Source organism: Rhodococcus sp. DN22 (assembly GCF_036669995.1).
GTDB lineage: Bacteria > Actinomycetota > Actinomycetes > Mycobacteriales > Mycobacteriaceae > Rhodococcus_F > Rhodococcus_F erythropolis.
The window spans coordinates 172,315-228,660 of record NZ_CP133328.1 but is presented as its reverse complement, the minus strand read 5'-3'; the positions used below and the strand labels follow the sequence as shown (position 1 = coordinate 228,660).

The window sequence follows — 56,346 nt, the reverse complement described above, 5'->3', positions numbered from 1 at the left end:
ATCGTCAACATGCCAACTCCAAAATAACCGGTAGAGGGAGGATGGTCAGTCCGCCCACACTTCACTAGGACACCGATCATTCTACCGCCTGACCTGCCGATATACGGCAAACTTTCGATGAAAATGCCCCTGACCCTCACGGTGCCGGGGGCAGCGTGAGGGACAGGGGCGGTGGGCGGTAGGTTGTGTTCCGAACCCGCACTTTCGGCCCTCGGCCGGCATGTGTGTGTTGAAGTGGATGAGGGTATTGAAATGGCAGTAGACAGAGGATGAGGGTCCCCACCGATGACGCAGCAAGAGCCGTGGCGCAGGATCTCCAACCCTGTTGAGTTGCCGGCCTTCAGCGGTGCCGCCGACCTGCGAGTCATTGATGCAGACGTTTTCGAGTGCATCCTTCGTGACCACTTGATTCCGCGATCCTCGGAGCGAAAATACAACGCACATTGGCGAAACTTCTGGAATGTGGTTGCTTTCGACGATGAGTTGGCGGATCGGGCGACCGCCATCCTCGAAGACTTTGTGGACCAATCCAAAGCAGCCCTCGACGCGGGAGAGCTGGATGACAAACAACAAAGCCGCGCCCGGAAATTCCTCGACAAATCTGTCATGGCCCTCGACCGAATCGACAAGGCAGAAAATGCGCCTCTGGCCTGGATAGGTGAGCGGGCAGTGCAGTTCAACCCGCAATCACGAGAGGTCATAGAAAAGCTCGTCCAAGCCATCGCGGAACACCGCAGGACTTTGGACAACGAAAAACTCTGGCGAGTACTCAGACGTGTGGGACTGGACCCGGACGCACGCTGACCCCTCTTTCGTGGCGTTTTTCACCGGTGAGGTGGTCTTTTCAAGACGTCGGTATCGCCCCTGGGGACGTCAGCGCAAAGCCGCGGCGACAGCGATCTGCGAAAGATCCACTGCCGGACCGTCTTCAGCCCAGACTTGAGTCCTACCCACTGCCAGGATCTCGCGAGAAGGCAAGACGCACCACGGCTCGACACGTGAGAGCACCTCGTGAACGAGAACAGTGGCGTGGAACCGTGTCGGTACAGTGGTGACGTCGAGCAACTCACCACGCCGCCGCAGATCCGCAGTCGATCGAGCAGTGCCGTTACTGATCACCACTTGCCGAAGTGGAAGACCGCGTAACGCGAGTACTCCGACGACGTGCGGTTCGAGCCAACCTTGTTCGCGCCATGCGGGAAGGATCCCTCGCCCTTTGGGAAGAGAGATTTTCACAATCGCTTCACGCGCATAGTCAGCAGCCTGCTGTGATCGCTCCTGAGTGTCGGCCGGCGGGCGGCACAACTGCAGAAGTCTGGTGTGCGGAATCGCCGCGTTCTGGCGATTGCTGCCCGCCATCCAGCGCTGGACCGTGCGAACGCTGACGCCGGCGGCATGTGCGACGGCAGCCGTATCGACGTGGCCGACGGGGGTACGCCCGTAGCAGGTCCCCAACATCGCCTCGAGGCGCTTACGCGTCCACCGAGGGGCCGCAGGTGCCATCACGGGCGATCGATCCCCATCTCGTCGATGCGTTCGAATTCCCAGCCGGCGACATACTGCTCGTCGGCATGGTTCGTCATCCACTTGGACACGCCTTCATCGCCGTTCTGCTCGAACGCCGACCACATTGCTTCGACATCGGCAGGGGTCAGTTCGAGTTGGATCTGACGGTCCCGCTTGTAGGTCTTACCGGCGGCGCTCGGACCCTGATGACCACGTATGCGAAGGTGACCACCCCGATTCGCGAGTGCCTTACCCTTCGGCGTCCCTCGAAAAGATGCCAGCGCAGCTTTGCGCCCGCGCTGTGTCGTGGCCGCTTGCCGCGATTTCTTTGCGAGTTTCTGCAACGTGTCAGCTTTGGGCTTACCGATCCGCTGGCGTCCTTCAGTTGCTACCCACCGCTGAACCGTACGTTGTGTTACCCCAAGATCTTTGGCGGCATCTGCAGTGTTGAGGCCACCTCTCTTGTTGAGTCCATACGCAGCGAGCAACAGTCCTCGAACGTCCGGAGCCGCTCGCCCGGGTGAGACCGAGGCGCCGCTTCTTCCAGTGAGGGCACCGAAGATCTTCGACCGGCGGCCAGGATCTTTGTTCGTGTTCCTGCGCGCCATCACTGATCACCGCCAACGGTGTAGTCCGCGGCATTCCAGTCCAAATGGAGTTGGTCTTTTCCTCGGTAGCCCTTACCTGTCAAGAACTCGACCTGATCGGCAAGCAACGCCGAACCCTCCCATTTGTACTGGCCGAACCCGCGACCCAACGTCTCTTGCTCTCCCGGCCAGGACGCGATCGGATCAGAATTGTCGGAGACGTACAGAACGGTGTCGTTCGAGATGGCAACTGGCCACCTATCGCTGGCCTTGCCGATCTTCACCACGCGGCGCAGGATATTCGCTCGGGCTTTCGCGATGATGTGATGGCGCCGTTCCGGTGCATAACCCGGCCGACCCTTCATGAAATCGCTACTGCCAAGCATGCCCAGAGTGCGTGTGTAGACAACCTTGAGTTGATCGCGGGCGAGTTGAGCATCGGGATCAGCAAGGTCCAACGCGGTACGCGCATCGCGGATCCGCTTGTACCAAGGATCGAGAACTCTGCCGTGCTCGTTCCACACGTACGCCTCGATAACTTCCGGCTCGTATCCGAGTTCATGGGCGTACTGCATGGTCGGCGTTGTGACCCACTTGGGCTCGTTGATCGAAAGCCCTCTCGGGTTCAACGGATTCGGGTACCGCCAGTCCGAGGATTCCGGAATCTCGACCTTCCAGTAACCAGGCAGAGACTTGTCGAAGACGGCCCCGCTCTCGTGATGCTGCGGATCTCCGATTCCGAGTTCGAGGCTGGCGATGCCCGCGGCGTGGGATCCACCTCGGTCATACGCGTGAATAAAGAGATGCTCGGCCTCATCGGCGGTCGGCGGCCGTGACCAGTCGATGTCGGTTTCGGTGTTGCTCATCTGGGACGGTGGAATTGGTTGTGACGGAGCGAAAACCGTGTCTCGCTCCCGTGAACGAGTGCTGATCATGAGATCGAAACCGGTCGTGGACGCAGACATTGCCCACGGGAACTTCAACGCATCGGCGAATGTCGCCAACCTCGACGCCAGCACTGCTGGTGTCGGCGCATCAGCGAGGATCGGCATGTCCAACTCGTCCTGGCCCATGGCGGAGACGAACGCTACCCAGACGCCGCGCTCGTCGCCATGCCATACCCGCGTCCACGTACCCAGGCGATCGCCGAGCTTTCCGCCCAGCGACCACCCTTCCTCCAACGCCTCAGTCACGAAAGGGATCCCAGCAGTCAACGAGCGCATTTCTTCAGCGCGCTTGCGTGGATCGTCCCCGAGGGCGCCCGTCTCGATCCCGAACTGACGTGCCATGGCATCGGTGATCCAGATCTGTCCCGGTTCACTCCACCGCTCGTTGACTGCGGTACCGAAATTCTGTGCCCGGATGACCTCTGCGATGTGTCCGACATGGAAGATCGGCCCAGGATCGACTACCTCACCGCTCGGCAGCCACAATCCGTCGACGTCGAGCACCCCAGCCGGGCCGATGAACTTCGGTCGTGCCACAGCAGCGCCGGATGGCGACTTGGACTTGCCGGGAGACAACGACGGCGTACCTGTGCCGTCAATCGGTACTGCGCTCGAAACCGAATGTGCAGAAAGATCAGTGGATTGTGCTGACACCGGCGACGCGTTTTGCACCGGATTTCCGCTACGGACGCTTGAATGTACAAGGGCGGCACGCTTTTCCGATGTACTTCCGAGCCAGCACTGAACGTGCATCGCGTTTCCGTCGAAGGTGAAAGGCGCAAGCTCGCCACACACCAGGCATCCCTGGGCCGGTGACATCGGTTGAGCGACTGCCTTGTGGCCGTCGGCATCGTAATAGCTACCCACCTGGAACTCCTCCGAAATAGCAGGGCTGGTCAGGCTCTGCACGTGCTTGGACACTGTGGACTGTATGTCATCGCTACGACCATCCGGCCCCATCGCCAGCAGATCGACAAGGTCCAGCGGCCGATCCGGAGATGCAGAACCACCAGAATCGGGATCATCGATCCCCGGCCCGCCATCCCCGATCGGGCTGCCACCACCGTCAGGACCGGAACCATCGATGCCATCGATGTCGTCATCGCCGAGGTGCTCGCCGATCACCTTCCACAACCGCAGCGCAGTCAACCTCTGACGTCGATCTTCACAATGAATGGTGCGCTGAACCGTGTACCTGGGTGTTTTACCTGCGCGTTCCTCGCCGATCAGGATTCCCTCGTCGTACAACGCACGTAGCGCCGTACCTCGATCGATTTGCGGCGCATCCGACATCGACTGTGCTGCCGATTTGAGTACCTGCTCGAGCGCTGTCGATTCGACGAGCAACTGCGCTTCGCCGTCCCTCGGAGTCGGATCCGTCAGCACATAGCCGAGCCGGATTCCGCGAGCATCCTCGCGATACTTCTTCACGTCCTGAAACTCGCCGACGAGAGTCCGCTTCCAACCCAAACGCCCAGCCAACGGCCGTCCCGGAGCCTCACCGGTACGCACATCGTCGACGTACGCCAACCCGGTTCGCAGAGCATGCGCAATCAACTCTCGCACCCGGGCACCTGTACGGGAAGGAAGATCCGGATCAGCTGCTGCGGTGATGGCATCACGAAGACCGACATGAACAAGCTCGAGCGTGTGATCGACCTCTGCCTGGGTCAAGGCTCCGATATCGAACAGAAAGCGCGTCATGGCAATCCAGCCACCCCAGACAGCGCCGACGGCTTCGGCCTGCCGGACGCTCTCACCGTGATCGCGCAACGACTCTGCGTATGTCGCGGCCGCCCCGAACGCCAACTCCCGGATCTCTTCCAGCCTGCCCGCCAGGTATTGCAGGAACGACGCCATCAGCAAAGCGCGCCCGTGACGACTTTGGTTCTGGTCGAGTGCGATCAACTGGTCGAGTTCAATTTCATCAGACTGCAACGGCACAGCGAGCATGCGCTGCGCTCCTGACCCTGGGCGAGGCATCACCTCGGACGTCACAACCGCCGATGCCCTCGGCGGAGTGCCGTCGAGAATGCCCAAACCATCTCGTGTCGAACGCGACCGTTGCTCGCCGTTGTGCACCATTCGCGCGAATTCCTCGAGCGATTTCTGCGCTGCACCCCAATCCCGAGTCGGCGCGACGTCATCAGCCCAATAGAGTGCATCCTTCGCCGAATTGAGCTTGATACGAAGAGCATTGAGGGTATCGCCGTTCCCGGACATCGAGGATGCCGGACGGCGACGATCCCACAGCTCACCCCAGTGATGCATCGCAATCGAGGTAAGTGAGGTCTTGTACGACCCAGGCGAACCCACAACCAGCAGCACCCACGGGTTCGGGCCGAGAGCGGACCGATAGACATGACCGAGCAAGGTCGCCGAGACCCGTGCCGGGATTTTGGTCAGCATCGACCCGGAATGAGCGAGGAACGCTTCGCGGAGCCGCGACGCGTCTTCCACAGGTGCCGGCAGGTCGTAACGAGCAAGCGGCCCGCTCAGGAGGACCGGCGCGACCCGGGCGCCGTCATTGCTGATTGCGCCCCCGGCATGGACGAAGAACCATTCACCTTCAGGGGTGCGTCGCCATCCAGTGGAGCGGAATCGAACTGTGCGGGTGATGGTTCCACCAGCAACTTTGAGCGCGTCGCGAAGTTTCGCGATCCCGGACGGTCGTGAATCGTAGGCGGGCGGACCGGGCAGAGACTCCACCCAACCGCAATCACGGAAGTCGAGTGCAGCGATGCGCAGCCGCATGAACTCCCTGGTGTCCGGGTGTGTGTAGCCGATGATGACAGCTGACAATTGCTCCGGCGCTGGAGGATTCGCTTCCTTCTGACCGACGATTCCTTCACGTCCCATCAGCTCGGGAACATCGACGTCCAACGAATCATCGGTAGCTTCGAGATACTCCATCTCCACGATCCGGGCATCTAGACCCAAAACCAGTTTGGCGTTCTCCTCGCCGTCCTTAGTTGTGGTGATCTCCACCAGCTGCATATCGACGATCCGATACGTCGGCGCTGAGATCGCGGATCCGCGGCGAATAGCCGAACCACCGATGGGGGCAGCAGCACCCGCTGCGAAGACACCGGTCTCGCCGGCCTTTCGCTCAGCCGCTTCTGCCTCGGGGACCGGCTCCTCGTCGAGCGCGGGGACGATGTCGATCTGCTCGTCCGGATCCTGAAGCAAGGGAGGGACCGGCAATTGAGCGACGTCATGGGCAGCGCGGGCGGCGCTGCGTGCCAGACGCCAGATCGCAACAGCTTCATCAGCCGCTTGACCTGCCCATTCACTTCCCTCTGTTGCCGCCTGCAGACGGCAACGGTCGACAGCTTCGCTCAATGACTCGAAACGGAGCTCGGACTCCACAGCCCAACGCTTGGCGCGCTTGAGCGCAAGCTCGGAAGACTCTGCATCGGTGGCCAGTGCGGCGTGCGCGGCGGCCTCGGCAGCAGCTTTCTCAACCAAGACGTGTTTGCCGCGCACAGCACCTGCATATGCATGCGCCGCAACCTCCCCCACCCTGACCTCGATGAAGCCACCGAGCTCTTCGTCGCACTCCCACAGGCCACCGTGCACGTGGTCGGTGAAATCGCTCTTCGGTTCGAGTGTGGCGGGCACGAGCAGTTGCACATGTGCGCCCACTCCCCCAAGCAAGGAAGCGAGATCGATCCCACGATCCCACCCGGCGTCGTCACGATCGAGCACGACTCGGACAGTGGCATTCTCGAAAACGGCGGCGCACTCCGCAGGAAAGCTTCGCCCGCCCTGCGCGTTCGTGGTGGCGACAAGACCGACCTGCTCGGCGGTCTCGACATCTTTTTCACCTTCGACCAGCCACACCGGTGTGCCGGCCGAGATAGCGGCGAGGAGCTGAGGAGTCCGATAGAGGACCGACTCGAAATCGCGGGGCTTTTGCTTGACCCGTCGCCCCAGCGCAGAGACGAACACCTGCCGAAACTGCTTGTGCCGGCCGAGCTCGCAGCTGGAGCATTCTTCCCTGACAACCTCCTGGACGAGCGAGCCCTCGGCATCGACGTACGGGTATGTCGCAACCGGCACCCATTCGTGCTCAATCTCAGGGCCTGCAGCTTTGGTGACAATCGACTTCGGGAGGGCCCCGAGCTTGCCTCGGCGCCGGCCAGAGGTTCGCTGTTGGGCCGATCGACCAGCTAACGGATTTGCCGAACTACGAGGGGGAAGAGGTTCGTCGAAGAGATCTGCTGTGGAAATCCCCAAGGCATCGACGATGTCCTGGGCACTTGCCCCGCAGCCGTGGCATTTGAGGAGTACTTTTCCGCCGGCGCCGTCATTGGTCCAGGTCACTGACAGCGAGGCATTCCCGTCATCGTGGACGGGGCATCGAGCTGAAAGCTGAGTGGAGCTACGCACCTTCATGCCACCCGAGGACTCGAGGAGTCCCCGGATGTTCTCCATCGACCACATGTGGCCGCGGTGCGCGGGTGAGGTCGTCATCGGTCACCGACGGGTGCTTGTGTCGTAGACGACACTGCCCACAAAGGTAGTGCCCCTACGCAGGGGTGAGCTACCATGAAGACACACCGCTCCTTTCATCAATCGAATTGAGCAGATACTCCAGCTGGAGTACTGCACACCGGATCCTTTCGCTTTCGCTTTGGTTCCGGTACCAGTTCCTTTCCTGAATTGAACGGATGAATAATTCGAGAAAAGCCCCCCTCCTGCCGCCAAGCACGGGGGGTTTTTCGCTGTCTAGGCCGAGGTCATGTCCCCACCATTCGCAATTGTTGGGGCCGAGATCGACGTTCGACAGCGGCAACCAATCGATCGACCTGAACATCGCTGGACGTGTATTGACGCGGGTCGAGACGATGCAGCGATTCCGGATCGAGCTGAACGATGATGTAGTCGGGCACGTCGAAGCCATGAACGAGCGCAAGGACGAGTACTGCGTAGTCACCAGACGGGAGACCGACTTCCCGGGCGCGCTGCTCGTAGATGTTGTGTTGACATTCAGGCGCCCGGGTTGCAATGAACCCACGCGGCCCCTTGTGTGGACGTGCCATAGCGCAACCTTAGGTCCAATTCGTATCTGATAGCGATTACTCGGATTCGTGGGTGTGTCGCTTGCCAGTGCGGTACTCATGCTGACTTCTCTCCCGCCTTCCCTCGATCGGAGAAACTCCCCTCTCAAAAGAGAGGAGGTTCCCGTCGCCCGCTCCTGTGACAGCTCAGCCGAAAATCTTTTCGTTCAGTCTGCGCACGCGACATGACATCTCTGCACGCCCAGTTCTCAGCAGCGCTTCACGCAGAGCCGAATCTCCCCACGTATTCCTCTACGCGCGAACCTTCGCGAAAATGTGTGGGGAGCGTGGGGAGTGGCAAGAAATGCCAGGTCAAGGCCTATAAATTGCTCCCCACCAGTGTGGGGAGCATGGTGGGGAGCATGGTGGGGAGCATGGTGGAAGACGCGTCGAACTGGTCCACCAGTGATCGGGAAAGAAATTTGCGAACGGGGACTAGCTCGCCCGAGTCCCGAGCTGAAGCTGCAATGCGACAGCCACCACAACACTTCGGGACGGTGCACCGAACTCCGCGACCTTCTCGTCAAGCCAGTCACGTTGAGCCTTGGTGAACCGGAGCTGGACCTGGATCCCTCCGCGGATCTGAGGGGATTTGCGGCGCTTGGGCAAGGAACTGCCGGCAGACTTATTCGCCGCCCCTTGCCGGAGAATCTCCCCGACGTGGTCGATGTGCTCGTCGAGCGCGGCCTCCGCAACGTCGGCGTAGGTTCCGCCGATCCGACCCTTTTCAGCCTTGAGCGCAGTCAAGGTCGCACTGTCGATGTAGATCGGCATGTTCTCGACTGCATCCGCAACGTCCGCTGAACTCTCTGTCGACGACTCGGCGGGCTTCGGCGCTGCCGACGATGCCGGCGATGTTGCAGGCGACTCGGCTGGCTTCGGCGCTGCCGGCGCGCTCGGAGCGGCTACAGCTTCTCGGGGTTGCGTTGGCGCGCTCGTCGCGACTGGGTTCGGCGCGTCGTTCTCTCCCTGAGGTGCAGGGTTCCTCGGCTCCGGGGTCTGTACGGCTGGGCGAACAGGTGAAGCAGCGGACGGGCGCGGCGCACGTGACGGCGGAAGGAAATTCGCAAGGCCCGCTCCCCTTCTGCCTGGGCCGCTGGGCGCGGAGAACGCATCTTCGAGGCTTTCGCGTGCAACCTTGCGTGAAGTCATGACACAGCCTCGACTTCCTGATTGATCTCGGTCAATTTGCCGATGATTTCCATCGTGAGCTTTTCGTAGTCCTCGGCGAGCCCAGTTGCATTGCGCGCCAAGAAATCTTCTTCAGGCTTAGTTCCCGCTCTGAGTGCCTTGAGTCGACCCTTCTGCGCGGCAGCAGCTTGAGTTTCGAGCTCGTGGGCGAGGATGCCGTGTCGGCGCAGGTCAAAGCCGGCCGTCTCGAGGTACCGAATGTAGGTGTCGAAGACGGGAGCAGATTCCCCGATGATTTCGTAGACAGAGTCTCGAACCGCGTCTTCGAGTCGAGAAGACCGGGAACCGATGCCGAAGAGGACGACGCCGGCGAGACGAAGGTCAGGATTGACGCGCCGAGCTCGTTTGAACCGCTTCGCGATGCGGGTGAGGCCGTCGAGGCTGCCCTCGTCTGCTCGCGTGGGAATTACCACGCCCTGGCAGCAGGCCAGCACAGCGTCGAGGATCATGACGTCGCCCGGAGGAGTGTCGAACAAGATGAGATCGTAGTCGGACGCGATACCAGAAAGTGACCGGAATAGCAGGTCACCGAGTGTTTCAGGTTCCCCGTCGTCGTCGCCGTGTGACCTGTTTGCGCGTGAAAACATCAGACCCTGGATGTCGGCGAGAGTGGGCCCTCCCGGAACTACGTCGAGACCTGGCCGGACGTCTTTGAGTAGCGGCGGCTCAGTGCCGGTGATGAGGGCGTTGAGCAAGTCCTGACCGTCGGCGACGTCGTATCCGAGGTCGCGGGCGAGATTCCCCTGAGGGTCGAGGTCGAGGATGAGGACTCGCCAACCACCTGCGGCTGCCAGTCCGCCACAATTGGCACTCAATGAGGTCTTCCCTACCCCGCCTTTGCCGTTGGCGAAGGCGATGGTGTTGGGGATCTGCTTGCTGATTGCAGTTTCGGAAACGGCTGCTGCGATGTTCTGGGCCATTTGGTCACTCCGACGTTGGTGAGGTTTCGGATAAAGAATGTCTGCCGGATTTCACGCCGCACAACGCGTAGGACATCGCGTGTGATTGATGGCGGTAATTACCGGGTGTGTTCACGCTGTAGTACATACAGGAATTACTGCGAGGAACCGCGCGGTAATACGTGCGTGAATCTCTGCCTGCATACAGGTAGTGAATCACGGAGGAAAACTACTTGCAAGTCCTACGTGAAAACATGCAGGTAAACACGGTGGAAATCACGCCAGAAACCACGCCGGAATTATGGCGTGAATGCGTGCGTGTGTTGCCGTACGAACCGACGCCGGAAGTTGCGACGGAAGTGTCGCCACAAGACGGGGTGGAAAGCGCAGGAGAAACCTCAGCGGAACGGCCGGAGGAATGCCCACGTGAAATCACGGCGGAATGCCAGCCAGAAGCCCTGCGGGAATACGTGCCGGAAACGGCGGTAGTCGCCACGCCTCAAAGGGCAGTGGAAGCAACAGGGGAACGAAAGCCATATCCGATGGCGGAGAAGGCAGGAGCACCAACAGTGGAACCCGAAGTAGAAGGCGCAACAGCAGGCATGACGGAACCGGTGCCGGAAGTGGCGGCGGATGAAAGGGGAGAAAACCGGAGGACTCGCTGTGGCCGGCTCGACGCAATTCGGGCCAGATCACCCCGGCGTAGTCGCGCGGGCGATATCTCCGTCCACATCGAGACGAATTGAACGGCATGCGCGATGACGGAACTCGCACCATAAACTATGGTATAAAACTGTTTGACCTGCGAATACTGGTCAATTTGTGAGTGGGGAGAAAGCCTGACGAGGTACCCGGCGAGGATCTCCAGACGGCCCGCGTTCGTGTCGCTGACTGCTGATCCGATTGCTGAGGCCGACCTCGGTCGTCGTATGCAAAGCCTGAAGAAGATCCGAGGTCCGTACGTGTGGTTGCAACTCCACGACGAGGTCGACGAGCGTGTCCTCGAGTAGTTCTTCGGCAGCTCGATAGAGCTTCCACAGTTGGGATAGTTCCCACGCCAGAAGTAAGGGACTGGCGAAGAAGAATCCGGCACACATCTTTCTGATCCTGCGGACTTGAGGATTGCTGAACTGGCCGGCGACGCGAGGGTCGCCCCAGCGCGCGAAGTACGAGCTGGCTGCACAGTCCACGGCGGTCAGATCCAGCAGTGCGGCGATGTCTTCCCAGTGGCCTGCTCCCAAGCCGTACCGGGCCTCCTGCAGGGCCAGCCCGAGTGCACGCTGGCATGTCATCGAGTACTCCGACAGGGCGAGGCGGTATCCCTCCAGATCGCGCAGATCGGCGACGGTCCGGAATTCTTGACATCCTCCGGTGAATTCGGTGGCAACCAGAAGGGCTTCGGTGCCGTCCCAGCGGAACTTCGATTGTTTGTACACCTGTCGATGCCACGCCAGATCATCGATCCAGTGCGCAGGTTCCATGCGCGTCGAACCTAGCGGCAGGGGCATGCCGTCAATGATCGCAGCAATACGAGCCGCTGTCACGAGGAGTGCGGACGGACACGAGGCGTGAGTCAGCGAGCGAGCGGACGGTGGTCATTCGGTCGTTGACTGCGGGACGGTCGACAACCAGTAGCCCACTGGAAGGGTTACGGAAGGGCTCGCGCTGATGGCAGGTGGGTGCATGGTGGGCGCATGGTGGGCGCATGGTGGGCATGCGGTGACGTAGTGGGGAGGTGTCCTTGTGGCGCGAGCGGGCCCTCGGTTGGGTGTGTAACACCATGTTGTCGGGGCCAGGGGCAGACATATGCCAGGGGCAACCGTTCGGCGATGTGTGAACGGACGCTGCCTGTGCTCCCGTGGTGGGAGAAACCGAGACCGACCGAATGGGGACTGAAGTCCTTTTCTTCGTCAATTCGCTTGCGGTTATGCAAGTTTCAATCAAATTCCGTGGCCGTCCAGTCGCCTCTATGTCGGGTCATCAACGGGCTGAATTCCGGCGACAGGGCTTCAATTGACGCCACATCGGAGTATGTATGACGGATGTTACACAGGCAGTGGAAACCCTGTTCTACCACCGAATTGCAGGTTGTTTGCGATTCCATACGAACCGCGCCGTTTATTTGCCTCTGTCAGATAACTGCAGGTCAGATTAGGGTGCTTGCGATGGTTTACCCGCTTTGCAACGTTCTTCCTATTTGGAGCGGGTAACTGACGTGTTCGTGGTGTAACTACCCGCCGCTATACCTAGTCGTGTGGCACAAGGTCAGGGCCACACGCCACACGGCCGAAGCGATAGGCGGATACAGATGATTGAGCAATCAGGAGACGATCACACGTCTCAGCGGCAACCTGAGCGCCTTTCTTCGCGCGCCTACGGGATCAGTCACGGAGGAGTGCGATGAGCTCCCCACGAGCCACTGAGCCGACACTCTCACAAGGGCTCCCCGGGATGCGTCGCCGCCACGAATCCCTCGAAGCTGACTTCGCCACACCAGCGAGCGCTACCTATGCGCTCGTGCCCGACGACGACGATCTCACTGATCCCGTCGTGTCCTCGAATGTCCATCTGCCCACTGCCATCGCCGCACAGTTGGCCGAAGCGCGAACCGAACGTCGGCTGACCACCGGCGAATTCATCATCTGGGCGATCGAAGAAACACTCGATCATCTCAACGACTACGTCCACCCCGGTGGCGTGGTCGGCGGGCGCCTCTTCAAAGCCAGGGGAGTGGGATCGACATCGCCGGCAAAAGTCCCGACCACGCCGGTGGCCTATTCCCTTCGCGCCTCTGACTTCGACGTGCTCGACGAACTGAAGAAGTCCTTCGCCGCGCGATCCCGGAGTCAACTCATCACTGCGGCACTGACCGCGCACTTTCAGCTTGAGACCGAAAAGGACTGAAACCCATGGTTTTCGAAAAACTCCGTACGACAGCAAAGTCCAAAGCCATCGGGGAAGACGTCGATCCGGACAACCCGACCACCCGGCGCGGTTCAGACTTCACCGCAACCTCGAGAACGAAAGTTCGGCGCCGCCCGATCTTCCTCGCAGCCGGCATCGCATTGGTCGTCGTCTTCGTCATCGGAGCTGTCGCCCTGGTCAACGGGATGCGTCAAGTGACGAATGTACTGGTGGTCTCGCATGACATCGCCCAAGGCCAGCAGATCACCTCGCAAGACCTCACCACCAAACAGGTGAACGCCGACGCTGGAATCGCCTCCGTCGCAGTGGAAGACAAAGCCTCCGTCGTCGGTCAGGCAGCGGCCGTACCGATCCCCAGCGGCACCGTTCTGAACCCCAACGCAGTGACCACAGCTGTTATCCCCGGCAAAGGCCTGACCCTCGTGGGTGTCACCGTCAGCTACTCGAAGCTACCCGCCGAACCGCTCCGAGCCGGCGACCAGGTCCGCATCGTCGACACTCCCCGGGACCAGGATGATTCCCCAGTTCAGGGCCCGATAACCAGCAAAGCGCAGGTCGTTTCGACCAGGTTGATTCCGGAAACGTCGGAAACCACCGTCGACGTTCTGGTACAGGCCGACGAAGCCTCCTGGGTATCGGCGCGAGCAGCGACACGGCGCGTCGCTATCGTGCTCGACACCAGAGAGAAGTAGTCAAATGTTCGTCGTACTCGCGTCGGCAACCGGCGCTCCTGGCGTCTCGACAACCGCCCTCGGGCTTGCATTAAGTTGCGAGAGCGGCGGCGTTCTCTATGTCGAAGCCGATCCCGTCGGTGGATCGCCCTTGCACAGCGGCTATTTCAAGTCCTCCCGAGAATCCGCACTCGCTCGCGGCCGCCGATCACTGATCAACCTGGTTGAACCCGCACGACATGGACAGATCGGGCAAGCATTCGGCGCCCAGACACTGAACATCCCAGAGACCAATGTCTGGGCCGTGCCAGGACTCAGAACTGCATCACAAGCAGATTCCATGACCTCCACGTGGGGACCGCTCGGCGCGCACCTGCGCACAATCGATCGGAATGGAGCGACAATCATCGTCGACGCCGGCCGAATCGGACATCGTTCGGGGCCACACGACCTGATGGTGCAATCTGACCTGATCCTGGTAGTAACCCGAACGAGCGCAACAGCTCTCGGCTCACTCAAGGGCGTACTCGACCAGCTGCGCGGCCAGCTCCGAGCGATTCGGTCACCCGCAGCACTCGGGCTCGTGGTGATCGACGACAAGTACTACGGAGCCGCGGAGATCGCAAAGTCTTTCGGTGTCGATGTCGCCTTCACCCTCCCCGATTCCCCGAAACACGCGAAAATCTTCTCAGAAGGTCACCAGCTCACCAAGTTCCAGAGAACCCAGTCCCGATACCTGCGGAATCTCGAAGGTGCATGGCCGAAGATGCAGACCTACGTCGAAGAACATCGGCCCGAATGGGTGAATGCGTCCCGGAATCAAACACTCCCGAGCAACCCGTCAACCCGTGAAGCCCTTGGAGAGTCGTCATGACAGACCGCAACGAACAAGACCCGGCACGCGTTCCACTCTGGTTGGTACTGAACGAGGTCGACGAAGCCGACGCCTTGACGATCGACCAGCACTCAGCTCCACAGGTTGCACCAGGGGCCCACGAAAACGCCGACGCTCACCCCCTCGACGCGACAAGCTCCCATCCCCAGCATCGTAGTAACAGTGCCGCGGCCAACCTCCTCAGCGCCGCAGGTCACGGCAATGCCGCCCCCATCTCGGCCGAGCAACCCTGGCATGCTCCTCCCATCCCGAAGAACACTCCGAAGCCGATCGATTCCGCAATGAATGCTGTTGCGTACCGGCGTCTGGTGCGCAAGCTCGTCGACGAAGCCTCACAAGAGCTCACGTCAATCGTCTCCGAGCGAAAAGCAGACGTCGCCTCCGAGGACGCCCCCGACACTCTCCTTCCGTACACCAAAGACGAAGAGCAGGCCAAGGGCCGCGATATCATCGCCGACAAGGTCAAACGCCACATAGCCGCGGGAATCGAAAGGGGCTCCGGCGCAATCGATCCAGGCGAAGAGGCGCAACTCGCACAAGACGTCTACAACACCATCTTCGGGCTCGGCCCCCTTCAGGTCCTCGTCGACGACCCGAGCATCGAAAATGTTCTCCTCACAGGCACCAGCGTCCTCGTCATGTACCCGGACGGTCGTATCCAGAAGCGCCCCAACATCTTCGACTCCGACGAAGAACTCATCGACTGGCTGATCAACCTCGGCCAACGCGCTGACGGCGGCGGCCGCACATTCGCAGTCAACAATCCGCATCTGCGACTGAACCTTCCCGGCAACATCCGCCTCTCCGCGATGGCATGGACCGTCCCCGAACCCCATGTCGCGATCCGCCTGCACCGCCTCAAAAACATCACACTCGACACCCTCGTCGGATACAAAGTCATGCCCGACCTCCTCTCCCAACTGCTCACCGCGATGGTCATCGGCGGAGCATCCATCGTCACATCAGGACCCATGGGCTCGGGTAAGACAACGCTCACCAGAGCGCTCGCGAACGCCCTGCCGGTCGAAACTCGAATCGGCACAGCCGAAACCGAACGAGAACTGTTCCTCCACGACATGCCCGGCCGTAAAGGGTTCGTCGTGCCGGCCGAGGTCATCAACGGCGGCGGGGAACGAGACTCGACGACAAACGAATTCAAAGGCGGCACAGACCTGTCCGCCATCCTCTACGCGTTCGTGCGCATGCACCTCGAACGAGTAATCGTCGGTGAAGTAGCAGGCAAAGAGATCATCGCGATGTTCAAAGCGATGCAGATGGCCAAAGGCTCTCTCTCCACCACCCACGCAGACGACGCAAAAGGCGCGATCAACCGCCTGGTCACCGTGGCCCTCGAAGCAGGCGTCACCGAACGCTATGCCATCCGACAGGTCGCCGCCCACATCAACCTGATCATCCAGCTCGACACGTCCTACTCCGTCAACGACGCCGGTGAACGCGTCCACACCCGCTACATCAGTGAAGTGATTTGGATCGAGCCGGGGGAGGAGGGCATGCCGGCAGTATCCACCGTCTATCAAGGCCGCCCCGGCGGCACCGGAGAATACGGAACCCTGCCCCCCAAACTTCGCCGCAAAGTCATCGAAGGCGGGTTCCCCGAACACCTGATCCCGCTCCACTCACTGGAATTCGAGGAAGGAAACTAACCATGTACACCCTGATGGCAGTTCTCCTCGTCCTCCTACTTCTAGGCGCTCTCACACTGATCTACCACGGCTGGAAAGACCGCAGAGACCCCACAGCCCCCCAGAAACACCGCCGAACCCCCATCCACATCAGCCGAAAGTATCGCCTCCTCATCATCGCCGGCACCCTCGTCGGCGCGCTGACCTGGATGGTGAGCGGATGGTTCATCGCACTACCCATCAGCCCCATCGCATTCGTCGCTCTGCCTTACCTTCTCGGCAAACCAGCAGCCGAAGGGGAGATCGCCAGACTCAACGCCATGGAAGAGTGGGTGAGAAACCTCAGCGGCGTACTTGCTGTAGGAACGGGCATCGAGCAAGCAATCATCGCCACCCACAAAGCGATGCCAGAAGCCCTCACCGACGAAATCAGCCGACTGATCCAAAGGCTCCGCACCAACACACCGATCAACGACGCACTCCGAAGCTTCGCAACAGACCTCGACGACGCCACCGGCGACCTCATCGTGGGATCACTCATCCAAAGCGCCGCCATCCGTGGATCCGGACTCACCGCAGTCCTCGACCGACTCTCCCGGTCAGTGGCCGAAGACGTCAGGAACCGCCGAGCAGTCGAAGCGGCACGCAAAGGCAGCCGCACCACCGCTCGATGGGTCACCATCATCACGATCGGTTTCATCACAGGCCTCTTCGTTCTCACCGACTACATGGCCTTCTACAAAACACCAGCAGGACAACTGATCTTCGTCGTCGAAATAGCCGCCTTCATCGGATGTCTCCTCTGGATGAAGAAGCTCGTACAACCACCGAAACTCCCGCGATTCCTCGGAACCACCCGCAAAGCGGCGAACGAGAAAAGCGAGAGCTTCATCGAGGGAGTTCTGTCATGACATTTCAGATCCAAGCCGCCCTGTTGGCGGTAGTTCTCTGCGTCGGACTCATCTGCCTGTTCCTGCGTTTCGCACCAGCACAAGCATCTCTGTCCGAAGTGCTCGACAACCTCGGCGCCCACCGCTCCACCGACAAACCCGCCGACATCAACGTCGACGAATCCGTTCGAGGAAAAGTGGGAAGGCGAGTACTCCCGTACACCGCAGACTCCACGATCCTCAAAATTCCTCGATCAGATCTCGCGATCCTCAAAATCGAGGTTCCATACTTTCTCGGGGACAAGGTTCTTTCTGCGCTCCTCGGCCTACTTTTCTTCCCCGCCGTCAATCTCATGCTCACGATCCTCGGCCGCGGGATCCCCTGGGGCATCCCCGCAATCCTCTCCCTCGCCATCGCTGCAGCGTGCTTCGTCGCCCCAGACATCGAAGTCCGGAAGAAAGCTGCCGTAGCCCGTGAGGAATTCGGCCGCTCCCTCGGCGCCTACATCGAATTCGTCGCACTCAACCGCACAGGCGGCGTCGGAGCCGTGCAGAGCCTTGAAAGAGCCGCAGCAGTGGGCGACAGCTGGGTCTTCCGGCGCCTCGACGAAGAACTCATGCGAGCTCAACGATCCGGACAAGCGCCGTGGGACACCCTCACCCGAATCTCCGGCGAACTCGAGCTACCCGACCTCGCCGACCTCGCCGACATCATGACGTTGACCGGCGAACAAGGAGCATCGGTCGCCGTCACCCTCAGCGCCCGCGCATCCGCACTGCGAAACGCTCAACTCTCCGACGAACTCGGCAAAGCCGGCTCCTCGACCGAGAAGATCCAAGCTCCCCTCGCGCTCATCGGAATCGTCTTCATGATCATGCTGTTCATCCCAGCCATGTCCAGCATCATTCTCGGATCGTCCTGAGGAAGAGTCCAATGGCAACTATTCAATTACCGCCACAAAGGCGCACCAGCGACCAGAGTGCGAACGCCCCACCAGCGCAAACACGCATTCTCGGCAGTACCCCCCAACAATTCCGCGCTAACCTGCAAACGCCAAGTTTCTGCCTACTCAAAAAAACTTTCACCCAGGCGGTCACAGCGGCACACGAAACGGACCTCTTCATTAGTAGAGGGAAAAACAAACAGGAGGAACCCAGATGATCACCAATTTCGCCCACCGCGCACAGCGCGCAACCACCGTCACCACCCTCGCTGGCATCGCGATGATCACCGGATTCCTCGATCGAGCCAGCGGATCCAACCGACGACGTTCTGACCGCGGATCAATGCTCGAATACGTCATCATCGCGGCCGGCGTGGTGACTCTCGCAATCGCAGTCGTCGCATACATCGGACCCGTTGTCATGCGCTACCTCAACCAGATCCAGTAGCAACCCCACCAGGTGCAAGGGTGGATCGCCGCAACCCTCCTGAAACCCCAGGAACACAAACAACGCGTTCCTCCGACGATCCACCCTCACCAAAAAATTCGAGCCAGCGATGCAGAACGGAGCGAGACGATGACACTCATCAACCGCAACCGGCACAACGACAGCGGAAGCATCCTGCGTCTCTGGATCATGTCCGCAGCAGTCTGCCTCATCGCGATCTTCGTCCTCATCCAGCTAGGCCCAACAGTTCAGCGTTACCTCGCAACCATCGTCTGAACACACACCAACGAAGGAGGGGCGATCATGCGGCCACCCACAGCAACACCACTCGCACGCTTGAAGTCTCGGCTCGGCAACGACCGCGGTGGCGTTCTGGAAACCGTCATCATCTGGCCAGTCGTCCTCCTACTGTTCTTCGGCGCAGTCCAAGGAGCGTTGTACTTCCACGCCCGCAACGTAGCGATGAAAGCAGGCGAAGAAGGACTCCGCCAAGCACGAACACAATTCGGCACATCAGCAGCAGGAACAGCCGCCGCCTACGGATTCATCGCACAGACCGGCGCCACAGTCCTACGGGGCCCCGCCGTCACAGTGACACGCAACCAACGCGAAGCCGCAATCCAGATTGTGGGACAACCGATCTCGCTCATCCCCTTCCTGAACCTGACCATCAACATCGATCAAAGCGCACCCGTCGAACGCATCACCAACCCCGGAGACCTCTGGTGAGCGGCCACCGCCCGGTACCGGCCCGGACGTCGGAAACTGTCAACCACAGCGGAGGGAAGGTCACCGCAATGACGGACTCACTCAGGAATGAACAGACCGTGGATGAGAACAGTCGCCTATCCCTCAAAGAAGTAATTTGGGGGATCCTGTTCACCGGATCCATTACCGCGGCTCTCTACTTCTACAGCCCAGACGCGATAGTCACCGTCATCCTCGGAACCGGACACCCCATCCCATGAACCCGACACACGCGCGTCCTACGAGCGGAGAAACCTATGATGCGAACACGCAGAAACCGGCTCCTCGTGGCCGCATCCCTCTCACTCTTTCTCCTAGCCCTAGGGGTAACGACCGGATTCGATCCCGACATCCTCTTCCCCTACCAGCCCATACCGTACTGAACGCAATGACCAACCTACGCAAACGAATACACGCCAACGACCGCGGCGCCGAAACCCTCGAACTCGTCATACTGACGCCATTCATCCTGCTCCTCATCGGCGTCATCATCGTCGGCGGCATGGTCACCATGGCACACCAAAAAGTCGAACACGCCGCAGCCGAAGCATCCCGATCAGCCTCCCTCGCACGAACAATGTCCCAGGCCACCACAAGCGCAACCGAAGCAGCAACATCGGACCTCGCCGCAAAAGGACTCAACTGCGTCAACCTCTCCATCAGCACCGACGCCAGCGGTTTCCGCACCCGCCCCGGCGTGAGAGCCACCGTCCAAACCACCGTCACATGCGACGTCTCCCTCGACTCACTCGGCCTCGTCGGAATCAGCGGAGTCCGCACCATCCGCCACACAAGCTCCTCACCGATCGACACCTACCGAGAGAGAGTCCGATGAACACACTCATCGCGAAACTCCGCAACAAACAAAACGACCAAGGATCAATCGTCCTCTGGGCAGTCATAGGAGCATTCGCTCTACTCCTCGCCCTCGGCCTCGTCGTAGACGGCGGCGGAAAACTCCACGCCAAACAACAAGCCCAACTCGTAGCCGAAGAAGCAGCACGCGCCGCAGGCCAAGCCGTCATCACCCCACTCGCCGCACGCGGAACAGCCGTCGTCGTCAACCCCGCAACCGCCATGATCGAAGCGCAAAAGTACCTCAACGCAACCGACATCAAAGGCGTAGTCGTCCCCACCGGCCCCAACACCCTCCTGATCACCACGACAGCCCACTACACACCGAAAGTCCTCGGCCTCATAGGACTCGGAGAACAAACAGTCGTCGGAACAGCACACGTGAACCTCAACCGCACCAACACCGGCGCCGGAGCAATCGGCGCACCATGAGCGAACCCGGGACCCGGCCCCACCCCGCCCCCGCGCACCCCAGCAACGAAGGCACCACAACCCCCACCACTTACCGAACGAGCGAGAGGACCACGACGTGAACGTCGCCGCAGCCCGCCTCAAAGGCCTGCTCTACCTCATTGCACTCCTCGCGCTCACCGCCGGAATCCCGTTCGCGCTCTACACATTCGCCGGAAACCCACTCGCCGGCATCACCAGCCTGACCCTCGACACCGTCAAAGAAGCACTCACCACCCAAGACGACGGAACCCTGTTCCTCTCCGCACTGACGATCATCGGCTGGATCGCCTGGGCCACCTTCACCTACTCGATCATCATCGAACTCGCTGCAGCACTCCGCGGCGTCAAAGTCAGACGAATCAAAGGACTCCAGCTCCAACAACACTCGGCAGCAATACTCGTCAGCGGCGCACTCCTACTGATCACAGCCGGCACAGCAACAGCCACCCCCGCAGCCGACATCCTCGGACCCAACCACACCTCACCCACCTCGATCAGCGCACCCGCCTTCCTCAACGACACCCACACCCAGACCCCACAACAGAACGCCCCCTCCTGGACGAAAACACCAGCACAGACAGCTGCCGGAACAACCATCGTCACCGAATCGGGCGACACACTCTGGGGCCTCGCCGAACGGCACCTCGGAGACGGAACACGCTATCCGGAAATCCAGTCACTGAACCAAAACGCAATCCCAAACGAAGCCTGGATCGACGCAGGCCTCACGCTCACACTGCCTGCAGCACCCGAGAAGCAGCTCGACGGCGCCTACACAGTAAAGGCCGGCGACACACTGTGGGACCTCGCCGAAACGTATCTCGGTGACGGCGCCCTCTACCGCCAAATCCACGGCGCCACCGGACCACTGACTACAGACGTGATCCAGATCGGCCAACAACTCTTCCTGACGCACACTTCCATCAGCGCAGAAGAAGCTCCGCCGGCAGCATCACCCACCCCCGCGGAGGAATCGTCCGCACCGCAGGCCGCACCTGTACCTGAACCTGAACCTGCACCGCAGCAGCCCGCGCCCGAGTTGATCCCGGACGTCGCACAGGCACCTGAGGATGCAGCGCCGGCAACTCCTGAACTTGCCCCTCAGGCTCCAACCGCCGAGGCCGCAGAGGCCCCCGCCGCCGAAGTGCCCGAGGCTCCCGCTTCATCTGCACCGGCCGAGGCAGCAGGGCAGCAGTCACCGTTGGTGGTTCCCGATGTTCCAGAGCTACCGGAGCTGGTGCCCGGCGGCGACGAGATGGCTCAGGCCGAAGCGCGTGCGGCGGAGGAAGCTGCCGCGCGGATCTTCGGTATCGAGATCCCCAGCGCTCCCGCTGCAGAAGCCCCCGCACCCGAAGCTGCACCCGCGCCCGAAGCTGCACCCGCGCCTGCACCCGAGTTGGTTCCGGACGTCGCAGAGACCCCCACCGCACCTCCGGAGGCTCCCGTCTCGCCTGCACCGGCCGAAGCGGCAGGGGAGCAGTCACCGTTGGTGGTTCCCGATGTTCCAGAGCTACCGGAACTGGTGCCCGGCGGCGACGAGATGGCTCAGGCCGAAGCGCGTGCCGCGGAGGAAGCTGCCGCGCGGATCTTCGGTATCGAGATCCCCGACGCTCCCGCTGCAGAGGCACCCGCGCCCCCAGCGGCAGAAGCTCCGGCGCCCGAGCCTGCCCCGCCGGTCCCTGTTGACGTACCCGCCCCCAGCGAAGCGCCTGACGTCGCCCCAGCACCAGCACCAGGCCTCAACGAGAACTCACCCCTCGCCTCCGCCCCCACCGCGCCAAGTGCCCCCGAAGCACCCATTTTCCAATCCGAGCAGCCCAACACACCGGAAACTGCACCAGAACTCACACCAGAAGCAGCACCAGAACCAGCGCCAGAGACCGCCGCACCACAGGCCGCACCCGCAGACACCGACAACCCCGAAACACTCGTCCCCCTCAACACCACCGCCCCACAAGTGCCGGAAAACACCGCAGCAACCACAGCCCTCACCTCAACCGACAACGCCCAAGACAGCAAAACCGTCATGGGACTATCCGCACTCGCCGGCATCGCCCTCCTCGCCGGCGTCGGACTCTTCCGCCGCCGACAGCAGAACCGCCGGCGCCGCGGAGAACGCATCCCGATGCCCCAACCCTCGACCGCACTCGTCGAACAGCAGATCCGCGACAACGCAGACCCCGCCCTCCTCGACCTCCTCGACAAAGCACTCCGCGACGTCGCCGACATCTGCCGCACCAACTCCATCCCACTACCCGCACTACTCGGAGTCTTCCTTCACGACCGCAGCATCGAACTCGCGCTCGTCGACGACATCGAACTACCCGCCCCATGGCAACGCGACGCCGAGACGTCGGCCTGGACCATCACCGCCGACGACGAACTCGACCCCCCACTCACCACCGTCAGCCCCTACCCAGCCCTGGTGGAAATCGGCGAAATCGAAGGCGGATCCAGACTCCTCCTCAACCTCGAACAGCTTTCCCACCTCGGAATCGCAGCCCCCACAGCAGAGGCCCGCGACATCATCCGAGCACTCGCAGTGTTCCTCGCCTTCTCCCCGCTCGGCGACAACCTCAAACTCACCCTCGTGGGCACAGGCGAAGCCCTCGCACGCCCGAACACCGACGGATCAGCACTGATCGAATACGCCCCAACCGCCGACGCAGTCCTCGAACGACTCGCCCGCCACACACGAACCGACGCACAAGCCCTCGCAGACAACGGAATCGACGACATCGCGCAGGCACGCATCGAATACACCGACAGCGCCATCACCAATCCCGAAATCATCCTGCTGTCCGAGCCCCTCACAACCGCACAACGCGAAATCTTCGACAACATCCTCGCCAACGCACCACGAGTCGCGTTCGCCGCGGTCACCGCTGCAGACGACCCCACAGCAGACTGGACACTGACCACCGGAACCGACGGATCCGCCACGCTGCGCCGCCCAGGCAGACCCGCGTTCGACCTCACACCCGCACGCATCTCAGAAGCAGAATTCGACGCAATCATCGACGTCCTCGAAACAGCAGACGCCGACCCCATCGCCGACGCCGCTTCCCAGAACGACCCATGGACAGCGGAAACCTTCGACGACCGCATCGCAGAAGCAACATCGGTCGACGACCTCCTACCCCACCAGGCACCGACCGTCCATATCCTCGCAACAGAACCGAACTTCGACACCGCAACAACCGAATTCGACGACACCGAGGCCGACACCGAACCCCTCACCTACCTCGACCCCGCCGACGAATCATCGATCAACAACACACCAGACACCGCAGAAAACACGCCACCCATCGCGATGGCGATCGCGCCGACACCAGACAACACACTCTCCGTCGACGAACACATCTGGATCCACGTCCTCGGGACCCCACGCGTGACAGCACTCAACGAAGGATCCGACGTCGGCCGACGACCTCACCTCACCGAACTCGCAGCCCTCATCGCCACCCACCCACACCCCGGGATCCGCGGACCCCAAGTCGACGAAAAGATCTGGCCCAAGCAGACATACGCAGACCTCAGCTTCTCCGAACAAACCACAAAACGCACCGCCCGCCGAAACACCGCCTTCACCAGACTCCGCAACTTCCTCGGCGAAACCGCCACCGGAGACCTCGCCTTCCCCAAGGTCTTCGACAACACCGGCAACACCCCATACCGCCTCGACGACACCGTCCACACCGACTGGGACATCTGGAACAACCTCATCGGAGGACACCCCGCCACCGCCGACCACAACGAACTGACCACAGCCGTCGCCCTCGTGGAAGGAACCCCGTTCACCACGAAAAAAGCGCCCGCACGATACGGCTGGGCAGAAGAACTACGCCAGAACATGATCTCCGAACTCACCGACGCCATCGAAGAACTCTCAGCACGGCACCTACAAGAAGGCGACACGCGCACCGCACTCGAACTCGCCCAAAAAGGCCTCGACGTCGACGAATACCACGAAGGGCTCTGGCGACTCGCGATCATCGCAACCCACGGCAGCGACGACATCACAGCCACACAAGGCCTCATCGACACACTGCTCACCAAACTCGCAGAACTCGACGTCGACCCCAACGAGCAGACAGCTGAACTACTCCAAATACTCGACGACTTCCACGACACAACCGGCGAACGCCCCTACCGAATCACCCAGAGAGCATCCTGATGCCAACCAACAGACCCAGAGAGCCCAACAACTGGACATGCGAAAGTGTGACGTCCAGCCGATACGCTCTCCGAACAACACCGATAGGGCTCCCGAACCGGAAGCCCCGAAGGGGGAACCATGACACACAACATCTTCCGCAAGACGGCAGCTTTGACGTTTGGACTCGTCACAGCCACCGCCATTGTCTCTGCTTGTGGAACGGACGGCGACACTTACGATCCCGCGCCGACCTCAACACAACAGCCAGTGCTCACGGGCCCGGAGGGATCGCTCAAGTCACCAGAACAACAGGCAACAGAAGCCGCGACAGCGAAGATCAACGAGTTCTACGCAGTTCTCGCAAGCATCCAGAATGATCCAGCAGTTGATATCAATAGACTGGATGGTGTCGCGGTCGACCCGGTGTTGTCGGGTATCAAAGGGGATATCACGACACAGCGATCGAAGGGTGTCGTGAGTTCGGGTGCGATCACAGTCCTAGATACTTCGGTGACGAGACAGGAAGCACCAAAGGACACAGATGGTAACCCCATTGCTGGTGAGGCTTTCGTGGAGATGCGAACATGCGTAGATATCTCGGCATTGAGTTCTACTCTGCCTGATGGGACGAGCGCGCTAAGTCCGAATCGCGCTCCGGAACTCGCGAAGTTCACCGTCAGAAACGCAGCATGGCCGGACGCGAGTGGTTGGCGCATTGCAAGCCAACCAACGAAGCCAGGTACGTCCTGTGACTCACCGTAAATTCACGAAACACTCTACGAATCTCAAACTTTCAGCCGAATTAGGAGGTGTTCAGTTGAGCATATCAAGAGCTTTCCGTCGCTCCTCAGCGGCGATGTTCAGTATCGCTGCTTGCATGAGCATGATGCTCGTAACTCAGTCATCGGCCTATGCGGCTCCAGGTGATTCGTGGGGTGGTGGTGCCGTTGGAGGTAACACGGTTACCGCAGGTGCTGGCTACATCTCGGTCCCCTCAGGCGGAGGTGCTTCAGGAGCGTCCCCCGGGATGCAAACAGGTGGTGGCGGAGCGGGTGGCGGCGGCGGCGCTGGCGGAGGAGGCGGTGGTGGTGGAGCAGGAGCGAGTGGCGGCGGTGCCGCTCCCGCAAATAGCGGCCCTCCAGTCCTGCAACGCAACAGCTGCAGCAACCTCCGAAACAACTGCGCCCCAGCGCCTGCTGCACCAGGAATTGATGTCCCGCCCACACCGGTGTCCCTCGCGGAGGTGATGAACGTCGTCTCATCTGCGGTCTCGGCGTTGCAGGTTGAGCCGATCGACATCGGAATCACGCCCGAGCCAACAAGCACCGGAGAAAAAGTCGGTTTGGTCGGTTTCAATTCGTGGGTGTGGCCGGCCTCCCCTTCTGCCGCTCAGATCGGGCCTATTAACCGCACGGTTACTACCGGAGTTGTTACCGTCAACCTGAATGCGGTGAACACAGGACTTGTGGTTAATTACGGAGATGGGTTACCGACTATCCCGCCGGTGTGTCCCGTCAATTCGATTCCGTATACGGACGTGGCGATGGATTTGCCGAGTCCGACCTGTAATCACTTCTTAGGCAAGTCTTCTCAGGATCAACCGGGCGGGGTCTTCCGCCCCACTGTCACGTCGCTTTGGCTGGTGACTTGGTCGGCGAATGCGGGGGGCAACTTCTTCGGCGGAACTATTCCGATCGCTCCGACCGCTACGACTGAGGTTCGGGTCGGAGAAATGCAGGTGTTGGTCACGAAGTGACTGAAGAAGTGTCCAAGTAGACGTGGCATCGTGACGACTCCCCGGGTATCCATAGGATTGCCCGGGGAGTCGTCTGTTTACTGCAGATTATGCGGCGTTCTGAGGTAGGTCTCTGATGAGAGTGATGACCCGGCTGGCGAGAATATTTGCGTTCTCGTTGAATTCGGCCAATACAAGGATGCCTTGGACGGCGGGGAGTTCCCTGCCTCGACTTGTTTCGCGTATTCGGATAACAGTCCATCCTGCTGCGTGGAGTTGTGCAGTCTTCTTGTCGTCACGTTCAGCGGCGTCCATATGCCAGTACCAACCGTCGTACTCGACAGCGATCTTGAGGTCTGGCAGTGCGAGATCGAGAGCTGAGCGGCATCCGGAAACGCGTTGGGGTCCGTCGTAATCGACATTGAAGTGGTTTGCGATTGGTGCGCAGACGGCTCGTTCTCTGCGTGAGGTGTTTGCTGCGACACAATCAGGGCATTCGCGACCCGCTGTACGTTTTCCTACGCTGGTTTTCCATTCGTGCTTCTTCTCGCATTGCCACCAGATCTGCCGGTTAGAGGCATACGTGACTTCAGTGGGTCGCAAGGTGTTGAGGGTGGGGTGCCATTGCGCAGCGATCGACGGTCGGACTGTGGAAAGGTCGTTGAAACCCTGAGCAACGCGTTTGCCGCCGCAAGTCGGGCAGCCATGGCCTCCGATTCGTTTGGAAATCAGGGTCTTCCACTCGTGTCCGAACCCGCATATCCACCAGGCTCTTTGGGTGGCGATCGCGGGAGTTTCGTCGGCGGTGCGCCGATTTCGAGGGTGCCATTGCGCTGCCAGTTCAGGGTGGCAAGTCGCCAGGTCGTTGTATCCGGTCAGTAGCTTTCTACCTCGACAGATCGGGCAGGAGGATTCTTTTGAGGTTCGATAGTTCGGTGTCTCTTGCCACTGGTGTCCAAGGCTGCACTGCCACCAAATCTGCTTAATGCATCCTTTGCCGACCTGGTCCGAATTTAAGTCGTTGAGGGTGGGGTGCCATTCCTTCGCGACGTCGGGATGAGTTGTCGCAAGGTCGTTGTACCCGGCGAGGGTTCGGCGTCCCGAGCAAGTCGGGCAGCCGGCCACGTGGCGGTGTGAGATCCGTGCCTGCCATTCATGCTCGAGCGCACAGCGCCACCAAGCCTTGAGTCTTGAGTGACGGGAGTACTCGCTTGGTTCCTTGTCATTTCGCGGGCTCCATTCGTCCGCAAAGGCGGTGTCTGCAACTGTTGGCATACCGGGTGTGACGGGCCGGCGCCGCACACCGTCACATTGTCGGCATCCCGCCCCGTGCTTTGCGCGAGTCGCAATCATCGCCTGCCAGCTGTGATTGCTTCGGCAGATCCACCACACACGTCGGTTCGAGTTGGCCGTGACTTCGTGTGGCTCAATGTCATTGAATTCTTGGTTCCAGTCGACAATGAGTTCGGGGTGTGTAGTTCCGAGATCGTTAACTCCTGCCTGGATTCGACCCGAGCAGACTGGGCAGCCACTGCCTTTGCCTGTTCTCTGTGCCACGCGAACTGCCCAATGGTGCCCGTTGGAGCATGTCCAGAATGCTCGGTATCCACTGTTTAGCGTGACGGCGTCAGGGCTTCGCTCATTGCGGTCGGTGTCCCACTCTGACGCGAGTTCCGGTTTGAGGGTTGCAAGATCGTTCACCCCCTTGATCACACGCTTTCCGGCGCAGACGGGGCAGCCTTGACCAGCTGTGCGCCGCTTGATCGGCATGTCCCACGAGTGGCCGGCCTCGCATATCCACCACGCGCGTGCATTACTTCCTTGAGTGAACATGGACGGTGGTTGCGAATTGCGTTCGGTGTCCCATTGGGCGGCGATGTCCGGGCGTAGTGTCGCGAGATCAGTTTCGCCGGGGATAGCACGTGCGGGCATGCATTGGATCCTTGCGTAGAGGTCCGACAAGAAGGAGGTCAGACGGCGCGCCTATTGTTAGCGCGTTGACTCGGTAGTGGTCGACGCGTATTCAACTTCAGCCCAGTGCGTTTCGGTGTCGATCGCAAGCGGTTCGCCGTAGATGTCGATGTGGCGAAGGTCTTGGTAAAGGTCCCAGCAGAAGTTCGGTTGGTCGTGGTGGGTGAGGTGTTGGTGCGCGGCCCAGGCGATGATGTTGGCCATTTGTGTGCCGGCTGAGGTGTGTGGGGGTGTGGCGGTTTCGAGGATTCGGTGCAGGCCGAATTTCGGGGGTGGGGGGAGTTCTGTTGTGGTGAAGAGGATTCCGAACTTGCCGTCGTCTTCGAGTCGGGTGTTGATTTGTTGGAGGAGTGCGGTGTGGAGTGCGTCTTGCTCGGTCCTGTGGTTGTCGGGCGTGGTGCGGGTGTAGACGCTGCCGATGCGGATGTTCTGGTTGCTGATGGTGTGGAGTGCGTTTGAGAGTGCGCGTTGGCGGCGGTGGTTGGCGGTTGAGCTTTCAGGTTCCACAGATCGAAGGATTTCGGTGTCGACCGGGATTCGATGGCGGTGGGTGACGTGTGCGCGAGTTTCGTCCCAGCCTCGTGTGACATGGGGCCAGTCGTCGGGAGTGGCTTCCAGCCATGCGATTGTGGCGAATCCGCTGGCAGACGTTCCGTGTTGACCGATGTATATGACGCTCGGTGAGGTTGGCGCGGGGTCCATGGATCGCCCTTCTGAGGATGTGTGTGTGTCCGTTCACTGCCGGCATCAAGATGCAAACAAACGTAGGCCAACAAGGGTTGGCACGTCAATGCCAACGGAGTTGGCCTGACGAGCGCGTCGACGCAAGTAAGCTCTCAAGAATGGATCAACTGGACCGAGCTCTCGCTGCTCACGAGCGTGCGCAAGCCAAGCTGCAGGAGACGCGCGTGGCGCTGCATGTGGCGATTCGTGCTGCGTTGGATAGTGGTGTGCGGCAGTCGGATTTGGTGAGGCGGACTGGTTATTCGCGTGAGTATTTGCGGCGGATTGCTCGTGAGGCGGACGGGGAGTAGGGGGTCATTTCGGCTGGGTGGTGGTTCGGTCGAGGTGGATGAGCATGGCGGTGAGCATTTCGTGTAATGCGTCGTGTTCGTTGAGTGCTGTTGTTTTGGTGTCGCTGTCGTCGAGTGTGGTGATGAGTTCTTTGAGGCGGTTGCGGGTGAGTGGGCTGTTGGGGGTGTGGAGCCAGGTTGGTGTGGTTGCGCGGAGTGTTCGTCGGTAGGCGTTGACGATGGGGTCGGCGTTGCCTTTGTTGGTGTAGATGGTGTGTAGGGCTTCGAAGTCGTCGGGGTCGAGGGTGACGATGTGTTCGATTCGTCGTGTCATGGTTGCGTGCCTTTCCGGTGTGTGGGTTTGGGGTAGTTAAGCGGGGTTGGTGGGGTTTGTCGCATACCCCCGCACGCGGTCGGGCGTGTCGGGTGTTGGTGTGTGGGTTAGTTAATGCGGGTGTTGTGGGGGCGGCAAGGACGGAATGCACGCGGTCGGGCGTGTCGGTGTCGTGTGTTGGTGTGGGGATAGTTAATGCGGGTGTCGTGGGGGCGGCAAGGACGTTTCGCACGCGGTCGGGCGTGTCGTGTGGTGTCGGTTGGCGTTGTCGGGGTAGTGAATCTGGTTTTGTGGTGGACTGCAATGTAACTGTGGATAACTTTGTGTTTTGCCTGAGCGGGCTCCCGTGGGAGTGCCCAAACTGATGTGCGGGTAGGTGTGTTGGCCGGGCTTGTGTCGGTAGTCGGATCCATGATGGTCGGCATGGGGCACAGAGGGCATGGCAAGAGCAAGGGGTCTAAACAGCACGCGCAGCTCCGTGACGAGCCGCCACGGTTGAGGCCGTTGTGGGTTTACGACGCTGACGACTGGGCGGAGATGATGGCGTTGCCGTCAGGTTCGCTGGTCTGTCCTGATCCAGCGTGTCGGTCGCCGTTTCAGGTGCCGCAGGAGAATTCGCAGGGGACAAGGTTTCTCAAAGATCGTCAGGGTAGTAAGTGTGCGCATGTGTTTGCCCAGCCCGAAAAGGGTGGTGGTCCGGTTTCGGCGGAGCATCGCTGGGTGCAGGCGCGTATTGCCAAAATTTGCGACGCCCTCGGGTATCGGGCGATTCCCGAGCACTATCCGTCGTATGCGGATGTGTATTTGCCTGATTTGGACTTCGCTATCGAGTATCAACGGTGGAAGACCGACGTAAGCAAGCGTGATGCTGCGCGCCGCAGTGTTGGTGCGAAGCACGTGTTGTGGTTATTTCCGCCTTATGTCAACGATAAGAAGTCCTGTGGGTTCCTTTTCGGGAGTTCGTGTGCCCGAATTGAGGTGGTGGACATGCACACTCGTAGACCTGTCGAGCCTTGGAAGTATCCCGAGCAAAGTCGGACTGCGCGACTTTATATCTATGGCACCGTTGCTCGGTCTGTCGAAGGGGAGGGTTTGCGAACAGGCAGGCATGATGCAATGACCTTCCTTGGAGAGGTCCTTTCCGGCGATCGACTGTGGTACAAGCCCGGGACACGCGGGTTGCCGTCAGCGCGCAGGGGGGCGTGGGTTCGTCGGGATGACATGGCTGAGGTTCGCGCTGCAATGGATCGTGAACTGTTGTCTGACAGCAATTTTGGTGAGTTCAAGGTCGAAGTGCAGGCGGTCTCGCCGGTCCAGTCGGTCTCGCCGGTACCGGCACAAGGTTCGGTACCGGCACAAGGTTCAGGGGAAAGTGATGTCGGCCGCGACAGTTCCCTGGCGGGCGACGAAGTGTTCGGTAGTGGGGGGCCGGACGAAAAGTTACTGGCAGTGGACTCCGTCGAGTTGAGCGAGCCGGCAGGGACCGTGGAGATCGTTACGGGGTTGGAAGGGTCGAGCAGTGTTCCGCTCGATGTTCAAAGTCCGAGTGTGCGGTCCGGTGAGGTAAATGCGCTGGACGATGACGAGTTGTTGGATTGGTTCGTCGGTGAGAGTGCGAGTGTGAAGAACCCGGCGGATGGTGTCCGTGGCGGGGGTGTTCGTCGCGAGGGCGGACTGTGGCGGCGATTTGTGGGTTGGGTTCGCCGCTAGAGATTGTGAATGCTGTGTTGCCTACCAATGTCACCTTGAACAGCGCCGCCTCGAAGGGGTTGCGTGGGTGCTCGGCGACGGCGGGCTGTCGCTCAACAGCGTCAAGGGCTGCTCGGAGTCCTTGGAGCATCTCGGCCTCGGTCGAGGTGCCGTCTACGCCTAAGCGCGCACTGAAACACACATCACTCTGACCAGGAGAAATAAGATGGCATCCTCTGCGGTTATCTGTATCGTTGCCCACATTGACCGTGGCCTGCGGTTGATCCCCGGTCTGACCGCACCCTCGTCGAGGGTCGACCGAGAGGCTCTCCGCGTCTCGTACGAATAGACCACCTGCCCGCAAAACCAGAAGGGAGCCGGCCATGGCCACCAAGAAGAGGACTGATGCGACCGCGCCGGCCTCCCTGGAACAGTTGCGGGCCCCCGCCTAGAGTTGCGTCGGTCGTCGGCTGCGTCCAAGCATGTACCCACCCTTCGCAAGGGCACGCGCCGTAAGCAGCGTGCTCGCGCCATCGCGGCAGGATGGTAGAGGCAGGGAAGCGCCAGTCTCCGGCGACGCAATCGACCACGAATCCGCATCTTTCTCCATGGCTGATGCGGGTTCTTTTTTGTAGGGTCGGCTGTGACCATTGCGGTGGTTACAGTCGGCGAAAACCTTTGGGGATATGGATGTCCGGTCGTTCGGTTGGCAGTCCTGCTGCTGCGCGGATGCTTCGGATGTCGTCGACGGCTAACGGTGTGGACGGATCCTTCTGGATGACGATTGTGCCGTCCTGGTGGGGAAATGCGTCCACGCTGGGCGGGAGCTGTGTTTCGTCGATCGGCAACTCGGGGCCGAAGTAGGTGCAGCTACCGATGATCGCGTCACCCGGTACGTTGTGCTGAGGCGATGATTCGGTTCGGCGGTAGAGCACGGTGATGCGTGAGTCCCAGATGTCGGTTAGCCCTTGGACGAGCTTCAGCGACAGCGAAATCAGTGTTTCGTCGGCAAAGGTACATACGAATGCGCCAGACCCTGAGGTGCCCCCGAAACTGATAGCGACTCTGACGTCGCCGGCATCTGAATACAGGGTTATCTGTCGTGGAAGCGAGAGCGGGTACACACCGTCGGTGGCGTGGGGGGAGTGCCTGGCCTCGACCAATGCGGCTTCGATCGATTTTTGCGTCGGGGGTACGAGGATCTGGCGGATATTCGTACCCCAGGGCCTGCTCGACCCCGGCGCCGTCGGGGAGTGGATCCCCGACGGTTTGGTAGAAGTCGACGTCGAAGACCGGATCCAGCTCTCGAAGGAACTGTAGAGACCGGGTCGCTAAGACGGCGGTGACCGATTCGGCTTCGGGCGGGCGCTTCCGCCCGATGACGTTCACAGTCAATCCAGACATCGGATTGCGGCGTAAAGATGAGGCAGGCACGGTTACTCCCGTTCGAAGACGATCGACCATCGGGACAGGCTCTGGCGTTACACGGGGTAACGCAGCGCTGTCCGCCCCGTCAGGATGTCGTCGAAGCTGACTTCCAAAGGATGTTCGCCTAACTGAATGAGTGTTCCGGTTGGTAGTTCCTCCAGTGCGGCGGCGGGCAGTTTGCTCTGATCGAGATCGATCCCGGACTGATGTAAGTCTCCCACCCGACTCGGAAATGGTTCGCGCTAGTTGTGTGGTTCGGTACGGGTTCTGGTTATGTGACTAGTCTCCGCAGCATGCTGCAATAGTTACACTCTGGGATGTAACTTTTGCAGACTGGTGGATATTTAGGCTGATATAGTGGTGCATATGTCCACCGATTCCCGGATCCTCGACCTTGCTGACCTGTCGTCGGAGCAGTGGGGTCTGTTCACCATGGCGCAAGCAAAGGAACTGGGGTTCTCTGCGCAGCAGGTCGCCCGCATGGCTAAGGCTGGAACGGTGGAGCGGATCCGCCATGGTGTCTATCGGATCGGTGGGGCGCCGAGTGTTCCGTCCGAGCGGCTGCGGGCTGCGTGGATGATGATCGAGCCCGGTGCCACTGCTGGTGAGAGGCTGCGTGAGGGGTCTCCGGCCGTGGTGACGCACAGGTCTGCCGCGTGGCTTCACGGCCTTGGTGATGTCGATGCGGATGTGATGGAGTTCGCGACGTCGAAGCGTCGGCAGTCTCGTCTTTCCGATGTTCGGTACCGCGTTGCGTCCTATGAGCCGGATGCGTGGACACTCGAGGATGGGCTGCCGGTTACGACGGTGCTGATGACGATCGTCGATCTCGCCGCGGGGCATCTTGATGGGGGGCATCTGGCGGGCATTGTTCGTGATGCTGTTGTCGCTAATCGTGTGGATTCGGAGAGTGTGAGTGAGGCGCTGCGGCCGTTTGCGCATATGTACGGGGTTCGTCTGGGCGATGGCGAAGCTCTTCTGAGTCGCTTCCTGGAGGAAGCTGGGATTCCTCAGTCCACGCGTGCGCTGGGGCAGCGTCTGGCTGGTCAAGGGGTGCTTGATCTCCCGAACTCCGCGTTCATGGATATTCCGGCGCTGCAAAGTCTGCGAGATACAGTGGCTCTGATGAATTCTCCGGCGATGCAAAGTTTTCGGGATTCGCTGGCGCTGGTCAATTCTGAGGCGATGCACAGTGTTCAGGATGCGGAGGGGTGGATCCATTCTCCTGTCATGCAGAGCTTTCGGGATGCTGCGCTGGTCAATTCTGAGGCGATGCAGAGTATTTGGGATGCGGCGGCGCTGATGAATTCTCCTGCGATGCAGAGTCTTCGGGATGCGGCAGCTGCTGTGGATCTGCCCGTGGTCGAGGCTGCTCGGAAGATCGCCGACAGTCAGCGGCGCGCGCAGTGACGCGAAGTCGAGGAGCTGCGGCGTTCAAGCGGTCGCTGACGGACCGGCTGAAGAAGGAGTCCACACTTCGAGGGCGCCCGTTCGAACATTTGCGGCGGGAGTTCTATCTGCAGCGGTTCTTGGCGCGGATCTTCTCGCAGCCGGAGGGGCGGTGGTTGCTCAAAGGTGGGGCGTCGCTGTTGGTGAGGCTCCCAGATGCACGGTACAGCCAGGATATCGACCTTCTGCATACCGCTGCGGGCCTGGAGGAGGCAATCGAAGATCTTCGGGCGGCGGCCGATCTGAGTGAACTTGATCCACTTAGCTTCGTGATACGCGATGAGCCTGTCGCGATGACTGGTGGGGTCGATGGCGCGAAACTGAAGGTTGAGGTCTATTACGACGCGCTGTACCTCTTCAGTTTTCCGATAGACCTCTCCACTGAGCTCGTTGCGGTCGGTGACGTCGATTATCAGTCCCCGAGACCGATTGTGGCGATGGAGGGTTTGGCTGCGATGCCGGAGTTTGCGTTGTATCCGTTGCCGGCGCAGATCGCCGACAAGGTGTGCAATGTATGGGCGGTACGGGCGGGATGGAGGTCCGTCGACGCGGTATCACGATTTGGTGGATCTGGTACTGATCATTTCTGCATGGCGTTTCGCGGCGGATGTGTTGGCGCGTGGTCTATCTCAGGAGTCTGAACGTCGTGGATTGGTGTTGCCGGCCGCTATGTCGGTGCCTTCGGTTGGGTGGTCTGCAGGTTACGAAGCGATCGCTCGGACGGTCTCAGGGTTGCCGAGTGGGGCGTTGACGCTGGGTTCGGCGTTGGTAGTGGCAGGGCGCTGTCTTGATCCGATTTTGTCGCAGCAGGTCACCCTCGGGTTTTGGAACCCGAACACCGCGGTGTGGATCGAATAGTGTGTTGAGACGCTCCAGCGGATGCTTCGTCGTAAGGCTCTGTGCCCGTTCCTAATTAGCGATTCGTGCTTTTCTCGGGATCTTGCTTGTTCGGGGTGCTGGTCTGTTCTATGGGCGCGCTGCTTGGTGGGGGCTTTATTCGTGTCGGTTGTCTCCGAGGTCGGGTCGGAGGTGTTGTTGTGCGCGTTCGTTCCAGCTGTTGATCTGCCAGCAGGTTGCGGGGTCTCGGGTGGCGGTGTGGAGTGCGGCGACGATGGCGTCGCCGTCGTCGATGTTTGCGGGTGTTATCCCGAAGCCCCGTAGTTGTTCGGTGAGTTCTTCGTTGAGGTGTGGGTCGTGGGCTTCCCACCACAGGAGGGCTTGTGCGCTTGTTTTCAGTGCGGTCATTTCCGATGTGCGGCGGAAGGGCGTTGTCCACGCGGGGTCGGCGTTAGGCCATGTTCCTTGTTGGTTGTCTGGCATGTCGAAGCTGATTCGGAGTGTGCCGGGGTCTGTCCCTGGGTCGATGTGAGTGATGGTTACCCACATTCCGTCGGTTCTGTGGAGTTCGCCGAGGGTGCGGGGCATTTGGTCGCCGGGTTGCAGGTCGGCGACTGAGCAGACTGGCCATGTGCGGCCGGCGGCGTCGACTGCGGTGGGTGATGCGTCTTGGTTTCTGGGGGTGGATCGGGTCGGCCAGGATTGGCGGCCGCCGAGGCGGCGGTAATGCTGCTGCATTGCTTGCCCGGAGGTTTTTCCGAGTGCTGTGGCGAGCGTTTCCCAGGTTTCTCCGTGGTTGCGGGCTGTTTCGATCAGGCTGAGTTCGTTGGCGTTCAGGGTCTTTCGTTTGGTGGCAAGGTTTTTCAGTCCTTCGATCGATTGGTGTGCGGGGGTGCCTTGGATGGTTGCCGTCGATCGAGCCTGGCGTGGTCGGAACTTGTCGAAGAAAGTCATGTCAATCAACATACTCCTTTATTCTCAACATTTGTATGTATAGCAGCCAAAGATGTTGAAATACCGATCTTCTGTTTGGCGCGAACTCATCGCAGTCCGAGTGCGACATTTAAAGCAGCCAAATGACACTTAATAGTGTTAGATGACATCTATGAGGCTGGATGAGTTTCCTGAGTTGTTGACGTCTTCGGATGTGCGGAAAATCCTGGGTTTGTCGTCGTCGGAGTTGGCGAATGCGCGCCGTCGAGACCCGAATTTCCCGGCACCCGATCCACGGCATTCTCGGATCCGATCACCGCGGTGGACGAAGCCCGACTTCGTGCGATGGATGGTCAGCGAAGGAAGGGCGCCGGTCACGGTTCTGCCGGATTTGGATCCGCCTGTCGAGGGCCAGCCCGTTCGATGGCGATATCTGCGTACGGAATTCGTCACCATCGATACCCAGGTGGAGTTTTCGTCGCAGCCTTCGTACAAGGAACAATATGCCTTGATGAGGTACGCGAGGTTGGGCGATATCGGCGAGCCCCGGATGCTGACCGTGGCGTTTGTCATCGACGAGCCTGACGCAAGCGAACGCTTCAATTGGGCGTTCACCGGCTCGAGGTTGACGGCCGAGACTGCTGTTGCGCTCGGGTACGGCCCAGGCGGTTACGCGGGTGCGATCGTGTGGATGGCATCGGAGCAGTACGGGCACGAACCATACCTACAGGGGTGCGAAGTGCCAGCGTCCTTCGATGAATCGTTCGTGAGGATGCCCTATGTGAATCCCCGCGATCTCGCCGGAATTCTCGGACATCCCCTCCCTCTGTGGTGGCCAGGGTATGCGAGCACTGCTGCGGTGGCGATGTGGGTTCCGGAGCCGGCGACCGCGCCGACTCCGGTGTTCGCCGGCATTCCGCCAGTCGCCGCCAGTCGGGCGAGGATGCGGCAGCGGTTGCGGTTGGTGGTCGACGAGATTGTCAGTGGTGTTCGTTCAGCACCGCCCGGGGTCATCGAGCAGTTGGCGGGGTTGGGCAATACCGCTTGGGATCAGGTGATTTCGCGATATCGCGAACGCGCAGAGTATCCGTGGGTGGATGCGTCGCGTCGAGCGTTGTTGTCGACGGAGGAGGCTGATCCGGTTTTGCCTGCGGTGCCGCCGTCGACGGATATTTTCGAGGGGTTGGCGTGGTTGGTCGCGCAGCCTGATATTGATCCGGGGCTGTCACGGTGGTTGACCGATTTCTACGGGTATCCGGAGTCCATCGATGAAGCGGGGGTGAACCTTACCGAGATTCCGGTGCGATTGCGGTTGGTGATCGAATCGAGCCTGCGTCCGATTGAGGATCCGGCGGACACCTGGATGCGTCGTGCGCTCGAACCCTCCGATGCAGCGCAGGATGTCGGGTGGATCGCTGATGGGGATCATCGCCGCCGTCCGGTTGTCGTCGATGGCGACTGGGTTCGATTCCATATCCCGAGGTCGATGCCCGAAGGATTTGTTCCGGACACCGTTCATCTGATTGCGGGCGGTGAACTGAGCCGATTGGTTGTGGCGTTCGGCATCGACCGTCGAGGGATGGTGCTCCCGTTGCCGGTGGCGCAGACGGGTTCGGATCGAGCTGCGCAATGCCTGGCAGCGCTGGCACTTTCGATTGAAGAGCCTGTGCATTTGGGGAACTCACCGAAGTTGCGTGGGGCGCCTGTCGAATTGGAGCGGCTGGTGTCGGCGCTGGAAACGGCGGATCACCTCGAGGTTGCGTGGTCGGTGATCGAGGGACTGGTCGGTGATCGTCCGGAGGGGATGACCGACAAGGACTTACAGGAAGCGAGTGCCGGTAGGCGGTTGTGGAAGAACCGGGAAAGCGCGACGTCTGACGAGTGATCGTGCTCATGGCGCCGTGGTCTCTCACTATCTGTGTAGTGCGGGCATGATGTGGGGGAGGTCTTTGGGGCAGGAAAGGCTGGTTCGCGGCGTTTGATTCTTCTGGCGGCGTGGGCGGATCTGGATTTTCGGGAAGAATCAACGACGGGGGTTGTGATGGGTAAGGCGAAGAGCAAACGGAAAGCTGTTGTGCGGCAGGCCCCTGCGAGGCATTCGCCTGGCGATGATCTTCGGCATGGACTTGCAGTTCGGCAACGAGCGGATATGGCGTTGTCGACTGGTGAGTTGAAGCCATCGCAGATGCCGTTGTTGTTGGATGCGTTCGACGAGGCTTCGACACCTGTCGTTCAGTATCTGGAGCCGTGGGGTCTCGTGGTGTGGGAGTTGCGGAGTTTCCACGCATCGGGAGTTGTCGGGCCGACATTGAAGTGGTGGACCGATCTACACGGTCAACCAGCCGCTGTGTTGGCCGCGGATCCCGAGCGGTACTTCATGTTGGGTGGAACTCAGAAGTCGTACTACGGAGCGGCCGATGAGCAGGACATGCTCGTCATGTACTGCGGATATCGGTGCACCAGCCGAGCGACCTCGGATCGGCACGCCTATTTCGCGTCCGAGGAAATGACGGCACTGATTTTGGCGGGAAGCGAAGGTTCAGCGGATGTCGGTGTGACACTCGCTGATCTGCCCTCGCCATCTGGCGTCGCCTATCTGACGCAAGCTGAGGGCGGGTTGGTGTTGCTGTGGAACACCATCGATGATCTGCTTTCGGTTCAATTGGTGCCGACCACGGGCGCTCGGGATTTCATCGTCAACCAGGGAGAGAAGAAGGTTGGGTGGGGGTACAGGTTCGGCGAGCACAAGTACTTGCCGATGCCGTTTGCCGAGGCGGAATTGAGTGCGCCGGAGAGTGATTCCCCGCCAACACTTCAGAATGTCGGCGGGTACACCCCGGGGATGCCTGACGATGCGCCGGATTGGTCCCGCAAGGGTATTTATCAGGGGTGGACGTCCGAGCAGATCTTGTCGGTTTTCCTTTCGTTCACGCACATGCTTCGGCAGGGCGCGTTGGTGGACTCGTCGACAATTCGGACTGCGAAGTCATCGTTGAGTGGGAGACGTCGCAAGCCGGGGTTGGTGACGTATTTGTCGTACCGTTCTCGTGGTGGATCTCGTCCGGCAGTGGGCGAGGACGGGTCTCCGTCGCGGGTGTACTCGCACAGGTGGACGGTTCGAGGTCATTGGAAGCGGCAGTGGTATCCGAGTGAGCAGCGGCATCACCCGATTTGGATTTCGACGTACATCGCGGGGCCGGACGGTGCGCCGATCAAAACGTCGGACAAGGTGACTCTGCTTTGAGAGGGGGATGCTGCTGCCGCCGTCGCCTTGATCCGGCCGGGTGGAAACGGGAGGTGTTGTGATGGTTTTCGAACGCGTTGTGTTGAGTGCAGGGTTCATTGCGTTGGTGGTCGGCGGGTTGACCGTCCTCTCAGGCTTCTCTGAGCTGTCTTGGTGGATGAGTGTTCCGATCATCGTCGGAGGGGGTGTCGCGGCAGCGTTCGCGATACTTGGGTTCTGGGAGTTCGTCGACCGAACACCGCGGCGGCAAGACAAATGACCGGGCGGGGTGCTGGTGTCGTGTTGAGGCGGGTGAGTGGTTTTCTTCGAGTCAGGGATGTCATGTGCCGGTGAGACTATGTATGGGATATGTCGTCGACTTGGGAGAGCTAGTTCAATCAACACACGGGGATCGGGTGCAATGACGGAAACTCTGGATATAGCGTCACAAATTATCTGCGAGCGGTTGGCGTTCACCTCGTCGTCACTTCCTCCTCTGAGGGAGGACTGGCGACAGCAGCTTTCGTGGTCGGTGGATCGGGCATGTCCGATGCCGAGGAAGCCATCAAATTGGGGCAAGTTGCTCAGGCGAAGTTGGTCCAAGTATCCGGCGTCGGATCAAGGACGACGAATCATGTTGCTGCAAGAACGCTTCGGCTACTACGACCCAACTTTCGAGCTGGCGCGCATCGCAGTCGAGCAACATCACGGTGTCCTGTGGTGGAAGAACGACGCCGACGAATTGCGTGCGCAGCTGGTGACACCAGAGTTTCACGGATCCTGGTTGGCTGGAGCTATTTTGGTGGCAGCGGACGCCGCCGAAGTGGGGACGAAACCAGGGCGGCGGTACCTGGCTGGTGATAGGGAGCCGAGGTGTCCGGAAGACCGTGCGTGGCTTGGACTTGTCGACGATGTTGTTGCGATGCAAAGGTTCAGACTTGAGCGGGAATCTGGGCTGGCTGTGACATGGATCCAGGATTTTGTGCCAACTGGGCAATTGGTGGGTGCCGGGCTTTCTGGTGATGAAGCGAACCTGTTCGCCGCCGGTGTCGCGTTGATTCGGCAGGCACAGATACGGTGCAATGCAGACTCGGTCGGCAACGATGGCATTCTCTGGGGGCGCTATTCTGATCTGCGACGAGATGCAGGATTTCCTGATTGGAAATGGGCACGGTACGTCGACGATGTGGAGATTCTGTGGGGCGTTCCGGCGCCCGACTATCACTGGGAGAAGGCGGCCGGGTTCGAGGATTGGCTCCGTGATCATCCAGGCAAGGATGCGTGGGTCCCACGCGTGAGAGCAGCGTTCGACCGGAAGGCAAGATTCAACAATCGCACATTCGGGGAGTGGGAGTCGATCTCCCGCGAACCGGGATTCGCTTTGATTGCAGCACTTTCCAGCTTCGACACTTCACAAGGTAACGGCGAGTGGAGGCGGGCGAACGGAGATCAAATCGACAGGCTCTGCGACAGCGTGATCACGCTGAACGAACAGATGAGCGCCGAATGGTGGAGCCAATGGACGTCGGCCGATACCACGCCCGATACGCCGGAACAAACATGGACGGCTGCGGTGATTTCGTTGGCGACGTTGTTCGCACGAGCCGAGACTGTATCGGATCCCTCTAGCGTGATCCAGCTTGGAGACAGTTGAGGTGCAGTGATGGATTTTGAACGCTTCGTGTTGTGCGCAGGACTCTTTACGACACTGTTGATTGGGTTGAGTGTTCTCAGCTACTTCCTTCAATTGTCATGGTGGATGAGCTTTCTGGTGACTGGCGGTGGTCTCGCATCAGTGTTCGCCGCAGGATTTGGGATCTGGGTGGCAGTCGACCGAGCACGGTGGCGCCGAGACGTTTGAGGCATCTGAAAGTCGCGTTGGCACGGGTAGGAGGTGGAGATGATGCGGAAGGTTGAACCGTTGTCCACGGTGCAGGAAGCGGCGTGGCGTGCACGGGTGGAGGGGTTGTCCACTCAGGTTGGGGTGTCGTGCCCGCGCGTGGAGTTCGTTGGTGGGGGGATGGTGACCGGTGCTTCCTATCATCCGTTTTCGGATCGGTTGAAGATTCGGGTGAAGTGGATCGCTGCGGCTGGTGGTGATCCGTCGTCGCGGGCGGCGACTGCGTTGTTGTCGCATGAGCTGGGGCACAAGGCGGATCGACGATTCGTGTGGTTTTCGCTTGCGCTTGTGGTGGTGTGTTGTGCTGGTCTTTTGTCGGCGGTGTGGTTCGCGGATGGTGTGTGGCCAGCTCTGGGCGCGGTATTGGCAACTGTGGTGGTTTTGACGCCGGTGTTTCATCAGCGTGAGTTTCGTGCTGATGATGTTGCTGCGGATGCGGCTGGGGTGCGCGGGGTGGTGGAGTGGTTCCGCGTGGCACCAGGGGGGTCAGCTGCAGGTCTCTTTCATCCTTCGGATGCGGCGCGCGTAATACGGCAGGAATTGCGTTTGGGGCGGCCGGCGGAGTGGGTGGCGTTCGAGGACGATCTCGAAGATCGGCGGGTGGAGGGCCGCCGGCGGGTGGTGTCGTGTTGGCGTGAGTTGTGTGCGTCGGCGTGGGGTGTGGTGCAGCGGCCGTTCGATCGGAGGAAGCGGCCCTGGTCGTGTGCGCTGATATTGCTTGGCGTGGGATTGGTCGCGGCTTACCTCTTCACGGGTGAGTGGCGGCTCCTGGCTCTGGCGTTGGGTGCCCCTGTGTTCTTTGGCATGGTGGGTTTTCTTGTCTACTTCATTGTTCCTGGATGGCGTTTGTCGAGTGCGGATGGCTGTGCTTCGTTGCGGGTGGTGCCGCGGCGCTCGGTGCCGGGGGTGTACGAGGTTCGTGGTTATTCGCGGTGGCCTCGTACTGAGTCGACTGGTGCCGCTGCGGACGAGTTCGTTCGTGATGTTCTCGGTGTGGTGGATGCGCGTGAGGTGACTTTGGTTGCACGGTTCGCGGCTGAGGGGTTGCGGGAGAACTATATTCGGAAGTTTGGTTTTGCGGACGCGCCGGCGAATGTGTGTGAGACGCTGAGTTGGTGGAAGACTCACCGGTTCTTGGTGCGGCCGCCACGAAAGGTTATGGGGCGGGGTGTGTCGTGAGTGTTGATGCGAGGCGACGGGTGCGGAGTTGCATATGCCGTAGGCGTGGAATTGCCGGTGGCGCTGACTCTTGCCGAGAACGGTGAGTGGCTTTCTTCACGTTCGTGGTGTCATGTGCAGGTGCGATGATCTGGGAAGTGTCGCTGACATTGGCGTGCGTGTTCTGGTTCTGCCGGGCGAAAGGTGTGAGGAATTTTGACGGATGTGGAGCGCTTGATGGTGGGTCTCCCCTTCTGCATGTTGGTGATTTCCGCTTTGATCGTTGTCACGGGCTTTCTTGACTTGTCCCCGGCCGCAGCCGTTGTGGTAGCGAGCGGTGTTACCTTTGTGCTGTTCTGCACAGTGTTTGGGATCTGGTTGCTGATCGACCGAGTTCGGTTGCGGCGAGCTAAGTGACACGGTCGACGGTGTTGTTCTCCCCAGGTAATTTTGCATCATCCCTGCCACAATCTTGCTGGCCGAGTGTGGTGAGTAGGTACAGGAAAGTGACGGTCCGGTGTCGATTATGGTGACTGCAGTCGTTGTGGCGGGTTTCTTCGTGGTGTTCGGTCACTTCGCCGGTGTTCCCCGAGCTCAAACAGTTGCCACCATCGTGGTGATTCTGCTGTCTGAGGTTCACCCCGGATGGTGGACACCGAGATAGCGGGACCGAGGGTTCCGCTGGGAGGATGTCCTCATGTCCCGCACTCGCAGGTCTTTTACGACCGAGTACAAAGTCGAGGCCGCCCACCGGGTGATCGATTCCGGCCGCACGATCGCCGAGGTCTCCCGTGAACTGGGCATCAACGAAGCCCTGCTCGGACGCTGGGTCGCCGACGAACGACGACGCGTCGATGCTGCCGCAGAGTCTGGCGATCAACCGTTGACTGCCGCCGAACGCACCGAGCTTGCTCGGCTGCGCAAGCAGGTCTCCGAACAGGAGAAAGACATCGCATTCCTGAAAAAAGCGTCCGCGTACTTTGCGGCGAATCAACAAAAGTAGAGCGCTACTCGTTGATCGCTGCGGAGTGCGCGAACTTCGCGGTCCACCGGATGACGCGGCTCCTCGATGTCTCGACCTCCGGCTTCTACAAAAACCAAGGACTCAGTGTTCGAACAGGATTGGGCGAACGGAAACAGCGCCGCGCGGACTTGGAAGTGAAGATCCTCGACATCCACAGAGAATCGAAAGGTGTGTACGGGTCCCCTCGGATCACCGCCGAACTGCACGACGGCGGAGAGATCATCACCGAGAAGACTGTCGCCAAACTCATGCGATCACTCGGCATCGTCGGGATCAGCCCGCGGACATTCAAGATTCGCACCACTGTCGTCGATCCGCTCGCCTCGTTTCCGGACGACTTGGTGCAACGGCAGTTCGATCAAGGCCGGCTCGATGCCGTCTGGACATCCGATATCACGTACCTGACCTGCGGTGAAGGTGACATGTATTTGTGTGCGATCAAGGACGAGCACTCGAAGAAGGTTCTGGGATGGTCGGTGGCGGATCATATGCGGACCGACCTTGTCATCGCAGCCTTGGACATGGCCGTCGAAGCGCGCGGCGGCGGTGTAGCCGGCACAATCATGCACTCGGACAGAGGAAGTCAGTACACTGCAGAGATCATGAAGCAGGCGTGCGAGCGATACGGGCTGCGCCGTTCGATGGGAGATACCGGAATATGCTGGGATAACGCCGGTGCCGAAAGTCTGTGGTCGACGTTCAAGCACGAATACTACTATCGTCACATCTTCGTCCATGCCGCCGAATTGGTTGCTGCGGTTGACTACTGGATGAACTTCTACAACACTCGACGTCGGCACTCCACGATCGCGATGCTCAGCCCCACGGACTACGAACAGTCACTGACCGCGACCTCGATGGCCGCGTGACCACTGTCCACTTTTCGGGGTGAACCTCAGTCTGCTGTGCCGACACTCTGGATCGACGAAACTACTTCGTTTGCAGCTGCTTTCGGCATTTTTGTTTCCACGGGTGTTCTCGTGTCCGTTGTTCTGGGTGGGGTGTGGTTTCTTGTGAGGTATGTGCGTGGCCGTCGCGACTCGCGTTTGTCCAATTCTGGCGGCGAATTGGGTGGCGTGGGTAGCTGAGGCGTTTGTCGTCGAAGCTTCTTTGTTGCCAAAGGCTTGGACGTTTTCAGCTGAAGGGTGCACGGGTTTCGGGCACTGCCGGCGGCAGCGATCTTAGGGGCGGATTTCGCTAGCCGATGAGCCGTGAGCTTGTCGCGCAGTTCGCTGCGCTGCCGATCCGTCAGGCCCGTACCAACGTTTCCGATATATCTGAGGCCCCCCGAATCTTCGTGGGCGCCGAGGATCAACGATCCGACTCCTCGTGCCGCACCGCCCGAGCCGGGGAGGAAGCCGCACACTACGGCCTCACAATTAGCTCTCAGAGGCGATTTGATCCAATCCCGAGATCGCTTGCCAGGCTGGTAGATCGAGGCAATATTCTTGGCGACTATACCTTCCAGATGATGTTTGCGGGCTACCTCGAGCATGGTCGGCCCGTCGACGTTGAGCCAGTGCGGTGGGACTTTGATGCGCGGGTGCTCGAGGCTGAGGTTGGCGAGCGCTTCGCGGCGTTCGAGGTAGGGCAGATCGGTGGTCGATGCGCCGTCGATGTCGAGGACGTCGAACACGTAGTACGAGGTCACGGCCTCGTTGCGGAGCTCAGCGGTGGGCCTGAGCACGTGCATCCGTCGTTGCAACAGGGAGAAGGACGGAACACCGTCCGGTCCGAGTGCGACGATTTCCCCGTCGAGGACGGTTTCGCGGTGATCGAGCACAGAGCGGAGTGCATCGACGATCTCGGGAAACGATGCGCTGATGTTGTTCCCGTTGCGCGACCAGAGCACAGGCGACTCGGAACCTGTTGTGGTGATGGCTCTTTGGCCATCCCATTTCGATTCGAAGGCCCAGCGCTCCCCTGTCGGGGGATGCCCGAGCGTGGCGAGCATCGGCGGCACTGGCTTTCCGGAGGTGGCGCTCATCTCTCCACTGTGCGCGGGTTTGTACTGGTTTCGGCCAGTTTTCGGCCAGTTTTCGGAGGTTGAGACAATAGCGATATGAGAGAGACTGCAGAACCGGGCGAGGATCGGGGGTGGACTCCGGCTCCGGATGTGGGGCAGGCCGGCGCCGTCATCCTCGAGAGTGGCAGGTGGGCGTACCGATACAAAGAAGGTGCGGTTCCGATCCTCATGAAGATGCCAGAGCGCCCGAATCCGGCGTAACTGGTTGCTGTGCTGTTCACGGACCCCGTTCGTAAGCTGACTACCCATAGATCACTGAGGGATCACCGGCCGGCTACTAGGCGGAATGTAACGCGGTCTTCGCACCGTGTTGAGATGTGTCCGCCCGATGCCTTCAGGACCACCGAATAACTCCTCTGCGCGTCGGCTGTTGAGGAACCTGCTGATCAGCTCCCATAATTCGTCGGCGAATGTAGGCGCGTCGGGTCCGACCAGCCGGAGCAGAACTTCGAATGCCTCGTCGTCGTCGAGTGCGGCAACGACGCCGTGCGAAGCGATCACTTTCCCTTGCTCGGGGTACAGACTGCTCAGTGCTTCCAGCCGGTGCAGAAAATCTTTGAGGTATGTGTCCGGGAGCATGCCCATCATTGTTCCACTGGTTGTCAGGTGTCCGATTGTCTCCTCGTCTGGTCCCGATCCCAGATTGCCGCCTTCTCTGCATGAATGAGATGACTGCGTACTGTTGTCGCTTCCTGCCGTCCGGTGGCATTTTGGACGTCGTCGGCGAGTCAATGAATCGTGGATTGTGTTGGGTCGATGGAAGAGTCATTGAGTAGTTCGGTTTCTGGATCCGTTCGTCGGCCCGCTGTAGCGGTCGCCGCGAGGTACGGGCGCCGTACTGGTTTCTTCGAGCCGACAGGGTTGTGGATAACGCAGCGAGGTGTTGCCCCCCCGGGGGAGCCTGCACTGTCTGGGCAAGACTCGCCCGGCGAAGGATTACGGAGCCGTTGATTGCCTTCCGTCTTGGAGTTCCGGACTTATCGCTCTCTGTTAGTTTGTTGTTCCGGAGGGCCGTCACGAGATGGGGGAAGTACGTTGTCGGATGACTGGAGTCCGGATTTTCAGCCGCACAAATGGGCGCGGGACAGGGCGGAGTTCGCGGCGTGGATGGACGGGGCGACGGTTCGTGCGCCCTGGAAACGTAACCGGTTCACCATCTGGCGTCGTGAACAGCATGCGAAGCAGGTACATGATTCAGCAGCTGTGGCACGAAAGCAGAAGGCAGATCGGATTGCCAACCCCAGTGCGGAACTTGTTGCGGCGTACCAGGAGTTGCAGGCTGCGGAGGCAGCGTCCGGCGCTCGGCTCGGTTGTGCGCGCGGCGGAGATATGAGCGACCCGGAAACGGTTCGGGTTATTGCTCGGCTGCTCAACGATCACGCAGACAAGTTCCAGTAGGAAACAATGAGCGGCGCTCTGTCAGGATCTGGGGCATGAGATGGCTTCGGCGCAAAGCCCCGTCTGCTTCGGTAAGAACCCCGGTGATAGTTCCGCCGCCACCAGCGGCGTTGTTCAGTGAGTACATAAAGAAGAAGCCGCGGCGCCCATCGCCCGTGGGCACAATTTCGAGCATGCTCCACGCTGCGAACCCGTCCGGCGGTGTGAACGAGACAGTTCGCACGCGGCTGGCGATGGTGCTGTACAAACATCAGCAGCCACGGACTGCCGGGGATCCGCGGTTCCCGTCGATGACGGACCAGATGGTCTCTATTGCGATTGAGCGATTGGTGTTCGTACAGGGCAATTTGCGGTTGGGTGGGCTCGCCCCGACATCTGGCGCACTGTTACGGCATTTTGCCGGTCTCATCATGAACGAAGACGTGTCAGTCGTCCTCGATGCGGTAGGGGCATACGCGGACGCGCATGCGCGGGTTCCTGGAGTGCCGTGGATGAAGGACGCGGAAGAAGCGTTTCTCGCGGATGTCGAAGATGTGCTGGCCTCCACTGAATACGGTGTGCGCGGCCGGGAATTGGTGTTGCGCACCGACCTGGCATCGGCGGTGCTCGTGGACGAGCCACTGCGACTGTTGTCTGCTGGGGTTCCGGCGCTGGAGAAGATTGATCTCAAGTACAGGGAGGCAGTTGCCGAGTTGTCGGCAGGAAAACCGGCGGACGCGATCACGGACGCTGGTACGGCGTTGGAGATGCTCCTCGATGCGCTGGGCTATTCGGGCGGCACGCTGGGCGACCAACTCAAAGCCGCAAAGAAGCAAGAATGGCTTGCCGGCGTCGACACACCATTGGCGAATGCGCTCGAAAATCTCGTGAAGTGGATTGCTTCTGTGCGAAATCAGCGTTCTGATGCGCATGACACGCAATCACCTGATCAGGGGGATGCCGAGCTGATGGTGCGGTTGGTTGGGGTGTTGGCGCTTCGGTTCGGTCCCGACGTGCCGGAGAAGTAAGAGGCGATGAGGGTTTCCGGCACCGCGACGATCCGACCGGACGGGTTGAGTGCTGACGATTCACTAGATCAGAGCATGATCGCACGGGCATGCAGGTATCCAGGCAGTATTCCCAACGAAAGTGCATGTCGGACTAGTCCATTTGTCGCTAGTTAGGCGTTTCGGGTAGTTCTGCTTCTCTTCCAACGTGACCGAAGGCACTGCTGTACGCAAATCTTTGGTTACCTAAATATGCGATACTGTCAGTCACATCCAAGTGGGGCTGCGCCCGATGCAGCCTGCGCGTCGCAGGAGGTTTTCATGTCCCGTTCACGTATGGCTGTAGCTGCTTTGTTGCTTCCGGTCGCCGCTGGCGCCGTTGCTCTTGTCGGTGCAGGTGCCGCCTCGGCCGTCACTCCCTATTCCGGAAACGGTTATGTCGGTGTCACGTTCGATCAGAACGAGACTCGGTTCATTGCCGATACCAATGCCGGCGAACTCCTCCGCGGCATCCCGGATAACACTCTGCACGTCAATCTCGATCCCGAGTCGATCTACCACTCGCCCGGCAACGTTGTTTACGCGACCGTCGATCAGTTGGTCGACGAGTCGGCGTCACACGGTGGCCGCGTCGCCTTGACGGTCAGCGATCCGGCGATCTGGAATGGCGTTGTGCTCACCGGTTTTCAGCAGTGGTGATCTAGCTTCATCGCGGTTCTTCTCGCACGGGCGGTGACCTTTTCACTGCCCGATCCGTATGAGGCTGCGCCCGATGCAGCCTCCTCCCATTTGGAGGTTTTCATGTCCCGTTCACGTATGGCCGCCGCCGCGTTGATGATTCCGGTCGCTGCTGGTGCTGTCGCAGTTCTCGGAGCCGGTGCAGCTTCCGCCGTCGAACCGTATTCCGGCGAGGGCTATGTCGCAGTCCGCTTCGACGAGAACGAAACTCGTTTCATCTCCGCTACCAATGCCGGCGAACTGCTCGATCTGATCCCCAACGAGTTCTGGTGCGTGTCCCTCGAAGAGGGGTCTGTCTTTGAGAACGAGGAATACGTCACTTCCGCGACTATCGACCAGCTGGTCGACGAAGCGGCAGCTCGCGGCGGCATGATCAGCTTCACGATCAACGACCCGGCGATCTGGTCGAAGAACATCTCGATCATCCAGCAGTGGTGACCTAGGTCGAGTGTGTACGTGCAGGGCCGGTGAACATTGCGTTCACCGGCCCTTTTCGTGTGCCAGACAGCTACCTGGCTACGCGATGTGGTCGGTGATCTCGCCCGTGGCCCGGTCCTTGGATCTGAGCACGGCGAACGGTGCAGGGTGCTGCTGTTCCCACAGCTCCAGCAGATACCGCTCCGACGAACTCTGTACGACCTGATCGGGCTGACCATGGCGTCCCTGCGCGCTCACACGTACTCGATAGGTGGCCGCTTCGCTCTCGGGTAGGACAGAACCGCCCTGCTCGTCGATGATCATGGCCTCCGCGCCGTGCACACGCAGATCACCCTCGCTGACATCGAGCGGGACCTCTGCGACCTCTTCCCACTGGCTGTCGGGTGGCCCCGGCGCTTCGTCGGTGACCACGACTTCCACCTCGACCCGCCCCATCGAAATGCCGGTCTTGACGAACACGATGTCGGCACCGCCGCGAACGAACGGCTTGTCGGCACCGGCTGTGTCGTCGAGATCGTCGACGTCCCATCCGGCAGGGCGCATCAACAGGAAACAACGGGAACTGGCCGGGACCGTGAAGTCTCTACGGACCAACTCCGCCACATCGGCCTCCTTCACAACTGCGCATGTGTGTTGTTCTTCAAACTACGTCGACGTTGTGGGTGCTTCAGTGATGGCGTCGGCAGTGACGAGCATGTCGATCTCGACGCTGTTGCTTCCGCCGGCGTCGGTGACGTGCACAGTTATGCCGGCCAGCCACTGTCCGTCGTGCATTTTCGCCCAGTATTTCAAAACGCCGTCCAGGTATCCGGACATGTAGAGCGCGGATGTTTTGACCCGCATGCTGACGTGATCGGCGCGCGATGCCCCGCCGCGGCCGAGTGGGAGCGCCCGGCCGATGTCGACTTTCACCGGCTTCGCTGGCTCGAATGTCCTGATCACAGGGTGGTCCGGCCAGCGCTCGTTCCAATGATCGGTGTTGATCACAGTGCCTTCTTCAGCGGGGCAGGCGCGTGTGCGGTGTCGGCGGTCGGTGAGATTGCTCGCCAGACCGATACCCCTGCTTCTTCGCGGATCTCCATCCGTCCTGCACGTCGTTGGAATCCCTTGCCTGCGGCGGCGACGTCGAGCTGGACGGAAGTCACCCGCCCGCGCCCCGCAGTCAGGCCGCTGTACCCGGCGACCCTCGATTCGATCCGCAGATCCGGGCCGTCCCATTGCCCGTGAGCGACCACGAGAACATTGCCCTTGGACCTCGCTCTGGCGACGACTGCTCGCGCCCTCGACGGTGTGACGGCCGCCCCGGAAAGTCCGAGTATCACCAGGTCAATGCCGTCAAGCAGGATTGCTGCCACCTCGACCGCACTGTCCCGAGGTTCGGGGATCAGTGCGATCCGTGACAAATCTGCACCTTGTTCCGTAGCTGCGAGTAGTCCCAGGGTGGGCATGCCGATCACTGCTGCGTGCCCACCGGCTGCGGTGACGGATGCGAGCAGTCCGATGAGGACGGAGTTCGCTCCGGAGACGCTGACGATGGTGCCTCGTGCGAGTCCTCCGCGGGGGAGTAGTTCGCCGAGCGGCGGCGGCACCGGGAGCATTCGGAGGGTCGATTGCGCCGTGGCCACGATCGGAGTCGGCTCGCGCTCGCCTACGGGTTTGAGCATCACCGAAGGTGTCGCTGGTTCGGTGCCGTCGGAGCGGGCCGGGATCGAGGCCATCTTGCGGCGTAGCTGTTCGAGCTTTTCTGCCTTGTTCAGCACCGTTGTTGCTGATGAGTGGGGCTGTTGGTTCATCGTCGCCCCGCTTTCCTGGATCCGCGCGTACGTCCCGCACACCCAGGATACTCGAACGTAAGTTCGATAGATACAGGTCCGAGCCGAGTAAACGCGGTGTCTAGCTCTCGCGAGGGATGATGTTCTCTACCCCTCCGGCTCTCTCGGCAGGAGGGAGCCCGCCGCCATTTCGCCGCGCGGTAGACAGCGAGCGCACCAGTTAGCTGCCTATTGAATGTTTTGCTATTTTCGACGCCGGGGCCGGGCGGGTAAGGGAAGACCGGCTCGGCCCCGCATCGAATCGCGCGCCGCCACACGGTTGCCAATGAGTGAAGTGACAATGTGCGGTTTCACTACGTTCCGTCCACAGCAAACAAGGGACGAATGTCGCAGTCCCGCAAAGGGTGAGCTGCGGGTACGGCAGTGACAAGCGCATCGGCGATCCTGTTGACCGCGTCGGTATGTATGTCGAGGAGATCTTTGACACCAGCTGTGGCAGTGGCGATCAGTGACGTCGTTGTCATCTCCCCTTCGTATCCGGGAGGCCTGATACCGGCCGAAATCAGATGCAATGCAGCTATTTCGGCATGGTGAATATCAGCCGCCGACCCGCCGTCGCGGCGGCCCCCGCGGTGATCGAGGACCATGCCGGCGAGTGAGATGTGCAACGAGGCCCACAGTTGGGTTTCGTTATCGGCCAGAGGATCGGTGACCTCTACGTTTCCGCTCGACGAGCCTTCGCCGTCACGCGCTGGATAGACGACGGCCTTGCGGATCGAAGCACCCGCCGCCAGCGCGATCACCGCGTGAGCTGCTTCATGGAGTGCTGTCATTCGCAGATCGTCGAGATCTTCAACCGTTTTGTGCTTGGTGCGCTGGTCATGGGTACGGAGATGCTCGATCAGTGCCGTCACGGCGACGCGGTCGTCAGGGTCGACGGCACGGGTGAGAGCAGTCGAGACGAGCAGTTCATCGCCTACTTCGTCGAGAAGACTTTGTTCGTGTCGGTAGTGCACGGCTCGGCGTGCCACGGGCGTGTGTTCGCACACGTCCCACTCGTCGGCACGACGACCTGTCCATCCGCCGAATGCCCGATACAGGTAGATCGCGCACAGGCTCCCGACAATTGCCCCTACCGCATTGTCGAGGCCCCCGGCTACGGCGACGAAATCCGGCCACAGTCGCCACAGCAGCCATCCCACAGATGCCGCGCCGACAAGGGCGTACAGGCTGACGAGGGTTCTGCGGCAGGCTGTACGCGCGCTCGGAGGAAGCGATTCGAAGAAGAGTGTCGTTCGCCGGGGCAGGCGAATTCGACTCATCCGGGGCGGTGAGGATACGGGGCCTGTCGTCATCAATCTCTCGCTCTGCAAGTAGTAGGCTTCGGCGTTCGACGGGTGTCGTCGTCATCTCGAGTTTTCGTGCCGAGCAATGGTTTCGGCGCGGATTGCGCAGTCTTCGAGGTCGGCGATCGTGTGCCACGCGTCCTCCCAATCGCCACCTTCGTGAGGGTCCAGTACGTTCATGGCGTTTCGTAGTGCAGCTGCGGCGACACCGATCACGGAGGCATCGATCGTGGCCGGGGCTTTCGGCGAGTCGATGAGGTCTCGGTACGGGATGTTCTGACGCAGGCGGCACTGACGGCACAGGCGTCCGTCGAACTCTGCATCCAGCCCGTCGTGGTACCAGTCGGGCGTGATGCACCGGCAGTGTGTCGGCGTCGTCTCCGCCTTAACAGACGGGGCGTTCGGGCATGGTTTGTTGGTCCCGCCGCCGCCGGCGGGGTAGCGCTCGTGAATTCTGTTGTGTGATCCATTTCGCCCGAAGCAGTTCGGGCACAGTGTTACTGCCTCAGCCTTCGTCTCCTCGGCTGTGAGGGTGGATGGGATGGAACCATCCGAAGCACCGATATTCTCGGCTGCTGCAGTACTGGTATCGAGACGCGCCTCCGCTGGTTCGGTGGCCAGGAACCGTGCGTGGAGACGGCGGGCGGCTTCTCGGCTGGCGATATTGCCGTACTGCAGCGCGCAATTCGACACCTGTCGTATCTCGTCCGCCTCTTCAGTGGCGATGCGCCGGTGACCGTTGAGCTGTAGCCAGTAGAAGACAGCTTTCCCTGCTGCCAGGAAGAACTCGTCGGGCTCTGAGCCGTAGGGGACACCTTCACCGGCTCCGATCGCGACTCTTCCGATGTCGATCGCGAGTTCGTCTGCGGCTGTGAGGTTATCGGCGTCGAAACCTGTTGCCGGTTCCGCTGCGGGGGTGGGGAATTCGTAGCCGTGCTGGTGGGCGGTGTCGCCGGTGGTGGTCATCTGTGGTGTCTCCGTTCGATATCGGGAGGAATTCGGATTCGTTGTCCCGGCGTGTGGTTCAGGAATGAGTGGCTGCTTTTTTCAGGGGTGAAAGGGGTTATCGTGCGGGGCTTGCGCACTAGTAGCGTTTTTCGCGAAGAACTCGAACAAAGGGCCGGTGAGCGTGCGGGTGTGCAGTGCGTCGGGAGTTGGGTTTCGAGTGTCGCTCATTCCGCCACTGCCGGAATGACTGGCGCCCACGTGCTTGCTGTCACCGTGCGGGATACGGCAATGGGTTTGAGCGGTCCAATCCCCGTGGATGTGTCCCACATTGAGGCGACATGTTCCGCCTCATTTTGACTTTGCATCGGCGCTACCGTGCGGATGCCATCGAGGGTGTTTCTTTCGACGCCCCATTCGGTCCAGGTCTCCATCATTCACCGTCCGGGGTGAAGAGGACGACGATTCCGGTTTCCCATGCATCGGGCTTGAAATAGATCGGATCGCCGCCTGCGATTGCGTACCAGTCGATATCCTTCTGTGCCGCGAGCTGCCCGCCTACGAGCACGACGCTCAACTCTGGCAGCGCGTCGAGTTCGGCCGCGTTGTGCACCGTGCGAGGTTTCGACCAGCCCTGAGACTTCATCACCTCCACTGCTGCGGCGGCTGCTTGTTTGCGGAAGGGCCAACCTTCGAGTGTCGCCCTGATTGCGTCGATCAGCTCCACCTCGGCTAGTTCATCGCTCGCGGGTATGGCCTGGGATTGGATCTCACTCACTTCAACTCCCCTTTGTGCGCTGGTTCATCGAGGCCCCGTTCGTACAGAAATTGCTTGCATGACTTGAGGTGATCGATCAGTGGGTCGAGTTGGTTGAAGGGGATGGTGAGGTCGTCACCGGAGCGGTTGTCGATGGTGATGGCAGGCTGGTGGATTTCACCGATGCACTCGACAATCGGGTCGTGCCCGTTGTCGACGTCGCCCCAGTTCCACATCTTGGTGCTCATCGCTGTTTCCTCTCAGAAGGCTTGCGGTTCAGTCGGTATGCGAATGCGACGAGGACCTGGTGCGGAATGGGCTCCGGTTCGGGATTCGAGCGGGCGCGCTTGATGATCCGCACTGCATTGCCGTCGATTTCCCAGAGTCCGCACCCGTCCGGGATCTCCTCCGGCTTTAACAACCCGACTGGGGTGGCATAGACGAAACGGTGGGTGATCTTCCGCCACGGCCGTCGCTTTTCCTCGCTCTCGCGGAGGAAGTCGGCGCGGCTGATCTTCACTTCGATCGCGGTTCTCGTTGCCCCGCCGTCGAACATGAGTCCGTCGATTCTGCGATAGACCGGCGTCCCGTCGTATTCGGGCATGGGATCGCCCGGCTCCCAAGCGCTCCATGCATCCCGGACCGGGTCTAATGCATCGCGGTCGGTCACAGTGATTTCGCGAACCAGCGCACAATTGGAGTGCTTGCGGGCGATTGCATCGAGTACTGCAGTTGCGTTCATGATTCCCCTTCCAAAGCTGCGCCGATGGTTCGCCCCTTTGTGGGAGCGGTGTTGTCGAGTGCGGTTGTGGTCATCTGAGGTGTCTCCTTCGGCGCAGTCTCTTTGGTCGGCGAAGGGGCTCTCAGTGCGGCGGCCATGCCAGCTCACCTTTCCGCTGCTCATTGAGGTTTTCCGGTAGCCGCATGTCAGCGGTAGCTGTCACCTTGTGGGTATGTGGACGGAGTGACGTCGATGAGTTCGACACCGCCGCGTTCGGGGTGGTGCGAAGGATCGCGAGCGCGGCACGGATATCGCGGGCTGCGGCGGCGAGGTGGGTGGTGATGTCCTGGTTGTGGGCTTCGGCGGCGAGAAACAGTTCCAGCTCTTCGGGGTACGTTCTCGGGCCGGTGTAGAGCCCTCGGAGTTCTTCGCGTGCGTCAGCTATCGCGGCCAGTGCATCGTCGAGGGCCGCGAGCATTGCTCGGAGGTTCCGTTCGGCCGAGTCGGGGAAAACTTGTGCGGGACTGTGTGTTTGAGTCATGAGCGGGAAACTCCTGTCGTGTCATGTCGCGTTTCGAGGATCGGTTCGTACGCGTCAGGCGTCGGAATCGGCCCCGGGGTATGCCAATCGGTGGGCGGGAGGACCGCGGCGATGCGGGTCTCTACGCATTTCGACGGTCGGCGGCTCACTTGGATGTCTCCGGCGATCAGCTCGCGCATCCGATCTGCGATGTCGCTGTCGTCTTCGTAACCGCTGCAGAAGATTCTGTCGTCCGGGCCGCGCACGCCTCGCTCGGTGTCGAGGATCGTGTAATACGGGACCCTGCGGAGGTTGAACGGGCTGGTAAGGATCGCGAACCTGCCATCGCCGGATGTGGCTCGCACTCTCCACCATCGCCGGGACTCCGCGAATTGGACGCGGTGCCCCATTTCGAGCGCGGTAGCAGCGACCGTGGTCTCGGCTGATCCTGTCGTGACTTCTCCCATCAGTCCCGCTCCTCGAATTCGGAGTGCTCTCCGCGTAGTTCTGCCAACGCGGACTCTCGTGCGCGCCGAAGGTCTGTGAGGTCGATCGCCAACTGATCTATCGTCGAGGCCGCCACATCATCGCCGGCCGCGTTGGCCAGAAGGTTCTCGATGGCCCGGTCTCCATCGTGAATCTTGTCGAGAGATTCACCGGCAGTGATCGATTCCTGCAGCTCGAGCAGATGGCGACGATAGCTCCACAGCGCAGCTACACGTGTGAGCAGCGATCGCTCGACGCGCTCGAGCCACCGGCTGCTCACCAGGTGAGCTTCCCTCGCTGCCCGAGCTTGCGGGCCGCCACCCGCCGCCGGGGTTCCCAAAGTTGCTCGCACTGCTGCTAGTTCACCGGCGTGCGCAAGAATTCCGGCCAGTTGTTCGTCGAGATTCAGGCGGATGCGGCTGACGTCGAGATCCTCACTTTCCCAGACCGGTACGGTGCGGATCTCGTCGACGAGTGCCGATGCCGCCAACGCCAACCGCAGCTCGACATGCGCTCCGCCCGCCGAGATCAACGACTGCACAGCAGCGACGGCGACACCGATCTCGGATTTGTCCTCCGCACTCAGCCGGAGTGGATCGTGGCGGGTCCACCACCACAACCCCGCCGCCTCCATCCCCGCTACGAGACCGATGCAGACCAGTATTGCGACGAGTGGGTTCGCCGGCGCAGTCACGC

61 protein-coding genes (2 of these 61 cut by a window edge) are annotated in these 56,346 nt (G+C 60.6%); 34 read left to right on the top strand and 27 right to left on the bottom strand.

The annotated features are described in order from the left end of the window. Positions 1-11: the 5' portion of a DUF3560 domain-containing protein gene (locus RA302_RS32785; protein WP_030537737.1), read on the bottom strand. Its footprint begins 994 nt before the window's first position; 11 of the gene's 1,005 nt are visible here — the first part of the coding sequence; the start codon lies at positions 9-11; the stop codon falls past the left edge of the window. Between the two features lie 451 nt (positions 12-462). Between RA302_RS32785 and RA302_RS32780 the strand changes: the two genes are divergently transcribed. Continuing rightward, complete coding sequence (locus RA302_RS32780) at positions 463-804, top strand: hypothetical protein (protein ID WP_155277955.1); 342 nt, start codon at positions 463-465, stop codon at positions 802-804. 69 nt (positions 805-873) lie between these two features. On the opposite strand, the gene RA302_RS32775 is transcribed toward RA302_RS32780, so the two are convergent. The 5 genes from RA302_RS32775 to RA302_RS32755 form a co-directional block, all read right to left on the bottom strand. Continuing rightward, on the bottom strand, positions 874-1,503 hold the full coding sequence (locus RA302_RS32775; protein ID WP_030537739.1) for a hypothetical protein: 630 nt from the start codon (positions 1,501-1,503) through the stop codon (positions 874-876). Continuing rightward, positions 1,503-2,114 (bottom strand): hypothetical protein, encoded by a 612-nt coding sequence (locus tag RA302_RS32770; protein ID WP_047269748.1) that lies wholly within the window; start codon positions 2,112-2,114, stop codon positions 1,503-1,505. Before RA302_RS32770 ends, RA302_RS32775 begins: the two co-directional genes overlap by 1 nt. Continuing rightward, positions 2,114-7,516, bottom strand: a complete 5,403-nt coding sequence (locus tag RA302_RS32765) for a telomere-binding protein (RefSeq protein ID WP_030537741.1) — start codon at positions 7,514-7,516, stop codon at positions 2,114-2,116. The genes RA302_RS32770 and RA302_RS32765 overlap by 1 nt, the downstream gene beginning before the upstream one ends. 266 nt (positions 7,517-7,782) lie before the next feature. After that, positions 7,783-8,085, bottom strand: a complete 303-nt coding sequence (locus RA302_RS32760) for a hypothetical protein (protein ID WP_047269750.1) — start codon at positions 8,083-8,085, stop codon at positions 7,783-7,785. Positions 8,086-8,538: 453 nt separating this feature from the next. After that, positions 8,539-8,877 (bottom strand): hypothetical protein, encoded by a 339-nt coding sequence (locus RA302_RS32755; RefSeq protein ID WP_030537743.1) that lies wholly within the window; start codon positions 8,875-8,877, stop codon positions 8,539-8,541. Here RA302_RS32755 and RA302_RS32750 point away from each other — a divergent pair. After that, the gene (locus tag RA302_RS32750) at positions 8,876-9,076 is read left to right on the top strand and encodes a hypothetical protein (protein WP_030537744.1); all 201 of its coding nucleotides are present in this window, start codon (positions 8,876-8,878) and stop codon (positions 9,074-9,076) included. The genes RA302_RS32755 and RA302_RS32750 overlap by 2 nt on opposite strands. 175 nt (positions 9,077-9,251) lie before the next feature. On the opposite strand, the gene RA302_RS32745 is transcribed toward RA302_RS32750, so the two are convergent. After that, positions 9,252-10,214, bottom strand: coding sequence for a ParA family protein (locus tag RA302_RS32745; RefSeq protein ID WP_030537745.1), 963 nt, complete (start codon positions 10,212-10,214; stop codon positions 9,252-9,254). A gap of 248 nt (positions 10,215-10,462) precedes the next feature. Between RA302_RS32745 and RA302_RS32740 the strand changes: the two genes are divergently transcribed. Then, positions 10,463-10,939, top strand: a complete 477-nt coding sequence (locus RA302_RS32740) for a hypothetical protein (RefSeq protein WP_155277956.1) — start codon at positions 10,463-10,465, stop codon at positions 10,937-10,939. A 69-nt stretch (positions 10,940-11,008) separates the two neighbouring features. Here the strand turns inward: RA302_RS32740 and RA302_RS32735 are convergent, their stop codons facing one another. Further along, positions 11,009-11,701, bottom strand: coding sequence for a hypothetical protein (locus tag RA302_RS32735; RefSeq protein ID WP_030537746.1), 693 nt, complete (start codon positions 11,699-11,701; stop codon positions 11,009-11,011). 892 nt (positions 11,702-12,593) lie between these two features. On the opposite strand from RA302_RS32735, the gene RA302_RS32730 reads away from it, so the two are divergent. From RA302_RS32730 to RA302_RS32660, 15 genes are all read left to right on the top strand, one after another. Then, positions 12,594-13,097, top strand: coding sequence for a hypothetical protein (locus RA302_RS32730; RefSeq protein WP_143542648.1), 504 nt, complete (start codon positions 12,594-12,596; stop codon positions 13,095-13,097). A gap of 5 nt (positions 13,098-13,102) precedes the next feature. Beyond that, positions 13,103-13,810 (top strand): SAF domain-containing protein, encoded by a 708-nt coding sequence (locus tag RA302_RS32725; protein ID WP_051720975.1) that lies wholly within the window; start codon positions 13,103-13,105, stop codon positions 13,808-13,810. 4 nt (positions 13,811-13,814) lie between these two features. Beyond that, positions 13,815-14,663: a hypothetical protein gene (locus RA302_RS32720; protein ID WP_051720976.1), complete on the top strand. Its 849-nt coding sequence runs from the start codon at positions 13,815-13,817 to the stop codon at positions 14,661-14,663. Further along, a complete protein-coding gene (locus RA302_RS32715; protein WP_051720977.1) occupies positions 14,660-16,348 on the top strand; it encodes a CpaF/VirB11 family protein in 1,689 nt (562 codons plus the stop codon). The genes RA302_RS32720 and RA302_RS32715 overlap by 4 nt, the downstream gene beginning before the upstream one ends. A gap of 2 nt (positions 16,349-16,350) precedes the next feature. Beyond that, the gene (locus tag RA302_RS32710) at positions 16,351-17,238 is read left to right on the top strand and encodes a type II secretion system F family protein (RefSeq protein ID WP_030537751.1); all 888 of its coding nucleotides are present in this window, start codon (positions 16,351-16,353) and stop codon (positions 17,236-17,238) included. After that, positions 17,235-18,140, top strand: coding sequence for a type II secretion system F family protein (locus RA302_RS32705; protein WP_030537752.1), 906 nt, complete (start codon positions 17,235-17,237; stop codon positions 18,138-18,140). Before RA302_RS32710 ends, RA302_RS32705 begins: the two co-directional genes overlap by 4 nt. 235 nt (positions 18,141-18,375) lie before the next feature. Then, positions 18,376-18,609, top strand: coding sequence for a hypothetical protein (locus RA302_RS32700; protein ID WP_030537753.1), 234 nt, complete (start codon positions 18,376-18,378; stop codon positions 18,607-18,609). Positions 18,610-18,738: 129 nt separating this feature from the next. Further along, positions 18,739-18,885: a hypothetical protein gene (locus RA302_RS32695; RefSeq protein WP_155277957.1), complete on the top strand. Its 147-nt coding sequence runs from the start codon at positions 18,739-18,741 to the stop codon at positions 18,883-18,885. 27 nt (positions 18,886-18,912) lie between these two features. After that, entirely contained in the window at positions 18,913-19,338 is a 426-nt protein-coding gene (locus RA302_RS32690) for a TadE family protein (RefSeq protein WP_030537754.1), read from the top strand. Between the two features lie 98 nt (positions 19,339-19,436). Next, positions 19,437-19,577, top strand: a complete 141-nt coding sequence (locus RA302_RS32685) for a hypothetical protein (RefSeq protein ID WP_155277958.1) — start codon at positions 19,437-19,439, stop codon at positions 19,575-19,577. A 167-nt stretch (positions 19,578-19,744) separates the two neighbouring features. Further along, positions 19,745-20,191 carry a TadE/TadG family type IV pilus assembly protein gene (locus RA302_RS32680; protein WP_030537756.1) on the top strand — a complete coding sequence of 149 codons (447 nt, stop codon included), beginning with the start codon at positions 19,745-19,747 and terminating at the stop codon, positions 20,189-20,191. After that, a complete protein-coding gene (locus tag RA302_RS32675) occupies positions 20,188-20,643 on the top strand; it encodes a pilus assembly protein TadG-related protein (RefSeq protein WP_030537757.1) in 456 nt (151 codons plus the stop codon). The genes RA302_RS32680 and RA302_RS32675 overlap by 4 nt, the downstream gene beginning before the upstream one ends. 97 nt (positions 20,644-20,740) lie before the next feature. Beyond that, a complete protein-coding gene (locus tag RA302_RS32670) occupies positions 20,741-24,841 on the top strand; it encodes a LysM peptidoglycan-binding domain-containing protein (RefSeq protein WP_051720978.1) in 4,101 nt (1,366 codons plus the stop codon). A 120-nt stretch (positions 24,842-24,961) separates the two neighbouring features. Next, entirely contained in the window at positions 24,962-25,585 is a 624-nt protein-coding gene (locus tag RA302_RS32665; RefSeq protein ID WP_238054047.1) for a hypothetical protein, read from the top strand. Positions 25,586-26,069: 484 nt separating this feature from the next. Further along, positions 26,070-26,579 carry a hypothetical protein gene (locus RA302_RS32660; RefSeq protein WP_155277959.1) on the top strand — a complete coding sequence of 170 codons (510 nt, stop codon included), beginning with the start codon at positions 26,070-26,072 and terminating at the stop codon, positions 26,577-26,579. Positions 26,580-26,666: 87 nt separating this feature from the next. On the opposite strand, the gene RA302_RS32655 is transcribed toward RA302_RS32660, so the two are convergent. Both RA302_RS32655 and RA302_RS32650 read right to left on the bottom strand, forming a co-directional pair. Next, entirely contained in the window at positions 26,667-28,490 is a 1,824-nt protein-coding gene (locus tag RA302_RS32655; RefSeq protein WP_080712819.1) for a zinc-ribbon domain-containing protein, read from the bottom strand. Positions 28,491-28,547: 57 nt separating this feature from the next. Continuing rightward, complete coding sequence (locus RA302_RS32650) at positions 28,548-29,231, bottom strand: hypothetical protein (RefSeq protein ID WP_030537761.1); 684 nt, start codon at positions 29,229-29,231, stop codon at positions 28,548-28,550. Between the two features lie 140 nt (positions 29,232-29,371). Between RA302_RS32650 and RA302_RS32645 the strand changes: the two genes are divergently transcribed. After that, on the top strand, positions 29,372-29,563 hold the full coding sequence (locus tag RA302_RS32645; protein WP_338481251.1) for a hypothetical protein: 192 nt from the start codon (positions 29,372-29,374) through the stop codon (positions 29,561-29,563). 4 nt (positions 29,564-29,567) lie between these two features. On the opposite strand, the gene RA302_RS32640 is transcribed toward RA302_RS32645, so the two are convergent. Further along, positions 29,568-29,876 (bottom strand): hypothetical protein, encoded by a 309-nt coding sequence (locus RA302_RS32640; protein ID WP_030537763.1) that lies wholly within the window; start codon positions 29,874-29,876, stop codon positions 29,568-29,570. Positions 29,877-30,287: 411 nt separating this feature from the next. Here RA302_RS32640 and RA302_RS32635 point away from each other — a divergent pair, with 411 nt between their 5' ends. After that, positions 30,288-31,586, top strand: a complete 1,299-nt coding sequence (locus RA302_RS32635) for a hypothetical protein (protein WP_155277960.1) — start codon at positions 30,288-30,290, stop codon at positions 31,584-31,586. Between the two features lie 638 nt (positions 31,587-32,224). Here RA302_RS32635 and RA302_RS32630 read toward each other — a convergent pair. After that, on the bottom strand, positions 32,225-32,728 hold the full coding sequence (locus RA302_RS32630) for a hypothetical protein (RefSeq protein ID WP_230587695.1): 504 nt from the start codon (positions 32,726-32,728) through the stop codon (positions 32,225-32,227). Positions 32,729-33,359: 631 nt separating this feature from the next. Here RA302_RS32630 and RA302_RS32625 point away from each other — a divergent pair. After that, positions 33,360-34,403 (top strand): type IV toxin-antitoxin system AbiEi family antitoxin domain-containing protein, encoded by a 1,044-nt coding sequence (locus RA302_RS32625; protein WP_080712820.1) that lies wholly within the window; start codon positions 33,360-33,362, stop codon positions 34,401-34,403. Then, on the top strand, positions 34,400-35,083 hold the full coding sequence (locus RA302_RS32620; RefSeq protein ID WP_030537766.1) for a nucleotidyl transferase AbiEii/AbiGii toxin family protein: 684 nt from the start codon (positions 34,400-34,402) through the stop codon (positions 35,081-35,083). Before RA302_RS32625 ends, RA302_RS32620 begins: the two co-directional genes overlap by 4 nt. A 352-nt stretch (positions 35,084-35,435) precedes the next feature. Here RA302_RS32620 and RA302_RS32615 read toward each other — a convergent pair whose 3' ends face one another. Then, a complete protein-coding gene (locus RA302_RS32615; protein ID WP_196248310.1) occupies positions 35,436-36,233 on the bottom strand; it encodes a hypothetical protein in 798 nt (265 codons plus the stop codon). A 151-nt stretch (positions 36,234-36,384) separates the two neighbouring features. Here RA302_RS32615 and RA302_RS32610 point away from each other — a divergent pair, with 151 nt between their 5' ends. The 7 genes from RA302_RS32610 (at position 36,385) to RA302_RS32580 (ending at position 44,386) form a co-directional block, all read left to right on the top strand. Further along, on the top strand, positions 36,385-38,097 hold the full coding sequence (locus tag RA302_RS32610) for a hypothetical protein (protein ID WP_338481250.1): 1,713 nt from the start codon (positions 36,385-36,387) through the stop codon (positions 38,095-38,097). Positions 38,098-38,361: 264 nt separating this feature from the next. Beyond that, on the top strand, positions 38,362-39,456 hold the full coding sequence (locus tag RA302_RS32605; RefSeq protein WP_030537770.1) for a hypothetical protein: 1,095 nt from the start codon (positions 38,362-38,364) through the stop codon (positions 39,454-39,456). A gap of 61 nt (positions 39,457-39,517) precedes the next feature. Next, positions 39,518-39,715 (top strand): hypothetical protein, encoded by a 198-nt coding sequence (locus tag RA302_RS32600; protein WP_030537771.1) that lies wholly within the window; start codon positions 39,518-39,520, stop codon positions 39,713-39,715. 354 nt (positions 39,716-40,069) lie between these two features. Further along, positions 40,070-41,089: a hypothetical protein gene (locus RA302_RS32595; RefSeq protein ID WP_030537772.1), complete on the top strand. Its 1,020-nt coding sequence runs from the start codon at positions 40,070-40,072 to the stop codon at positions 41,087-41,089. 246 nt (positions 41,090-41,335) lie between these two features. Further along, positions 41,336-42,514 (top strand): hypothetical protein, encoded by a 1,179-nt coding sequence (locus RA302_RS32590; RefSeq protein ID WP_155277962.1) that lies wholly within the window; start codon positions 41,336-41,338, stop codon positions 42,512-42,514. A 676-nt stretch (positions 42,515-43,190) separates the two neighbouring features. After that, the gene (locus RA302_RS32585; RefSeq protein WP_029256938.1) at positions 43,191-43,496 is read left to right on the top strand and encodes a transposase; all 306 of its coding nucleotides are present in this window, start codon (positions 43,191-43,193) and stop codon (positions 43,494-43,496) included. Further along, positions 43,448-44,386 (top strand): IS3 family transposase, encoded by a 939-nt coding sequence (locus tag RA302_RS32580; protein WP_230587744.1) that lies wholly within the window; start codon positions 43,448-43,450, stop codon positions 44,384-44,386. The genes RA302_RS32585 and RA302_RS32580 overlap by 49 nt, the downstream gene beginning before the upstream one ends. Positions 44,387-44,412: 26 nt before the next feature. Here the strand turns inward: RA302_RS32580 and RA302_RS32575 are convergent, their stop codons facing one another. Further along, the gene (locus tag RA302_RS32575; protein ID WP_230587708.1) at positions 44,413-45,504 is read right to left on the bottom strand and encodes an RNA ligase family protein; all 1,092 of its coding nucleotides are present in this window, start codon (positions 45,502-45,504) and stop codon (positions 44,413-44,415) included. Positions 45,505-45,579: 75 nt separating this feature from the next. Here RA302_RS32575 and RA302_RS32570 point away from each other — a divergent pair, with 75 nt between their 5' ends. Then, the gene (locus tag RA302_RS32570; protein ID WP_196248315.1) at positions 45,580-45,744 is read left to right on the top strand and encodes a hypothetical protein; all 165 of its coding nucleotides are present in this window, start codon (positions 45,580-45,582) and stop codon (positions 45,742-45,744) included. Positions 45,745-45,795: 51 nt separating this feature from the next. Here RA302_RS32570 and RA302_RS32565 read toward each other — a convergent pair whose 3' ends face one another. Next, on the bottom strand, positions 45,796-46,122 hold the full coding sequence (locus tag RA302_RS32565) for a hypothetical protein (protein WP_155277966.1): 327 nt from the start codon (positions 46,120-46,122) through the stop codon (positions 45,796-45,798). A 456-nt stretch (positions 46,123-46,578) separates the two neighbouring features. Here RA302_RS32565 and RA302_RS32560 point away from each other — a divergent pair, with 456 nt between their 5' ends. From RA302_RS32560 to RA302_RS32545, 4 genes are all read left to right on the top strand, one after another. Next, positions 46,579-46,941: a hypothetical protein gene (locus RA302_RS32560; protein WP_030537862.1), complete on the top strand. Its 363-nt coding sequence runs from the start codon at positions 46,579-46,581 to the stop codon at positions 46,939-46,941. 173 nt (positions 46,942-47,114) lie between these two features. Then, positions 47,115-47,948, top strand: a complete 834-nt coding sequence (locus RA302_RS32555; RefSeq protein ID WP_030537863.1) for a hypothetical protein — start codon at positions 47,115-47,117, stop codon at positions 47,946-47,948. Between the two features lie 300 nt (positions 47,949-48,248). Then, the gene (locus RA302_RS32550; RefSeq protein WP_155277968.1) at positions 48,249-48,626 is read left to right on the top strand and encodes a hypothetical protein; all 378 of its coding nucleotides are present in this window, start codon (positions 48,249-48,251) and stop codon (positions 48,624-48,626) included. A gap of 102 nt (positions 48,627-48,728) precedes the next feature. Beyond that, positions 48,729-49,103 (top strand): hypothetical protein, encoded by a 375-nt coding sequence (locus tag RA302_RS32545; protein WP_338481249.1) that lies wholly within the window; start codon positions 48,729-48,731, stop codon positions 49,101-49,103. Between the two features lie 78 nt (positions 49,104-49,181). On the opposite strand, the gene RA302_RS32540 is transcribed toward RA302_RS32545, so the two are convergent. From RA302_RS32540 to RA302_RS32485, 12 genes are all read right to left on the bottom strand, one after another. Next, positions 49,182-49,706: a hypothetical protein gene (locus RA302_RS32540; RefSeq protein ID WP_155277970.1), complete on the bottom strand. Its 525-nt coding sequence runs from the start codon at positions 49,704-49,706 to the stop codon at positions 49,182-49,184. 42 nt (positions 49,707-49,748) lie between these two features. Beyond that, positions 49,749-50,090 (bottom strand): hypothetical protein, encoded by a 342-nt coding sequence (locus RA302_RS32535; protein ID WP_037127196.1) that lies wholly within the window; start codon positions 50,088-50,090, stop codon positions 49,749-49,751. Then, on the bottom strand, positions 50,087-50,896 hold the full coding sequence (locus tag RA302_RS32530; protein WP_030537868.1) for a hypothetical protein: 810 nt from the start codon (positions 50,894-50,896) through the stop codon (positions 50,087-50,089). The genes RA302_RS32535 and RA302_RS32530 overlap by 4 nt, the downstream gene beginning before the upstream one ends. A gap of 332 nt (positions 50,897-51,228) precedes the next feature. Then, positions 51,229-52,197, bottom strand: a complete 969-nt coding sequence (locus tag RA302_RS32525; RefSeq protein WP_030537869.1) for a hypothetical protein — start codon at positions 52,195-52,197, stop codon at positions 51,229-51,231. 84 nt (positions 52,198-52,281) lie between these two features. Continuing rightward, positions 52,282-53,187: a hypothetical protein gene (locus tag RA302_RS32520; RefSeq protein ID WP_030537870.1), complete on the bottom strand. Its 906-nt coding sequence runs from the start codon at positions 53,185-53,187 to the stop codon at positions 52,282-52,284. 412 nt (positions 53,188-53,599) lie between these two features. Then, on the bottom strand, positions 53,600-53,944 hold the full coding sequence (locus RA302_RS32515; protein ID WP_030537872.1) for a hypothetical protein: 345 nt from the start codon (positions 53,942-53,944) through the stop codon (positions 53,600-53,602). Continuing rightward, the gene (locus tag RA302_RS32510; protein ID WP_030537873.1) at positions 53,941-54,171 is read right to left on the bottom strand and encodes a hypothetical protein; all 231 of its coding nucleotides are present in this window, start codon (positions 54,169-54,171) and stop codon (positions 53,941-53,943) included. The genes RA302_RS32515 and RA302_RS32510 overlap by 4 nt, the downstream gene beginning before the upstream one ends. Beyond that, the gene (locus RA302_RS32505; RefSeq protein ID WP_051720998.1) at positions 54,168-54,665 is read right to left on the bottom strand and encodes a hypothetical protein; all 498 of its coding nucleotides are present in this window, start codon (positions 54,663-54,665) and stop codon (positions 54,168-54,170) included. The genes RA302_RS32510 and RA302_RS32505 overlap by 4 nt, the downstream gene beginning before the upstream one ends. Then, the gene (locus RA302_RS32500; RefSeq protein ID WP_155277971.1) at positions 54,662-54,802 is read right to left on the bottom strand and encodes a hypothetical protein; all 141 of its coding nucleotides are present in this window, start codon (positions 54,800-54,802) and stop codon (positions 54,662-54,664) included. The genes RA302_RS32505 and RA302_RS32500 overlap by 4 nt, the downstream gene beginning before the upstream one ends. Continuing rightward, a complete protein-coding gene (locus RA302_RS32495) occupies positions 54,787-55,185 on the bottom strand; it encodes a hypothetical protein (protein WP_051720999.1) in 399 nt (132 codons plus the stop codon). The genes RA302_RS32500 and RA302_RS32495 overlap by 16 nt, the downstream gene beginning before the upstream one ends. Continuing rightward, entirely contained in the window at positions 55,182-55,631 is a 450-nt protein-coding gene (locus RA302_RS32490) for a hypothetical protein (protein ID WP_030537876.1), read from the bottom strand. The genes RA302_RS32495 and RA302_RS32490 overlap by 4 nt, the downstream gene beginning before the upstream one ends. Beyond that, positions 55,631-56,346, bottom strand: the 3' portion of a protein-coding gene (locus RA302_RS32485) for a hypothetical protein (protein ID WP_030537877.1). 331 nt of this gene lie beyond the right edge of the window; 716 of the gene's 1,047 nt are visible here — the last part of the coding sequence; the start codon falls outside the window, past its right edge — the gene reads right to left on this strand; it ends in the stop codon at positions 55,631-55,633. Before RA302_RS32485 ends, RA302_RS32490 begins: the two co-directional genes overlap by 1 nt.

Bases quoted from the DNA above. Each gene is read 5' to 3' on its own strand.
- RA302_RS32615 (WP_196248310.1), bottom strand. From the start codon at position 36,233: ATGACTTTCTTCGACAAGTTCCGACCACGCCAGGCTCGATCGACGGCA.
- RA302_RS32575 (WP_230587708.1), bottom strand. From the start codon at position 45,504: ATGAGCGCCACCTCCGGAAAGCCAGTGCCGCCGATGCTCGCCACGCTC.
- RA302_RS32605 (WP_030537770.1), top strand. From the start codon at position 38,362: ATGGCGTTGTCGACTGGTGAGTTGAAGCCATCGCAGATGCCGTTGTTG.
- RA302_RS32755 (WP_030537743.1), bottom strand. From the start codon at position 8,877: ATGCCGATCTACATCGACAGTGCGACCTTGACTGCGCTCAAGGCTGAA.
- RA302_RS32565 (WP_155277966.1), bottom strand. From the start codon at position 46,122: ATGCTCCCGGACACATACCTCAAAGATTTTCTGCACCGGCTGGAAGCA.
- RA302_RS32710 (WP_030537751.1), top strand. From the start codon at position 16,351: ATGTACACCCTGATGGCAGTTCTCCTCGTCCTCCTACTTCTAGGCGCT.
- RA302_RS32595 (WP_030537772.1), top strand. From the start codon at position 40,070: ATGTTGCTGCAAGAACGCTTCGGCTACTACGACCCAACTTTCGAGCTG.
- RA302_RS32505 (WP_051720998.1), bottom strand. From the start codon at position 54,665: ATGAACGCAACTGCAGTACTCGATGCAATCGCCCGCAAGCACTCCAAT.
- RA302_RS32775 (WP_030537739.1), bottom strand. From the start codon at position 1,503: ATGGCACCTGCGGCCCCTCGGTGGACGCGTAAGCGCCTCGAGGCGATG.
- RA302_RS32585 (WP_029256938.1), top strand. From the start codon at position 43,191: ATGTCCCGCACTCGCAGGTCTTTTACGACCGAGTACAAAGTCGAGGCC.
- RA302_RS32490 (WP_030537876.1), bottom strand. From the start codon at position 55,631: ATGGGAGAAGTCACGACAGGATCAGCCGAGACCACGGTCGCTGCTACC.
- RA302_RS32550 (WP_155277968.1), top strand. From the start codon at position 48,249: ATGTCCCGTTCACGTATGGCTGTAGCTGCTTTGTTGCTTCCGGTCGCC.
- RA302_RS32545 (WP_338481249.1), top strand. From the start codon at position 48,729: ATGTCCCGTTCACGTATGGCCGCCGCCGCGTTGATGATTCCGGTCGCT.
- RA302_RS32660 (WP_155277959.1), top strand. From the start codon at position 26,070: ATGAACGTCGTCTCATCTGCGGTCTCGGCGTTGCAGGTTGAGCCGATC.
- RA302_RS32640 (WP_030537763.1), bottom strand. From the start codon at position 29,876: ATGACACGACGAATCGAACACATCGTCACCCTCGACCCCGACGACTTC.
- RA302_RS32700 (WP_030537753.1), top strand. From the start codon at position 18,376: ATGATCACCAATTTCGCCCACCGCGCACAGCGCGCAACCACCGTCACC.
- RA302_RS32525 (WP_030537869.1), bottom strand. From the start codon at position 52,197: ATGAGTCGAATTCGCCTGCCCCGGCGAACGACACTCTTCTTCGAATCG.
- RA302_RS32650 (WP_030537761.1), bottom strand. From the start codon at position 29,231: ATGGACCCCGCGCCAACCTCACCGAGCGTCATATACATCGGTCAACAC.
- RA302_RS32745 (WP_030537745.1), bottom strand. From the start codon at position 10,214: ATGGCCCAGAACATCGCAGCAGCCGTTTCCGAAACTGCAATCAGCAAG.
- RA302_RS32610 (WP_338481250.1), top strand. From the start codon at position 36,385: ATGAGGCTGGATGAGTTTCCTGAGTTGTTGACGTCTTCGGATGTGCGG.
- RA302_RS32725 (WP_051720975.1), top strand. From the start codon at position 13,103: ATGGTTTTCGAAAAACTCCGTACGACAGCAAAGTCCAAAGCCATCGGG.
- RA302_RS32680 (WP_030537756.1), top strand. From the start codon at position 19,745: ATGACCAACCTACGCAAACGAATACACGCCAACGACCGCGGCGCCGAA.
- RA302_RS32665 (WP_238054047.1), top strand. From the start codon at position 24,962: ATGACACACAACATCTTCCGCAAGACGGCAGCTTTGACGTTTGGACTC.
- RA302_RS32600 (WP_030537771.1), top strand. From the start codon at position 39,518: ATGGTTTTCGAACGCGTTGTGTTGAGTGCAGGGTTCATTGCGTTGGTG.
- RA302_RS32690 (WP_030537754.1), top strand. From the start codon at position 18,913: ATGCGGCCACCCACAGCAACACCACTCGCACGCTTGAAGTCTCGGCTC.
- RA302_RS32625 (WP_080712820.1), top strand. From the start codon at position 33,360: ATGTCCACCGATTCCCGGATCCTCGACCTTGCTGACCTGTCGTCGGAG.
- RA302_RS32520 (WP_030537870.1), bottom strand. From the start codon at position 53,187: ATGACCACCACCGGCGACACCGCCCACCAGCACGGCTACGAATTCCCC.
- RA302_RS32555 (WP_030537863.1), top strand. From the start codon at position 47,115: ATGCTCCACGCTGCGAACCCGTCCGGCGGTGTGAACGAGACAGTTCGC.
- RA302_RS32705 (WP_030537752.1), top strand. From the start codon at position 17,235: ATGACATTTCAGATCCAAGCCGCCCTGTTGGCGGTAGTTCTCTGCGTC.
- RA302_RS32635 (WP_155277960.1), top strand. From the start codon at position 30,288: ATGATGGTCGGCATGGGGCACAGAGGGCATGGCAAGAGCAAGGGGTCT.
- RA302_RS32760 (WP_047269750.1), bottom strand. From the start codon at position 8,085: ATGGCACGTCCACACAAGGGGCCGCGTGGGTTCATTGCAACCCGGGCG.
- RA302_RS32695 (WP_155277957.1), top strand. From the start codon at position 18,739: ATGACACTCATCAACCGCAACCGGCACAACGACAGCGGAAGCATCCTG.
- RA302_RS32530 (WP_030537868.1), bottom strand. From the start codon at position 50,896: ATGAACCAACAGCCCCACTCATCAGCAACAACGGTGCTGAACAAGGCA.
- RA302_RS32645 (WP_338481251.1), top strand. From the start codon at position 29,372: ATGGATCAACTGGACCGAGCTCTCGCTGCTCACGAGCGTGCGCAAGCC.
- RA302_RS32510 (WP_030537873.1), bottom strand. From the start codon at position 54,171: ATGAGCACCAAGATGTGGAACTGGGGCGACGTCGACAACGGGCACGAC.
- RA302_RS32735 (WP_030537746.1), bottom strand. From the start codon at position 11,701: ATGCCCCTGCCGCTAGGTTCGACGCGCATGGAACCTGCGCACTGGATC.
- RA302_RS32495 (WP_051720999.1), bottom strand. From the start codon at position 55,185: ATGACTCAAACACACAGTCCCGCACAAGTTTTCCCCGACTCGGCCGAA.
- RA302_RS32750 (WP_030537744.1), top strand. From the start codon at position 8,876: ATGTTCTCGACTGCATCCGCAACGTCCGCTGAACTCTCTGTCGACGAC.
- RA302_RS32655 (WP_080712819.1), bottom strand. From the start codon at position 28,490: ATGCCCGCACGTGCTATCCCCGGCGAAACTGATCTCGCGACACTACGC.
- RA302_RS32765 (WP_030537741.1), bottom strand. From the start codon at position 7,516: ATGACGACCTCACCCGCGCACCGCGGCCACATGTGGTCGATGGAGAAC.
- RA302_RS32590 (WP_155277962.1), top strand. From the start codon at position 41,336: ATGATGCGGAAGGTTGAACCGTTGTCCACGGTGCAGGAAGCGGCGTGG.
- RA302_RS32570 (WP_196248315.1), top strand. From the start codon at position 45,580: ATGAGAGAGACTGCAGAACCGGGCGAGGATCGGGGGTGGACTCCGGCT.
- RA302_RS32675 (WP_030537757.1), top strand. From the start codon at position 20,188: ATGAACACACTCATCGCGAAACTCCGCAACAAACAAAACGACCAAGGA.
- RA302_RS32500 (WP_155277971.1), bottom strand. From the start codon at position 54,802: ATGGCCGCCGCACTGAGAGCCCCTTCGCCGACCAAAGAGACTGCGCCG.
- RA302_RS32730 (WP_143542648.1), top strand. From the start codon at position 12,594: ATGAGCTCCCCACGAGCCACTGAGCCGACACTCTCACAAGGGCTCCCC.
- RA302_RS32720 (WP_051720976.1), top strand. From the start codon at position 13,815: ATGTTCGTCGTACTCGCGTCGGCAACCGGCGCTCCTGGCGTCTCGACA.
- RA302_RS32770 (WP_047269748.1), bottom strand. From the start codon at position 2,114: ATGGCGCGCAGGAACACGAACAAAGATCCTGGCCGCCGGTCGAAGATC.
- RA302_RS32715 (WP_051720977.1), top strand. From the start codon at position 14,660: ATGACAGACCGCAACGAACAAGACCCGGCACGCGTTCCACTCTGGTTG.